The organism is Fusicatenibacter sp. (genome assembly GCF_050872605.1).
Classification (GTDB): domain Bacteria; phylum Bacillota; class Clostridia; order Lachnospirales; family Lachnospiraceae; genus Fusicatenibacter.
On sequence record NZ_JBNMHD010000007.1, the window covers coordinates 1 to 57,671 of the forward strand.

49 protein-coding genes, 1 tRNA gene and 1 other annotated feature (1 of these 51 running past the window's edge) are annotated in these 57,671 nt (G+C 51.3%); of the genes, 9 read left to right on the forward strand and 41 right to left on the reverse strand.

Annotation, left to right across the window (positions count from 1 at the left end):
• Window positions 1-160: 160 nt before the first annotated feature.
• From ACY2VT_RS03615 to ACY2VT_RS03720, 22 genes are all read right to left on the reverse strand, one after another.
• The gene (locus tag ACY2VT_RS03615; protein WP_461878915.1) at window positions 161-1,345 is read right to left on the reverse strand and encodes an iron-containing alcohol dehydrogenase family protein; all 1,185 of its coding nucleotides are present in this window, start codon (window positions 1,343-1,345) and stop codon (window positions 161-163) included.
• A gap of 80 nt (window positions 1,346-1,425) precedes the next feature.
• Entirely contained in the window at window positions 1,426-2,949 is a 1,524-nt protein-coding gene (locus ACY2VT_RS03620; RefSeq protein WP_461873770.1) for an APC family permease, read from the reverse strand.
• A 3-nt stretch (window positions 2,950-2,952) separates the two neighbouring features.
• A complete protein-coding gene (locus tag ACY2VT_RS03625) occupies window positions 2,953-3,573 on the reverse strand; it encodes a cytidylate kinase-like family protein (protein WP_055219997.1) in 621 nt (206 codons plus the stop codon).
• Window positions 3,574-3,736: 163 nt separating this feature from the next.
• A complete protein-coding gene (locus ACY2VT_RS03630; protein ID WP_117509834.1) occupies window positions 3,737-4,954 on the reverse strand; it encodes an aspartate aminotransferase family protein in 1,218 nt (405 codons plus the stop codon).
• A 481-nt stretch (window positions 4,955-5,435) separates the two neighbouring features.
• Window positions 5,436-5,990 (reverse strand): helix-turn-helix domain-containing protein, encoded by a 555-nt coding sequence (locus ACY2VT_RS03635; protein ID WP_461873771.1) that lies wholly within the window; start codon window positions 5,988-5,990, stop codon window positions 5,436-5,438.
• A gap of 193 nt (window positions 5,991-6,183) precedes the next feature.
• Window positions 6,184-6,900, reverse strand: a complete 717-nt coding sequence (locus ACY2VT_RS03640) for a SigB/SigF/SigG family RNA polymerase sigma factor (protein WP_055220004.1) — start codon at window positions 6,898-6,900, stop codon at window positions 6,184-6,186.
• A 16-nt stretch (window positions 6,901-6,916) separates the two neighbouring features.
• Window positions 6,917-7,384, reverse strand: a complete 468-nt coding sequence (gene spoIIAB, locus ACY2VT_RS03645) for an anti-sigma F factor (RefSeq protein ID WP_461877150.1) — start codon at window positions 7,382-7,384, stop codon at window positions 6,917-6,919.
• Window positions 7,385-7,422: 38 nt separating this feature from the next.
• Window positions 7,423-7,746: an anti-sigma factor antagonist gene (locus ACY2VT_RS03650; protein ID WP_461873772.1), complete on the reverse strand. Its 324-nt coding sequence runs from the start codon at window positions 7,744-7,746 to the stop codon at window positions 7,423-7,425.
• A gap of 157 nt (window positions 7,747-7,903) precedes the next feature.
• The gene (locus ACY2VT_RS03655; protein ID WP_461878916.1) at window positions 7,904-9,310 is read right to left on the reverse strand and encodes a tetratricopeptide repeat protein; all 1,407 of its coding nucleotides are present in this window, start codon (window positions 9,308-9,310) and stop codon (window positions 7,904-7,906) included.
• Between the two features lie 18 nt (window positions 9,311-9,328).
• Complete coding sequence (locus ACY2VT_RS03660) at window positions 9,329-9,502, reverse strand: hypothetical protein (RefSeq protein ID WP_022461761.1); 174 nt, start codon at window positions 9,500-9,502, stop codon at window positions 9,329-9,331.
• A 27-nt stretch (window positions 9,503-9,529) separates the two neighbouring features.
• On the reverse strand, window positions 9,530-10,825 hold the full coding sequence (locus ACY2VT_RS03665; protein WP_461878917.1) for a bifunctional folylpolyglutamate synthase/dihydrofolate synthase: 1,296 nt from the start codon (window positions 10,823-10,825) through the stop codon (window positions 9,530-9,532).
• Window positions 10,826-10,998: 173 nt separating this feature from the next.
• Window positions 10,999-13,191, reverse strand: a complete 2,193-nt coding sequence (locus tag ACY2VT_RS03670; protein WP_461878918.1) for an LTA synthase family protein — start codon at window positions 13,189-13,191, stop codon at window positions 10,999-11,001.
• Window positions 13,192-15,843, reverse strand: a complete 2,652-nt coding sequence (locus ACY2VT_RS03675; RefSeq protein WP_461878919.1) for a valine--tRNA ligase — start codon at window positions 15,841-15,843, stop codon at window positions 13,192-13,194.
• A 94-nt stretch (window positions 15,844-15,937) separates the two neighbouring features.
• Window positions 15,938-16,158: a binding site (T-box leader), on the reverse strand.
• A 110-nt stretch (window positions 16,159-16,268) separates the two neighbouring features.
• The gene (locus tag ACY2VT_RS03680; protein WP_461878920.1) at window positions 16,269-17,069 is read right to left on the reverse strand and encodes an MBL fold metallo-hydrolase; all 801 of its coding nucleotides are present in this window, start codon (window positions 17,067-17,069) and stop codon (window positions 16,269-16,271) included.
• Window positions 17,070-17,087: 18 nt separating this feature from the next.
• Window positions 17,088-17,432 carry a putative signal transducing protein gene (locus tag ACY2VT_RS03685; protein ID WP_461878921.1) on the reverse strand — a complete coding sequence of 115 codons (345 nt, stop codon included), beginning with the start codon at window positions 17,430-17,432 and terminating at the stop codon, window positions 17,088-17,090.
• Window positions 17,433-17,453: 21 nt separating this feature from the next.
• On the reverse strand, window positions 17,454-18,638 hold the full coding sequence (locus tag ACY2VT_RS03690; RefSeq protein WP_461878922.1) for an MFS transporter: 1,185 nt from the start codon (window positions 18,636-18,638) through the stop codon (window positions 17,454-17,456).
• Window positions 18,639-18,748: 110 nt separating this feature from the next.
• The gene (locus ACY2VT_RS03695) at window positions 18,749-19,189 is read right to left on the reverse strand and encodes an SseB family protein (protein WP_461878966.1); all 441 of its coding nucleotides are present in this window, start codon (window positions 19,187-19,189) and stop codon (window positions 18,749-18,751) included.
• A 111-nt stretch (window positions 19,190-19,300) separates the two neighbouring features.
• Window positions 19,301-20,260: a hypothetical protein gene (locus ACY2VT_RS03700; RefSeq protein WP_461878923.1), complete on the reverse strand. Its 960-nt coding sequence runs from the start codon at window positions 20,258-20,260 to the stop codon at window positions 19,301-19,303.
• Between the two features lie 18 nt (window positions 20,261-20,278).
• Window positions 20,279-20,851, reverse strand: a complete 573-nt coding sequence (locus ACY2VT_RS03705) for a M48 family metallopeptidase (protein WP_461878924.1) — start codon at window positions 20,849-20,851, stop codon at window positions 20,279-20,281.
• A 156-nt stretch (window positions 20,852-21,007) separates the two neighbouring features.
• Complete coding sequence (locus ACY2VT_RS03710) at window positions 21,008-21,145, reverse strand: hypothetical protein (RefSeq protein WP_461878925.1); 138 nt, start codon at window positions 21,143-21,145, stop codon at window positions 21,008-21,010.
• Window positions 21,146-21,167: 22 nt separating this feature from the next.
• Window positions 21,168-21,923: a transglycosylase domain-containing protein gene (locus tag ACY2VT_RS03715; RefSeq protein WP_461878926.1), complete on the reverse strand. Its 756-nt coding sequence runs from the start codon at window positions 21,921-21,923 to the stop codon at window positions 21,168-21,170.
• A gap of 185 nt (window positions 21,924-22,108) precedes the next feature.
• Window positions 22,109-22,669, reverse strand: coding sequence for a biotin transporter BioY (locus ACY2VT_RS03720; protein WP_461873787.1), 561 nt, complete (start codon window positions 22,667-22,669; stop codon window positions 22,109-22,111).
• A gap of 239 nt (window positions 22,670-22,908) precedes the next feature.
• Between ACY2VT_RS03720 and ACY2VT_RS03725 the strand changes: the two genes are divergently transcribed.
• Window positions 22,909-24,288, forward strand: a complete 1,380-nt coding sequence (locus tag ACY2VT_RS03725) for an MATE family efflux transporter (RefSeq protein WP_461878927.1) — start codon at window positions 22,909-22,911, stop codon at window positions 24,286-24,288.
• A 203-nt stretch (window positions 24,289-24,491) separates the two neighbouring features.
• Here ACY2VT_RS03725 and ACY2VT_RS03730 read toward each other — a convergent pair whose 3' ends face one another.
• Entirely contained in the window at window positions 24,492-26,921 is a 2,430-nt protein-coding gene (locus ACY2VT_RS03730) for a glycoside hydrolase family 3 protein (protein WP_461878928.1), read from the reverse strand.
• Window positions 26,922-27,319: 398 nt separating this feature from the next.
• Here ACY2VT_RS03730 and ACY2VT_RS03735 point away from each other — a divergent pair, with 398 nt between their 5' ends.
• Window positions 27,320-28,507 (forward strand): pyridoxal phosphate-dependent aminotransferase, encoded by a 1,188-nt coding sequence (locus ACY2VT_RS03735; protein ID WP_461878929.1) that lies wholly within the window; start codon window positions 27,320-27,322, stop codon window positions 28,505-28,507.
• 165 nt (window positions 28,508-28,672) lie between these two features.
• On the opposite strand, the gene ACY2VT_RS03740 is transcribed toward ACY2VT_RS03735, so the two are convergent.
• The 10 genes from ACY2VT_RS03740 to ACY2VT_RS03785 form a co-directional block, all read right to left on the reverse strand.
• On the reverse strand, window positions 28,673-30,142 hold the full coding sequence (locus ACY2VT_RS03740) for a DUF2828 family protein (RefSeq protein WP_461878930.1): 1,470 nt from the start codon (window positions 30,140-30,142) through the stop codon (window positions 28,673-28,675).
• A gap of 37 nt (window positions 30,143-30,179) precedes the next feature.
• Window positions 30,180-30,298 (reverse strand) — tRNA-Phe (locus ACY2VT_RS03745).
• 84 nt (window positions 30,299-30,382) lie between these two features.
• Window positions 30,383-30,982, reverse strand: coding sequence for a metallophosphoesterase (locus tag ACY2VT_RS03750; protein ID WP_461878931.1), 600 nt, complete (start codon window positions 30,980-30,982; stop codon window positions 30,383-30,385).
• Window positions 30,983-31,089: 107 nt separating this feature from the next.
• Window positions 31,090-31,302 (reverse strand): hypothetical protein, encoded by a 213-nt coding sequence (locus ACY2VT_RS03755; protein ID WP_461878932.1) that lies wholly within the window; start codon window positions 31,300-31,302, stop codon window positions 31,090-31,092.
• A gap of 135 nt (window positions 31,303-31,437) precedes the next feature.
• Window positions 31,438-31,845 (reverse strand): response regulator, encoded by a 408-nt coding sequence (locus tag ACY2VT_RS03760; RefSeq protein WP_461878933.1) that lies wholly within the window; start codon window positions 31,843-31,845, stop codon window positions 31,438-31,440.
• Between the two features lie 154 nt (window positions 31,846-31,999).
• Window positions 32,000-33,592 carry an AAA family ATPase gene (locus ACY2VT_RS03765; protein WP_461878934.1) on the reverse strand — a complete coding sequence of 531 codons (1,593 nt, stop codon included), beginning with the start codon at window positions 33,590-33,592 and terminating at the stop codon, window positions 32,000-32,002.
• A 421-nt stretch (window positions 33,593-34,013) separates the two neighbouring features.
• Window positions 34,014-35,501 (reverse strand): FGGY family carbohydrate kinase, encoded by a 1,488-nt coding sequence (locus tag ACY2VT_RS03770; RefSeq protein ID WP_461878935.1) that lies wholly within the window; start codon window positions 35,499-35,501, stop codon window positions 34,014-34,016.
• Window positions 35,502-35,591: 90 nt separating this feature from the next.
• Window positions 35,592-36,524, reverse strand: coding sequence for a transketolase family protein (locus ACY2VT_RS03775; RefSeq protein WP_461878936.1), 933 nt, complete (start codon window positions 36,522-36,524; stop codon window positions 35,592-35,594).
• Window positions 36,521-37,354: a transketolase gene (locus tag ACY2VT_RS03780; RefSeq protein ID WP_118719685.1), complete on the reverse strand. Its 834-nt coding sequence runs from the start codon at window positions 37,352-37,354 to the stop codon at window positions 36,521-36,523. Before ACY2VT_RS03780 ends, ACY2VT_RS03775 begins: the two co-directional genes overlap by 4 nt.
• Before the next feature lie 5 nt (window positions 37,355-37,359).
• Window positions 37,360-38,760, reverse strand: a complete 1,401-nt coding sequence (locus ACY2VT_RS03785) for an L-fucose/L-arabinose isomerase family protein (RefSeq protein ID WP_302435167.1) — start codon at window positions 38,758-38,760, stop codon at window positions 37,360-37,362.
• A 350-nt stretch (window positions 38,761-39,110) separates the two neighbouring features.
• Here ACY2VT_RS03785 and ACY2VT_RS03790 point away from each other — a divergent pair, with 350 nt between their 5' ends.
• The 3 genes from ACY2VT_RS03790 to ACY2VT_RS03800 are packed head-to-tail and all read left to right on the forward strand — an operon-like array spanning window position 39,111 to window position 42,419.
• Complete coding sequence (locus ACY2VT_RS03790; protein ID WP_302435168.1) at window positions 39,111-40,124, forward strand: LacI family DNA-binding transcriptional regulator; 1,014 nt, start codon at window positions 39,111-39,113, stop codon at window positions 40,122-40,124.
• Between the two features lie 11 nt (window positions 40,125-40,135).
• A complete protein-coding gene (locus ACY2VT_RS03795) occupies window positions 40,136-40,678 on the forward strand; it encodes an MATE family efflux transporter (RefSeq protein WP_461878937.1) in 543 nt (180 codons plus the stop codon).
• Window positions 40,679-40,718: 40 nt separating this feature from the next.
• On the forward strand, window positions 40,719-42,419 hold the full coding sequence (locus tag ACY2VT_RS03800) for an ABC-ATPase domain-containing protein (protein WP_461878938.1): 1,701 nt from the start codon (window positions 40,719-40,721) through the stop codon (window positions 42,417-42,419).
• A 223-nt stretch (window positions 42,420-42,642) separates the two neighbouring features.
• Here ACY2VT_RS03800 and ACY2VT_RS03805 read toward each other — a convergent pair whose 3' ends face one another.
• From ACY2VT_RS03805 to ACY2VT_RS03835, 7 genes are all read right to left on the reverse strand, one after another.
• Window positions 42,643-44,052 (reverse strand): Sapep family Mn(2+)-dependent dipeptidase, encoded by a 1,410-nt coding sequence (locus ACY2VT_RS03805; RefSeq protein WP_461878939.1) that lies wholly within the window; start codon window positions 44,050-44,052, stop codon window positions 42,643-42,645.
• A gap of 108 nt (window positions 44,053-44,160) precedes the next feature.
• Window positions 44,161-45,723 carry an ABC transporter substrate-binding protein gene (locus ACY2VT_RS03810; protein WP_461878940.1) on the reverse strand — a complete coding sequence of 521 codons (1,563 nt, stop codon included), beginning with the start codon at window positions 45,721-45,723 and terminating at the stop codon, window positions 44,161-44,163.
• Between the two features lie 71 nt (window positions 45,724-45,794).
• Window positions 45,795-46,562, reverse strand: a complete 768-nt coding sequence (locus ACY2VT_RS03815) for an ABC transporter ATP-binding protein (RefSeq protein WP_461878941.1) — start codon at window positions 46,560-46,562, stop codon at window positions 45,795-45,797.
• Window positions 46,555-47,391 (reverse strand): ABC transporter ATP-binding protein, encoded by an 837-nt coding sequence (locus ACY2VT_RS03820; protein WP_461878942.1) that lies wholly within the window; start codon window positions 47,389-47,391, stop codon window positions 46,555-46,557. The genes ACY2VT_RS03815 and ACY2VT_RS03820 overlap by 8 nt, the downstream gene beginning before the upstream one ends.
• Before the next feature lie 36 nt (window positions 47,392-47,427).
• Entirely contained in the window at window positions 47,428-48,234 is an 807-nt protein-coding gene (gene nikC / locus ACY2VT_RS03825) for a nickel transporter permease (RefSeq protein ID WP_461878943.1), read from the reverse strand.
• Window positions 48,231-49,172 carry an ABC transporter permease gene (locus tag ACY2VT_RS03830; RefSeq protein ID WP_461878944.1) on the reverse strand — a complete coding sequence of 314 codons (942 nt, stop codon included), beginning with the start codon at window positions 49,170-49,172 and terminating at the stop codon, window positions 48,231-48,233. The genes nikC and ACY2VT_RS03830 overlap by 4 nt, the downstream gene beginning before the upstream one ends.
• A 10-nt stretch (window positions 49,173-49,182) precedes the next feature.
• On the reverse strand, window positions 49,183-51,651 hold the full coding sequence (locus tag ACY2VT_RS03835) for a methyltransferase domain-containing protein (protein WP_461878945.1): 2,469 nt from the start codon (window positions 51,649-51,651) through the stop codon (window positions 49,183-49,185).
• 296 nt (window positions 51,652-51,947) lie between these two features.
• On the opposite strand from ACY2VT_RS03835, the gene ACY2VT_RS03840 reads away from it, so the two are divergent.
• The 4 genes from ACY2VT_RS03840 to ACY2VT_RS03855 are packed head-to-tail and all read left to right on the forward strand — an operon-like array spanning window position 51,948 to window position 56,629.
• Complete coding sequence (locus ACY2VT_RS03840; RefSeq protein WP_461878946.1) at window positions 51,948-52,736, forward strand: electron transfer flavoprotein subunit beta/FixA family protein; 789 nt, start codon at window positions 51,948-51,950, stop codon at window positions 52,734-52,736.
• Window positions 52,737-52,787: 51 nt separating this feature from the next.
• Complete coding sequence (locus ACY2VT_RS03845) at window positions 52,788-53,981, forward strand: FAD-binding protein (RefSeq protein WP_461878947.1); 1,194 nt, start codon at window positions 52,788-52,790, stop codon at window positions 53,979-53,981.
• A gap of 1 nt (window position 53,982) precedes the next feature.
• Window positions 53,983-55,401 carry an FAD-binding oxidoreductase gene (locus tag ACY2VT_RS03850; RefSeq protein WP_461878948.1) on the forward strand — a complete coding sequence of 473 codons (1,419 nt, stop codon included), beginning with the start codon at window positions 53,983-53,985 and terminating at the stop codon, window positions 55,399-55,401.
• 58 nt (window positions 55,402-55,459) lie between these two features.
• Complete coding sequence (locus ACY2VT_RS03855) at window positions 55,460-56,629, forward strand: YkvI family membrane protein (protein WP_461878949.1); 1,170 nt, start codon at window positions 55,460-55,462, stop codon at window positions 56,627-56,629.
• A 41-nt stretch (window positions 56,630-56,670) separates the two neighbouring features.
• On the opposite strand, the gene ACY2VT_RS03860 is transcribed toward ACY2VT_RS03855, so the two are convergent.
• On the reverse strand, window positions 56,671-57,671 hold the 3' portion of the coding sequence (locus ACY2VT_RS03860; RefSeq protein WP_461878950.1) for a transglutaminase domain-containing protein. It continues 274 nt past the right edge of the window; the window shows 1,001 of its 1,275 coding nt (coding positions 275-1,275); the start codon falls outside the window, past its right edge; the stop codon is at window positions 56,671-56,673.

Sequence of the window (57,671 nt, forward strand, 5' to 3'; positions counted from 1 at the left end):
ACCCGAAAATAATGCAAAAAAGGCAGTGCTGCAGAGCGCGAATTGCAAGGAACAGATTTGAAGGCGTACCGGGGTACGACGAAAATCTGTGACGCAGTAATTCACACTCTGCGGTGCTGAATTTTTTGCATTATTTTCGGGTCTTGCTATAGCTTGTCTCTTACAGTGCTTTCCGGTACAGCGCCTCGATGTCCTGCTGACGAGACGCTCTCGGGTTGACGGCGATGTTTCCGCTCTTCATCGCATCTACCGCCATCGGCACGATTTTGCTCTCGATCTCCTCTGCCGTCACTTCTTTTCCCTTTGCCGCCTGGCGGATCGCATCGGTCAGGCTGGCCGGGATTCCGATGGCTGCGGTCAGTTCACGGATCGCGCCGACCAGCATCATCGGCTCAAATTCATCGGCGTATGCCGGGATTTCGCTGATGTAGTTGTAGATCTTCAAATATCTTCCATGGTCTGCCAGCGCATTGTACTCTGCGATGACCGGAAGCAGAACAGCATTTGCCACGCCGTGCGGTACATCAAAGAAAGCGCTCACCGGATGGCTCATCGCATGGACATTTCCAAGCCGCGCATAGGAGAACGCGATGCCTGCAAACAGCGAACCGGTCAGCATGGCTTCTGCCGCTTCCAGATCGGTTCTGCGTGCCACGAAACGGCGGATATTTTTACCGATCAATTCCATTGCTTTTTCTGCCATGGCATCGGAGAACGGGGAAGCGGCTGTGGAAATGTAGGCCTCCTCCGCATGGATAAAGGCATCAATACCGCAGGCTGCCGCAACGGATGCCGGAGCCGAAGTTAAAAGTTCCGGATCGAGAATCGCATACTCCGGCAGAAGTTCATAGCTGAATACGGTCAGCTTGTAATCTCTGCTGTGGTCAGTGATCACAGAAAATGCAGTCACCTCGGAGCCGGTTCCCGCGGTCGTCGGAATGGCAATCAGCGGGACAATTTTTCCCGGCACTTTGTGTGCGCCTTCGTATTCCGTGATGCTGCCGCCGTATTTTGCCGTCACACCGACGGCCTTCGCAACGTCCATCGGGGAGCCGCCGCCAAGTGCTACGATAAAGTCTGCGCCAGAAGAAAGATAACTTTCGGTTGCCTTTTCTACGGTAGTCACAGACGGATTCGCCTCAATGTCCGTGAAAATATCGGCTGCAATTCCGGCCGCTTTCAGGCTGTCCGCTGCTTTATCCACAACGCCCATTTTTTTCAGGGTCGGACCGGAAAGAATCATCGCATGGGTTCCTCCCATTTTCTTCGCGCACTCCGGCAGTTTACTAAGTGTTCCTGCTCCGACAATAATATTCTGTGGAATCGAAAATTCGAATGGATTCATCTTATTTTTCCCCTTTTCTTTCAGAAAGCGTGCCGAAAATTTTCTCTTTCCGACACGCTTTGTTTTATCCTATCTCAGCTTCAGCCAGCCATTTTTGCAAGGACACGGTCGATCGCTGCATCGATGACAACGTCGAGTTCCGCATCGTCTGCCTCCGGCATCAGGGACGCTGCGTCCTCGTCGGAGATCAGCTCGATCAGGCTGCCGAATTTCTCTTTATATTTGAACTTGCAGACTGCAAAGAATACAACACCGAGGAGGCTCCAGCCGCCTACCATCAGCCACTCCTGCCATACCAGCGTTCCGCCGGAACCAGGAATGCAGTAAACAAGCACCATGCATCCGGACATCAGAACCGCCATGGTTCCAACAAATTTATATGCCGGAACACGATACGGACGCGGCATATCCGGCTCTTTCTTCCGCAGAATCAGGAAGGAAAGAGATACCATACAGTAGGCAAGACAGCATCCAAAGTTACCTGCATCACAGATCCACACCATCATGCCTCGTCCTGCAAACGGAGCCAGCATAGTCAGCGCGCCGATCAGGAACAGGGCGTTGATCGGAGTTTTGTGCTGCGGGTGAAGCTTTGCAAACATCGGCGGAATCATGTAAGATTCAGCCATGGAATACAGGGCACGGGAACCGCCGATCATAAAGGAGTTCCAGGATGTGATGATACCGCACATACCGCCGACAATGATGACTTTTGCCATAACCGCTGTACCGAACGCTTTTGCCATGGCATCTGCTGTGACAAGTCCGGTTCCTGCTTCCGAACTCAGGATTTCGGACGGATTCAGCACATAGCCGACAGCCAGGATAACACAGGAATAGAAAACAACAGCGAGGACAACGGAGAGAATCATCATTTTACCGATTTTCTTTAACGGAACGTTGATTTCCTCTGCTGCCTGCGGGATAACGTCAAAACCGATGAAGAAGAACGGGGTAACAACAGCAACTTTGATGATGTTCTGGAACATCGTTCCGGCGCTCTCGCCGACAAACATCTGTCCCTGCAGATTGCCGGAATCACCGTTGATGACGGATGCCACAATCAGAAGAATACCGGCACCGCCGATGATACAGGTGAGAACCGTCTGCAGAACGGCTGCTGTTTTTGCGCCTAACACATTGATCAGTGTGATGAGGAATGCTACGATAACGGCTACGGCTACCCAGGAGGCATAGATATCAAATCCGGCCACACTGTACATATAGCCTTTCAGGAATCCCGGCCACAGATAGGTGATGATGGTTGGGAAGGCGCAGGCCTCGAAACAGGTAACACTGACATATCCTAAAATAATCGCCCATGTACAGATAAAGGAGCCGTTCGGACCCATCGCTTTATAACTGAAAACATGCTCGCCGCCGCACTGCGGCATCGCTGCGGTCAGCTCTGCGTAGGTCAGGCCGATGAAGAAGATCATGACACCGCCGATGGCAAACGCGATTGCTGCTCCGACAACGCCGCCTTTCTGGATCCAGCTTCCCGAGGATACAACCCAGCCCCAGCCGATCATGGCTCCGAAAGCGATGACGAGAATGTCCCATGCACCCAATACTTTGTCAAATTCTGATTTTTTCTGTTCCATGGCTTATTCCTCCCCGCTTCCGTATTTCTTCTGAATCAGTTCCTCGAGATACTCCGCTGTGCCCTCCACACCAAGGAATGCACTGTTGATCAGGATATCGCGGTTGTGCCGGTCTCCACGGTTGCTGCCGGTCAGCGCCAGGTGACGCTTGTGATACCGCTTGTCCTTCTCGAGCAGCAGGATTTTTGCATCACTCTCGGAAAGGCTGTGACTCTTCATGATGTTCTGAATGCGGATCTCGTCCGGTGCATAGATAAAAGCCCGGAGGAGCTTGATATCTTTGCTGTCCTTTAAGATGTAATCCGCGGATCGTCCGATGATGACGCAGGCTTCTTTTTCTGCCAGTTTCCGGATGATCTGCTTCTGTACATGAATCGCACGCTCGGTCAGGTCCGCATATTTGGAGAAGGATCCACGGACATCGCCCTCGGCTCCTTTTCCGGCAATCGTACCGCCCTCTTCTACACGGTTCATGATGTCTTTCGGAATTCCGACTTCTTCAATAATCTGATCCACCAGCTCGCGGTCATAGAACTTAATTCCGAGATCCTCCGCAATTTTCCTGCCGATGGCATTTCCTTTGGCTCCGTACTCGCAGCCGATTGTGATAACCAGATGTCCCATACCGTTTTCCTCTCACATTTAATTTCTCTGTTTTACCTGTTGTTTCCGCTTCACAGAATGAAAAGAAAAACAGGACAGGGGCGAAGCATGGTTCTTTGCTTTTTGACGTCCTTGTCCTGTTCTTTTCACGCTATGAGATTTTCTTTGTTTCTATAAGAATTCTTTATTTTTCCAGAGCTTTTACGGTTTCTTCGATGATAGCAACTGCCTTGTCGCAGTCCTCCTCGGTTACGATAAGCGGAGGGATCAGACGAATGATGTGCGCTCCGATGGCTGTGATCAGCAGATGGCGGTCAAGACAGCCATGTTTGACTTCTACGCCACTGATGGTATCATCAAACTCTACGCCTACCAGCAGTCCCTGATGTCTGACTTCTTTGACATGCGGCAGTTTTGCTAATTTTTCTGCGAAGTAATCACCGACTTTCTTGGCATTTCCGGCAAGGTCGCGGTCGATCAGTTCGTTGACTTCTGCCAGTGCTGCTGCACAGCTGACCGGATGGCCGCCGAAGGTAGTTCCGTGAGATCCCGGGGTAAAGGCTTTTGCTACTTCAGCTGTTGCGCAGATTGCGCCGATCGGCATTCCGCCGCCAAGACCTTTTGCCATGGATACGATATCCGGTTTGATGCCGTAGTTCATGTAAGACATTACCGCACCGGTTCTGCACCAGCCGGTCTGTACTTCATCGATCAGGAGCAGCATGTCGTTCTCATCACAGAACTTCCGGAGTCCCTGCATGAACTCTTTCGTTGCCGGATGAACACCGCCCTCGCCCTGTACCGGCTCAACCATGATAGCGATGGTGTTTTCGGTACATGCATCTTTGAAGGCCTGCAGATCATTGTACGGTGCGTAGGAGAAACCGTAGGTCATCGGTCCGAATCCAACCTGGCATCCGTTGCCCGGCTGACCGGTTGCAGACATAGCACCGAAGGTTCTTCCATGGAAGCCCATCTTTGCGGTTACGATGTGGTAACGGTTCGGGCCATATTTCTCGATGCCGTACTTTCTTGCCATTTTGATCATGGCCTCGTTCGCCTCGGTACCGGAGTTCTGATAGAAGATCTTGTCCATGCCGATGGTCTCGCAGACTTTCTCAGCAAGCAGTGCCTGCGGGATGGTGTATGGATAGTTGAAGGTATGCATGATATCGTCGAGCTGCTCTTTTGCTGCTGCAACAACTTTCGGGTTTCTGTTTCCGGCGTTGTTTACGGCGATTCCTGCGTAAAAGTCAAGATACGGCGTTCCGTTTTCGTCGTACATGTACATGCCCTCTGCGGTTTCTGCGAGGAAATCGAAACGCTCGTAGGTCTCGATCATGTACTTGTTTACTTTGTCCTTGATGTCCTGAACCGTTAATCCTGTGTCTTTTAATCTCATAGTGTTATCCTCCCATAGCGTTGAAAAGATTTTGTAACAACTCAGAGCCATGCGAAATTGCAGGGAAAAGTGCGAATCATGCTTGCATGAATGAGTACTTTTTCATGCAATTTCATATGGCGACCAGCAACATCGAGATGCAGCGCAGCGGAATCGAGATGTGGCTCTGAGTTGTTACTAAATAAAAAACAAAAAAGCAAAGACTACTCGTTGGTAAGCGTCTTTGCTTTGTTTTTCGTTTATTATTTTGTACAACCATACAATAGCACCACTCCCTATATTTGTCAATTACTTTTTTTAAAAAGTTTTTTATTTTTGTTTTTTCTTTAACACCCGCTTTTTCTATTCTTTTTTGATGTTTTTTCGTCTTCCGCCGTATTTTTTTCATATCCGTTGTTTTTTATTCTGATGTTCCAGCGGATTTCCGTCCATTATATTGAACAGTTCATTCAAAAAAAGAAAGCCTGTTATTCTGCGGCTTTTAGTGATAGTCGAGAAAGAAACACATGCAGCTCGTCTTCTCCGTCCCTCTGTTGCGGTAGATGTGGATCTGGTCTGTCTCGAAACGGAATGCCTGCTTCCGGTGGATCTCATGCTCTTTTCCATTGCACTCCACGGTCATCACGCCGTCTGTCACCACCAGGTACTCTCTTGTTTTCTCTCCGTGGCCGCCGCTCACATACGTTCCGCCCGGTTCGATGTCGATGCGGTAGATTTCCACAAGCCGCGTGTCCTCATACGGAAAGCACGTCCACACAGTGTACTGCCCCTCCAGCTCTTTCGTCGGAACCAGATCCTCCGGTGTCACAAGATAACTATCCACCAGCGGCGTTGCAATCAGCTCCTGAAATTCAATCCGCAGGCCGCTCGTAATCTTCCCAAGCACGCCGAGCGACGGGTTCGCCGTTCCCTTTTCGATCTGCGAGAGCATACTCTTGCTGACCCCGGTCTGCTCTGAGGCCTGGTCGAGACTCATCCCTTTCGACTGCCGGATCCGTTTCAGATTGACCGCCACATTTTCTGTCAGATAATCCATGTTCTTCCACCTGCCTTTCTTCGTATTTTGCTCATTGTAGCACACCTTCCCCCGATATTCCAGTGAATATTTTCAAACTTTCTGCCGCCTTTCCCCGCTCCGCCTTTCTTTTCTTCCTTTATCCGCCCGGGTTTCAGGCGCTTTTCTCTGCCTTTTCCAGAAAAAGCGCCCTTCTGCCGGATTTGTATTTTTGTCAGACCTTTTCCATCCGCATCTGCCGCAGAATCTTCTTTTCCATCCGCGACACCTGCACCTGCGAAATCCCCAGTTTTCCGGCAATCTGCGCCTGTGTCATGTCCTGAAAGTATCGCATGTAGATGAGCTGGCGCTCCTTTGCGGGCAGTCTGCCGAGCAGTTCTTCCAGAAAAATCCGGTTCAGCAGCTTTTCCTGCCCGTTCTCTTTTTCCGGAATGCGGTCCATCAGAGAAATATCGTGGTTTTCCCCCTGATAGATGGTCTTCTGCAGCGATTCCACCTCCGCACCGGACTCCATCGCCTCCACGATTTCCTCCACGGTAACATCAAGCTCCCCCGCTATCTCCGCCAGCGTCGGATCCCGCCCGTTCTCCCGCTCCAGCCGCTCCCGCACCGCATACGCTTTCCACGCCAGTTCCCGGATCGGGCGGCTCACCTTCACCATCCCCTCCGACCGCAGAAACCGCCGGATCTCCCCCGCAATCATCGGAACCGCATACGTCGAAAAACAGACTTCAAACGAAGGATCAAATTTATCAATCGCCTTCAACAGCCCAATGCTCCCGATCTGGCACAGATCCTCCATCTCCACCCCGCGGTTTGCAAACCTTCTTACCATGCTCCAGACCAGTCCCATATTTTCCTCTGCCAGTGTATCCCTTGCCGCTTTATCCCCTTCGTGTGCCTTTTCGATCAGGGCAAGCGTATGTTCCATGCATTCTGACTCCTCTTTACTTCCGATCTACACCGATTTTCCGTTTCATCACCACTTCCGTCCCCCATCCCGGATGCGACCGCACCTCCAGCTCATCCATAAACGCCTCCATAAACGAAAACCCCATCCCCGACCGCTCCAGCTCCGGGCAGGTCGTAAACATCGGCTCCATCGCTTTCTCCACATTTTCAATCCCGACACCGGTATCCTTTACCGTCACCTGAAACACTTTCTCCTCCAGATCCAGCACACATTTCATCTGAATTTTCCCTTTTTCCTGCCGGTACCCATGAATCATGGCATTCGTAACCGCCTCCGAAATCGCAGTCTTCACATCCGCCACTTCCTCCACCGTCGGATTCAGCTGCGCCAGAAACGCCGCCGCAGACACCCGCGCAAAACTCTCATTGCAGGGACGGCTCTCAAACTCCAGCATCATCGTATTCCACCGCATCTTCTCTTCCGTTTTCATCCTTTCCTGCATCATCCCATTCCCCTTTCTGCCCACTCCCCGTCCAAAACCTACTTCCACGTCTTCTCCTCTTCCACCTCAATCACCCTCGTCACCCCCGACATCACCAGAATTCTCCGCATCCGCTCCCCCACATGCACCGCTCTCACCTTCCCGCCAATCAGCTCCATCTCCCGAAACCTCCCCATCACCAGCCCAATCCCCGAACTGTCCATAAACACCGTCTTCCGAAAATCAAACACCACCTCCCTCACATTCCTCTCCACCAAAATCTCCCCCGCCTCCTCCCGAAGCCGGTCAGCCACAAAATGATCCACCTCCTCCGGAAGCCGAATCGTCATCACCGCATCCTTCACCCAAACCCGATTACCCATTTCCCATCCTCCTTCTTTCCCGTCATAAAATAAAAAACACAAAAGATCTTTTTCGCCCTAAAACGAATCTCATCTTTTGTGTTTTATCTTCTCACTTTTATACTTTTTTGCCCTTCGTCCCACGCACCCTCCGCGTAGTCAGTGGTATCAGCCCCCACTATTCCTCCGTCTTCACAGTCCCCCCCAGCGCCTCAATCTGCTGCTCCGCCTTTGCAGCCTTCTGGGTCCCCGGAAACTTATCAACAATCTCCTGGAACACCGAAACCGCATTATCCGTATCCCCACTCAGCCGATACGCATGCGCCAGATAATTCAGCACCGTATAATCACTGTCATTAATATTCTTAGCCTTCGAAAGCTTATCAATCGCCTCCGTATAATTCGCATCATCAAACGCATTCACTCCCGACTCCGAGAGCTCCTGAAACATCGTAGACTGCATACTCTTATAAATCGTATCATAAACCGCCTTCGCATCCACCGAAAGCACCTCCGGGTTGACCTCCGTCAATGCGTTTGTAGCGTTGCTCGTATTGCCCTGCTGCTGTGCCTCCACAGCCTTTAACAGGTTTTCATAAGAAGCCGCCGTATCCTGTGCCGTCTGAATCTGCTGCTGTGCAGAAGCCGTCGTCTCATTCAGCGAATCCACCTGGCTCTGAAGCTGGTTCAGCTGTGCCTCCTGGCTCGCCATCTTGCCGCTGTATTCCACAACCTTCTCATCCGCCTGCCGGTTAATCCTCTGCGTATTCGCAGGCCCCACAAGGAACCACACAACCAGCGCACCAAGCACCAGTCCAATACCGATATTCAGCATCGTTGCCGCTGTAGACGTCTCGCGGAACGTCGGCGGAATAATCACCGTATCCCCGCTTACCACACGCTCACGCTCGTCCTCACGCTGCTCCTCCGTGCGCTCCCTGCGCCCGAACCGCCGCGGCTCCAGCGACGTCTGCGTACCCGTCTGGAAATCAACCTCCTTCAGGAAACGAAGCGTCGTCGAGTTCGTCTTGTCAATTTTCGCCGCCTTTTTCAGAATCTTCCGCGCTTTCTCATACTCACCCTTGTGAATATAAATCAGCGCCAGCAGATGATATCCCTTGATCAGCTTCGGATTCTGGTTCAGAATCTTGCGCAGCTGGATCGCAGCCACATCCTCATTGTTCTCGCGGCAGCATTTCAGCGCACTGTTGTATTTCTTGATCGTCTGATTGATCATATCCAGCTTCGCCTGCTCCGCCTGCAGCGTCGCAATATACTCCGTCGCCACATTATTCTCCGGCATAATATTCTTGCTGATGATCCACTCACTTAACGCCGCAACCGCTTCACCCGTCTCAAAATAGACAAGGCCCAAAAGGTTCCGCGCATGGATATTGTATTTGTTAAACTTCAGGCTCCGCCGCAGCATATCGATCGCTCCGGAAAGATCCCGGATCTCTGCCTTGTCGAGGCCCAGATTGTAGTACATATTCGAAAGAGAAAAACATTTTCTCTGTACTCTCAGGTTAAAACCACAGTTGGGACAGATCTCCATTCCGACGTCCACAACCGATTTACAATTCATACAGTTCATTCCGGCACCTTACTCTTCCTTTTCCGCTTCTGTCTCGTTTTCCTGTTCCGGCTTGTCGTTTTTCATCATTTCTTTCAAAATGTCGATTACATCCGTCAGATCACGGCTGTAGATGGCATCCTCCACCTCGTCCACATCGAGACACGGTTTAAACTTTTTCAGTTCTTCTTCGTAATTTAACATAAACTCAAAAATTCCTTCCTGTATTCGCTAACCATTCCGCTTCGCAAGATACGCCTTCAGTTCACCTGCCAGATACAGGGAACCCACGCAGAACAGCATGCCGCTGCCCTTTTTGCCCAGTGCCTTCTCATACGCTGCCCCGATTTCCGGTTCTGCGCAGACGTCCGTGCAGCCGGCTTTTCTGAAGTCTTCTGCAAGCACTTCCGCCGGTACAACGCGGCTTCCGTCGATCTGCGTTGCAACGACATGGGATGGGTGGATGCCCTCGCAGATTTCACCGATCATCTCGTGATAGTGCTTGTCTGCAACTGCCGTAAACAGAATTGTGATCTCGTTTTCTTTCGCAAAATAGCCTGCCGTGCTGACAAACTGTGCGATGCCGTCCTCGTTGTGCGCGCCGTCGATGATGACACCCGGCGCTGCCATTTCCATACGGCACGGCCATTTGATCTTCGAAAGGCCTTCCGCAAGCACGTTCTTGGGAATCTCGTGCACATCCTGCAGAATATGCATCGTGTAGAACGCAAGACTTGCATTCATCATCTGGTATTTTGCCACGTACGGAATCGCAAGCTCGGCTTTCTCGCCGCCCGGGTATGCAAAGATAAAGGTAATACCTTCGCGGCTCTGTGTTTTCATCTCATAGAACGACGGCTCCATCGGCCATGCCGGGCTTGCCATTTCTTTCGCCTTTGCGGCAATAACAGCTGCCGGACCTGGCTGGCTGGCGTCATAGATCACCGGAACACCGGCTTTGATGATGCCGGCTTTCTCTCCCGCAATCGCCTCGAGGGTGTCGCCGAGATACTCGGTGTGGTCGCGGCTGATGGACGTGATGATGCATGCCAGCGGCTTTTCGACCACATTTGTCGCATCCAGCCGCCCGCCAAGGCCCGTCTCCATGACCAGATATTCCACGCCGGCTTCTTTAAAAATCAGCATTCCCATCAGGAACAGTGTCTCAAAATAGCTCGGATGGCCCTCGCCCTCTGTCTCGTATTCTTTGGCTGCTTTTTCCACTTTGAGAAATGCGTCGAGAAACTGCTCATCCGACACATCCTCCCCGTTGATCTGGAACCGCTCGTTGATGCGCACAAGGTGCGGAGAGGTAAAAAGTCCTGTCTTTTTGCCGCCCGCAAGCAGCATCGCATTTAAGTACGCGCAGACGCTTCCCTTTCCGTTCGTGCCCGCCACATGGATAATTTTGATCCCTTCCTGCGGATTCCCAAGGCGCGAAAGAAGCTCCCTCGTATGTTCCGGCGGATGCTTCACCGTAAATTTCGGTATTGTTTCGATATAATCAACTGCTTCTGTATAATTCACTTTATTTCACCATTCTTCAGTATTTTAGGGCTGCTTTCAAACCCTAGTACCATTATAATCGAGTGACCGGATATGTCCATAGCAATTTTCAAAATTTTGTCCCGACTTTTCGACTTTCCCTGTAAAAAGATACAGTGGGACGTCAAAATCCGCCCCACTGTATGATCTTTTTCTTATTCAACCGGTTTTTCCGTCGGTGCAGCCGTTGGCGTTTCAATCTTGTCGCCTTCTGGTTCTTCCGTCGGCGTTACCGTCAGTTCATCCTGCGGCGCAGTGCTCGTATTGGCATTTTCCTGCGTCACATCTGTTTTTGTGCTGTCCGGGTTTGGTGTCGGCGTCGGTGTTGTTTCCACTTTCGGTGCCTCGTACGTCGTCGGCTCCGTTCTTGTCAGCACCTTTTTCGTCGAGCTGTTGCTCTGCTGCGCGATTGTAATCTGATCACCGTCTTCCAGGGTCAGACTATGCACCATCAGAATCGACGGGCTGACATAAACAGTATCCTGTATCTCCTCGTTGACTTCCACACGGCTCGATGCCGTAAAGTTTTCTCCGTAAAAATACCATGTATCTTCTCCGGATTTTTCGATTCTTTCCAGCGTTACCGGCAGAACACCCATCTGCAGCTTCACACGCTCATACGGGGTCTCTCCGTCTTCTCCGTAAACGTACCGTTTTCCATACAGCATATCATACTGCAGCACCTCGAGATCCACCTGATAATTCTTCGTATTCCGTCTCGTCTGATGATACCGGAAAATGGTTCCGTCGTGAATCCCCACACGGTTCATGACCTCTGCTGCAATCTGGTAGGAAGCAATGTTTTCCTGTTTCCTTTTCAGGCCCATGTTATCCCAGATCACATATTCGGTCTGATACAGATAGCGGTTCTCCAGATCTTCCATCTTCAGCCCCATCGTCGGCAGATGGTCACCGTACATCACAAGTACCACCGGCTCCGGATAATCCGCAAGCTTTGTCGTCAGCTCTTTGACAAATTTGTCCATCTCATGGATCTGATTTACATAATATTCCCAGGAGTAATTATTTTTTTCCCGTTCCTCCGCGCCTGTCACCGTAATCTCCGGATCGTCAAGCACCGGCTCTGTCGGATAATCTCCGTGGCCCTGTACCGAAATCGTATAGATATAGTCCGGTTCATCTGTCGCATCAAGCGTTTTTATGATCTCTTTTGTCAGAATATGGTCTTTTACCCATCCGGTCGCCGTCACATCCGAGATGTCCGGCATATATTCCTCCGAGGTAAAGGTATCAAAACCAAGACGTGAGAACACACTTCTTCTGGAATAAAAGTTTGCTTCATTGTTGTGGAGCGCATGGGTCGCATAGCCAAGATTCTTTAAAACATACGGCGCACTCTCACACGTCTCCTCTGAAAGCACCGATTTGTACGGATACTCACCTGCTCCGAAATACCGGAGACTCATGCCGGAAATAGTTTCAAACTCTGTGTTTGCTGTTCCGGCTCCCACCACCGGCACGCGGAGATAACCGGAAGAATAATCCTTCATCAGCTGCCGGAAATACGGGATCGGATCCTCGGAAATATTGAGGAAATTAACCAGCTCCGGATCGAAAAAGGACTCCAGCTGTAAAAAGATAATATTCGGTTTTACCGTATCATCCTCTTTTTGTTCGCCTTCACTCGTCTCAATCTGTTTCACGAGCTGTTCGGAATAGCCGTTCGGCTCTGAAATTCCCGTATCAAACAGGGTGACTGCCAGACAGTACGGATAGCCGTAATCCTGGTAGGCAAATGCGATGTTGACGAAATAGCTGGAAAGCACACGCTTTGCGAGCGCCAGGTTCGTTGCTCCCGTAAAGAGTACAATGACCAGAGCAATCAGCGGCACATTCAGATACCAGCGGATTTTCCCCTGAAATTTCGGTCCTTTGATCCAGACCCATACAAAAAATGCCAATAATGCCACAAGGGCTGCTACGACGAGGATCATGGTACCTTTCGACAGATACTTCGTCACGACCTTTGCGCCGTCGCTTAAATTCCGCAAGTCCGGCCCGGTAAACGGCGTGACGCGGTTCGCCAGAATCACACCGTTAACGATACCGAGCAGCAGCCAGAAGCAGCTCATGATGAGCCGCACCAGCACACGTCTGCGGAACAGATAAACTACCATAAAGGTAGTGAAGATCAAAAATGCATTGTACAAAAAGACCCATGGGTTTTCCACCATGTAGCTCCATGCAGATGCCAGCGAATGACGGGAAAATGCTTCAATCACCAGATACAGAATACAGCATCCCAGGGCCTGCAACGGCAAAGAGAGCCAGTTGCAGACTTTCACTACGGTTTCCTTGTTTCCATGCAGTTTTTTTCCTTTTTTCATTTATTTTTTCAGCTGCTCCAATCTTGTCTGAACCTGCTCCATCATCTGCTGATAGTTCGCCAGTTTTTCTTTCTCTGCCTGAACTTTTGCCTCCGGAGCTTTGTTAATAAAGTTCGGGTTTCCAAGCATGCCGTTGGAACGTGCGATTTCTTTTGTCAGACGCTCCTCCTCTTTTTCGAGACGGGCGATCTCTTTTTCGAGGTCAACCAGTTCGGCAAACGGAATATAAATCGTTGCCTGTGGGATCACTGCAGATACCGCATCGTCTGCAATACCGGCTTTATCTGCCTGTACGTGCACTTCGCTTGCGCCTGCCAGGGTTGCAAAGAAGACAGCGCCGTTTCTGAAAATTTCCTGTACGGAGGTATCTTCGGTCACAACGAATACGCTTGCTTTCTTTGACGGCGGTACATTCATGCTGGTACGTACACCACGGATGCTTCTTACGGCCTCTTTCATCATCTCAACAGCTGCCTCATCCTCTGCGTATGCAAAGTCTTCGGTCTCTTTCGGCCATGCGGCGATCATGATGGAATCCTCGTCCGGATTCAGTGTGCAGTAGATTTCCTCTGTGATGAACGGCATAAACGGATGCAGCAGCTTTAATGCATTGCCAAGAACGGTTTTTAAGGTCCACAGTGCAGCACCCTTCGTCTCGTCGGTCTCGCTGTACAGACGCGGTTTTACCATCTCAATGTACCAGTCGCAGAATTCCTCCCAGATAAAGTCGTAAACCTTCTGTACGGCGATGCCGAGCTCGTAGCGGTCCATGTTGTCCGTTACTTCGGTTGCCAGAGTATTGACTTTGGAGAGAATCCATTTATCTGCCAGGGTCAGTTTGTCTTTCGGCATTTCAGACGGAACCTCTGCTTTTTCCAAGTTCATCATGATGAAACGGGAAGCATTCCATACTTTGTTTGCAAAGTTACGGCTGGCTTCTACACGCTCCCAGTAGAAACGCATGTCGTTTCCAGGTGCATTACCGGTCATCAGAGTCAGACGGAGCGCATCTGCGCCGTATTTATCGATGACTTCCAGCGGATCGATACCGTTTCCAAGAGATTTACTCATCTTGCGTCCCTGGGAATCACGAACGAGTCCGTGAATCAGTACGTGATGGAACGGAACCTGTTTTGTCTGCTCCAGCGCAGAGAATACCATACGGATTACCCAGAAGAAGATAATGTCGTATCCGGTTACGAGAACGTCGGTCGGATAGAAGTAATCAAATTCCGGTGTTTTCTCCGGCCATCCTAACGTGGAGAACGGCCACAGAGCTGAGCTGAACCAGGTGTCCAGGGTATCCGGGTCCTGGGTGAGATGGGTGCTGCCGCATTTCGGGCATTTTTCCGGCATGCCGCCTCTTACAACGGTGATCTCGCCACAGTCATCACAGGTATAGGCCGGGATACGATGACCCCACCAGAGCTGACGGGAAATGCACCAGTCGTGGATATTGTTCAGCCAGTTCTGATAAATCTTGCTGAAACGGTCCGGGATGAAGTTTACTTCGCCGTTCTTCTCTGCTTCGCTGGCTGCAGCAGCCATATCTGCCATTTTTACAAACCACTGCGGTTTGATCATTGGCTCTACGGTTGTCTTACATCTGTCGTGGGTTCCTACGTTGTGAACGTGATCCACTACTTTTACAAGAAGACCAAGCTTCTCGAGATCCTCTACCATGGCTTTTCTTGCCTCGTAGCGGTCCATGCCGGCGTATTTGCCGCATTTGTTGTTCATGGTTCCGTCATCGTTTAAGATGTTGATCTCTTCGAGGTTGTGGCGTTTTCCTACCTCAAAGTCGTTCGGGTCGTGTGCCGGTGTAATTTTAACGCATCCGGTTCCGAACTCTTTGTCTACGTAAGCATCTGCGATAACCGGGATTTCACGGTCGGTCAGCGGAAGTTTCAGCATTTTTCCGACGATGTCGGTGTATCTTTCATCCTCCGGGTTGACAGCTACGGCAGTATCGCCGAGCAGAGTCTCCGGACGGGTCGTTGCGATTTCTACGAAGCGGCCTTCTTCTCCAACTACCGGGTAGTTGATGTGCCAGAAGTGGCCTGCCTGCTCCTGATATTCAACCTCTGCATCGGAGATGGAAGTCTGGCATACCGGGCACCAGTTGATGATGCGGCTTCCTTTGTAGATCCATCCTTTTTCATACAGACGGCAGAATACTTCTTCTACAGCTTTGGAGCATCCCTCGTCCATGGTGAAGCGTTCTCTCTCCCAGTCTGCGGAGGAGCCGATCTTTCTTAACTGGCTGTTGATGCGTCCGCCGTACTCTTTCTTCCACTCCCAGCAATGCTCCAGGAATTTTTCGCGTCCGATTTCATCTTTGTCGATACCCTGCTCTTTGAGCATATTGGTAACCTTTACCTCGGTTGCAATCGCCGCATGGTCGGTACCCGGCTGCCAGAGGACTTCATATCCCTCCATCCGTTTGAAACGGCAGAGAATATCCTGCATGGTGTTATCGAGTGCATGGCCCATGTGAAGCTGTCCGGTTACGTTCGGAGGCGGCATCATAATGGTAAACGGTTTTTTGTTCGGGTTTACAGTGGCATGGAAATATCCTTTGTCCAGCCATTTCTGATACAGTCTGTCCTCGAGTCCTTTCGGATCGTAGGTCTTTGCGAGTTCTTTGCTCATGAGATCCTCCTTTTATGTTGGTGTATTGTGGTATTTATTCCCGCAGAGGCTTGTCTTAAATCAAAAACGCCCTTCACATACACATAACATGCATGCAAAGGGCGAAAATTCCGCGGTACCACCTTAATTTGTATCTCGTTTCGGAGTCTGTAACGTGACTCATGCGTGAGAACCTAGTCATCACATCTTCTGTGCTTTTCAGCTCTCCGGTTCAGAAGCTACCTTCCATGACCACCTTCCCGGACAGCCTTTCAGCCGGTGAACCGTCCTCTCTTTTGGGGCCTGCCATGTACTCCTCTTCTTCATAACCTTTTCTTTTTCTGTTGGAATAGAAACTGCATTTATCATAATCGCGTTTTTTTATTTTGTCAAGCCGCCGCGGGCAAAAACCTTTCTTCTTATGGAAGTTTTAAGATTTCACGCGCTTATTTTCGGTGAATCCGCGATGCACAGTACTGCATTTCTGCGCGGCCGTACGACGCGTAGCGGACCTGTTCTTTCGAAAACGGCTTCGCATTGCTTGGCCGTCCCAGGTTTTCGCCGTGGATCACCTGATCCACAAGGTCGATGAGATCCGCGAGCACACCGAGGCTGAGCGGATTGTACACCGGATGCGCGGTCGATTCAAACACCTGCATGTGATGACCGCCAAAAAATTTCATGCGGCCGCCTTTTTTTACCAGCCATGCCATCAGTCCGACCAGACCGTCGTAATACTCTTCCAGGCTTGTTCCGCCCGGCACCTGCATCCAGACGCCGCAGCCGCTTCCGATCGCATCGCCGGTGAACAGATAATTCTGTTTCGTCTCCAGCACAACGACGCTGCCCGGCGTATGGCCCGGTGTCTGACAGACGGCCAGCTCTGTGCCGCCGAGCGGAATCACGGAATCGGTACGGATGTCATGAATCTCTTCCCACGGTTTCAGTTTTCCAGCCGTCAGTACGTTAAGCGTCTCCGGATCCATCTTCTTTTCGTCGTGGCACATGTAGACTTCATCGAATTCATCAATATGGTACATGTGATCTGGATGCGCATGCGTGATGACTAAAAGCAGCGGCTTGTCCGTCAGCTCCCGGATCACCGGCAGAATCTTCGCGCCGACTGTGATGCCGGTATCAATCACAGCCGCTTTTTCTTCTCCCTCCACCACGTAGAACGACGAATTTCCCGCATCCAGAATACAGTAAATCTTTTCCCCAATTTCTGTTACCTGAAAACCTTCCATGATGTAAAACCTCCCTTGTTATTGAAACAGATTCCACAGTGTGGTGAACACAAGTCCCCCAACCAGAATCACCACCCATAGAATTGCGGTAATTCTGGCTTTTAAGGAATGAGACTGCGTGCGGAGCGCCTCCGGGAACTCTCCTTTTTTCTCCCACTCGCCAATCCGTTTTTTGGCTTCTTCTGTGTATTCCTCCGGCACATAAATGGCTCTTCCCTGGTACGACATTCCCATCGAAATCTGCAGAAATTCACCGGCTCCCTCGCTTTTTCCATAAGCCGGAATCCGGCTCCGCTGCAGAAGTTTTACGACCTTGTTCATCGTTGCTTCATCATCCGTGCGGTAAACCTTCCGATATCCCATATACAGCCTCCTTTTCCATTTTTACGCTTCCTGTTTTTTCCCTTTCAGCAGCATCACCCCGACAATCAGCAGTACCGGAAAGATGACGCCGGCTAAAATTCCTTTTTTCAGGTTATCCGATGCGGCACTTGATACATAGCCGACGAGGGTCGGGCCGCCGGAACAGCCGAGGTCGCCGCCGAGTGCGAGCAGGGCGAACATTGCGGTTCCGCCGTTTCGGAGTGCTGCGGATGCCTTGCTGAAGCTGCCCGGCCACATGATGCCGACGGACAAGCCGCAGAGTCCGCATCCCACCAGCGAAAGCACCGGCGACGGGGACAGGGAGATCAGCAGATACGATGCGATGCAGAGCACGGCACTTCCTGTCATGAATTTGTCGAGATCGATTTTATCACCTAACTTGCCGTAAAAGGCACGGGAGCTTCCCATCAGGATCGCGAAGGACATCGGACCGGCGAGGTCTCCGATGGTTTTTGACACGCCAAGTCCCTGCTCCGCAAACGTGGATGCCCACTGGCTGACCGCCTGCTCACTGGCTCCCGCACACGTCATCATCAGCATCAGAATCCAGAAAACATGGCTCTTACAGAGATCAAGAATACTCATACCTTCTTCCGACTCTTCTACAAGCGGTGCGATCGGTACGCGGGTGAAAATCACGCCGTTGACGATCGGCACAACTGCCCAGACACACGCCAGGATTTTCCAGTTTCCGATACCGAACAGTTTGAAAAACAGGGTCGAAATCAATACAACCCCCACATGGCCCCAGCAGTAGAACGAGTGCAGAAGGCTCATTGCCTTTTCTTTATTCTTTGTCGGACAGCTCTCCATGATCGGGCTGATCAGCACTTCGATGAGACCGCCGCCGATGGCATAGATGATGACTGCCGCCAGAAAACCGATATACGCATTTCCAACGATTTCCGGCAGGAAAACAAGTCCCAGAAGTCCGGCCGCCGCGCAGACATGCGCTGCCACGATACAGATCCGGTAGCCGATCTTATCCACGAATTTCGCGGACAGCAGATCGACAAGAAGCTGAATTCCGAAGTTAATGGTAATCAGCATCGTAATCTGGCCGAGCGGGATATGGTATGTTTTCTCAAACGTCAGAAACAGCAGCGGTACAAAGTTGTTGACGATCGCCTGAACGATGTAGCCGACAAAGCAGGCGTAGATCGTTTTTTCATAATTACGGTTCATGTTGCAATTCCTCTTTCTTTTATTTTCTCCACTATACCATACAATTTCCGCCATGTTTAGCGTTAAATTAACTTTATTTTTCAGTCATTTTCGTCTTTTTTGTATCGACTTCAATGTCCCGCATTTTCTTCCCCGATGATAATCGAAAGCAGTGTATGATCCAGCATGATCGTGCGGTTCCACGGATTCAGAATCACGCCGCTGATCTCCTTTGTCGCGGATGCCATGCGGATGAGCTGCTCCAGATCGACGAGAAACGTGGATTTCACGCTGCCGGCGCCCTTTAATTCCTCATCAAAGCTCGTAAACGCGGCCCACCAGACTTTTCCGTCTGCGCTCTTTACCGTTCCGATCCGGATCTGATCGTCGCCGGATGGCGGTTCCACGGAAAGAATCGCCTGGCCGCCCTCTTTCATTCTGCGGCGGATCACCGTCAGCACGTGTGCCAGCAGTTCCGGCGTCGGCTCCTTTTGCAGTCCCAGAATTGCTTCCTCTATCGTTTCATTCCCCTGCAGCCCTTCGTCCTTTGGAGTTTCCATTTCTTTTGCCATTGCTCTTATCCTTTCTTTTTCGCTTCCTTTTTCGCTTTTTTTCTCACACAAAATCTGTTTTCTCATCATCCCCTGCAGCTTCGGCATTTTCTTCGGCACTTCCGATGGCATTTACTCTGCGCCTACCCAGATGCCGTCTTTCCCGCAGAATCTGTGCTCTTTTGATACATCCAAAACCGTTTCCATCTGCTTGAAGATCTGATCGTACTTTCCTTCCCGCATCAATGCAATCGTCACCGGATCCGTTCCGATCTGCAGGTGGCGGAAGCCGCGTTTCCCTTCCTCCGTCCACGGTGGGGTCAGCTCCATTTCAAAGCTGCCGCTGTTTCCATACACCCCACCCGGCTGCTCATCTGCAAACAGCTCAAAAAGCGGCTGATAATATGCCTTGAAGTAGTTCTCCTCCGGGAACCAAAGTGTCCCGTCCCCGGTTCGCTCCGGCTCTTTTACAACGGCATTCAGATAGCCTCTCTCATAATACGTCATGCATGCCGCACTCTTCGCCAACGGGTTTTCATTGATCTTTTCGATCTCAGACGCTGCCCGGCATCCGTTTCCGAAAGCCGCCTGGCTGTTCTCACTTCTGCCGACCGGTTCCCAGATGCTCCAGGCATTCTGCTTTCCGTATCCGATCAGATCCTGGCGGTAGGCGCCGTTGTATTTTACAAATTTCTTCTCCCCCGGCTGCTCGATCAGGTTCAGCGGTACCATACAGTCAATTCCGTACAGCTTCTGCGCAATCAGCCGCGTGTAGATGATGCCGAGATAATGACAGATTGCACTGCGCTCCGCCGTGTCGAGATACATAATCTGCTCCGCTTTTGCCAGCTGGTCGCCGCGCGTCTCGAGCACGCTCTCCACCATCGCAATCCGGGACCGCAGCTCCGCCTTCCGTTTTCCGCGGTAGCGCGCCGACAATCTGCCATACGGCATCGTGCTTGCAAGAACCGCGTGCAGCAGTTCCAGATTCGTGTATTCAATCATAATATCTTTCTTATTTAAACCGAGCTCTGCTTCGGTATCGACTTCCGTCACATTGATGATATATGTTTTTTCTTCGGTCAGTATCATTTGTTTTGCCTCTCTTTTTCAGTACTCTCTTCCATGCTCCTTCAGCCAGCTCTGCCACACTTTGTAATCGGGCATCTGCTGTGCCACCACCGCGTAAAACCGCGCGGAATGATTCATCTCTTTCCGGTGCGCCAGCTCGTGGATGACGACGTAATCCATCACGCGCTCCGGCATCAGCACCAGTTTCCAGTTGTAGTTCAGGTTTCCGGCGCTGCTGCAGCTGCCCCAGCGGGTTTTCTGCTCGCGGATCGTAATTCTGCCGTACGTCACGCCCATCTCTTTTGCAAAGCGCGCCGTCTTTTCCGCCAGCATTTCCGCCGCGCGCTGGAGCGCCGCTTTTCGTTCTGCTTCCGTCAGACCATTTGCTTTTTTCTGTTCTGATGCCGCAAGTGCCCGCTCACGGTGGGATAAAATCCAGTCCTGCTTTTCCTTTAAAAATGCTTCAATTTTGTATTTTGCCATCCGTTTCGGTGCGCGCACCACCACGCTTCCATCCGCTTTGACCTGGACGGCGAGCGTTTTGCGGGCGGAATACACGATCTCATAGGGAATCTGTTTTAAAATCTGTTCTGCGCTGTCTTTCTGTTCCATTTATTTTTCCTCAAAAGCTGTCTGTTTTACCATTTTTTTGCCTGTTTTTCATTATACCTTTTTCCCGGCGGAAACGCAATCGGATTGCTCACAGAAAAAAACGCGAGCAGAATCACCGTTTTTCTTCCGGCAATTCTGCTCGCATTTTTCTTTCTCTTATTTCAGCTCAATTTTTTTCTGCTTTCTTCGGATGCACAGCCTCACAAATAAAATCGCCGCCTGCACGCAGAGAATCATCACCAAAATTCCAATCATCGACAGCGCTGCAGCCGCCAGTCTGATCAGTTTTCCCATTCTTTTTTCCTCTCTTTTCTTTCTATCGTGCCAGAGCCGGATCGGCTGCCGCATCCCACAGCAGGCCGTCCGTCTCACTTTGTTCCAGGTATCCATATTTTACCATTGCCGCCAGCACCTGCTTTTCCCGCTGCAGCGCCAGGTCCGCGTGGCGCGACGGCGCGTAGGCGGACGGTGCATTCGGGATTCCGGCGAGGAGAACGGCTTCGCTGTCGGTCAGCTCCTGCGGTGCTTTCCCGAAGTAGCCAAGCGATGCTTCTTTCAGTCCATAGTAGCCATCCCCGAAATAGATGGTATTGATGTACAGTTCCAGAATTTCTTCTTTCGAGAGCTGCCGTTCCACATAGAGTGCCGTCCACGCCTCTGCCGCTTTCCGGGCGAGCGTTTTATTCTGATCGTAATACATGTTTTTTACGAGCTGCTGCGTGATCGTACTGCCGCCCTGCTCCGGTTTCATCACACGGATATCATGCACAACCGCCCGCGCGGTGCTGATCCAGTCGATGCCGTGATGCTCGTAATACCGGTGATCCTCGACCGCAAGCACCGCTTTCTGATACAGCTCCGGCACCTGATCGAGGGAAACCCACTGCGCTTCGCTCCTGACTTCCTCCACGGCCTGTGCAAGCGGCTTTTCTTTTACTGCTTTCTGATACGAAAAATATCCCTGAAGTGTCCAGAACATTCCCGCTGCCAGCAGGATCAGCACCAGAAACGCCAGCAGGCCTCCGATCATTTTTCCGAATATGCCATGGTGTTTTCGCCTTTTCTTTCTCATGATTCTTAAACCCCTTTTTTCTTTTCCTGTTTTCTATCCTATCACACACCCCTTAACGCCTCCTTGCCTCTTTCTTAGGAATTCTTTAAAATTCTCTGCACAAAAAAGAAACAGGCACCTGGCGTTTTGACCAGAATGCCTGTCTCTCGATATATTGGGGGTTGCTATGGGAATGAAAAACTTATTTATGCTGCGGTTCCGTAGTTCATCACATGGGCAGCGGACAGTGCTTTTCGAACGGCAACGCCGAGAACCTCTGCTGCAACAACGGAAATCACATCTTTTACGATATAAGGAACGGATACCAGCACGAACGATGCCGGAATGGTGTTTCCTGTTACAACCGCAAACTGTACCACACCGAATGCATGGCATACCGCAAGACCTGCGATTCCAAGAACGAATGGTTTGCCCGGGAAGCCTTTTTTAATTCCGGCACCGCAGAGCATTGCCATCGGGATAAAACCAAAGATAAAACCGCCGGCTGCTCCAAGAAGAGAGCCGAAACCGCCGCTCATGCCGGCATAAACCGGAACACCGATTGCGCCGAGTACGACGTAAAGCGCAGCGGATGCACCGCCTAATTTCCAGCCAAGTACGTAACCGCAGAATGCCATGGCAAAAGTCTGCAGTGTCACAGGAACACCGGTTGGAAGCGGAATCGTCACAATAGACAGTACCGCAAGCACGGCCGTCATCATACCGGTCAGTACAACCTGTTTTGTGGTAAGTTTTGATTTTTTCATGAAAGTAAGTCCTCCTCGCAGGTCTCTTGTATGCAATTCTTTTTGAATTGTTAACCTTGTTTCAATATAGGTTAATATTTGTGTTTTGTCAATCCTTTTTTTTCAAAAAATCTTTCTTTCAGGCAATCCATGCTTGTTCTGGGTTTTCGTTTTGTGGTATACTGATTGTCTGAGTGTCTTTTCACTCAATACAGATGATACTTACTTGATTCCATACTTTTTGAGAAAGGAGCCTTTTTATGAACCCATCCGAAAATCCCCTCGGCGCGGAACCGGTCAGCGTGCTTCTGCGGCGCTTTGCCGTTCCGAGCGTCATCGCGATGCTCGTCAGCGCCCTCTATAACATGGTAGACCAGCTCTTTATCGGCCACAGCATAGGCGTGCTCGGAAATGCGGCGACCAACGTGGCATTCCCGCTCAGCATGGTCTGCACCTCGATCGGCCTGCTCTGCGGCATCGGCGGCGCGGCAAACTTTAATCTCTGCATGGGCCGGAAAGAAACGGAACACGCAAAATCCTCCGTTGGAAACGCTGTCTCCATGCTGGCAATCCTCGGCGTCATTCTCTGCATTGCCGTTCAGCTCTTCCTGCACCCCATGATGATTCTTTTCGGTGCAACCACGGACGTTCTCACCTACGCCTGCACCTATACAAGAATCACTTCCATCGGCTTTCCGTTCCTGATTGTCACCATCGGCGGTTCCAATCTGATCCGCGCGGACGGCAGCCCGAATTATTCCATGGCATGCAACCTGGTCGGTGCCGTGGTCAATTCCATTCTTGACCCGCTGTTCATCTTCGTTTTCCACATGGGAATGGCAGGCGCGGCACTCGCGACCATCACCGGACAGGTTTTATCTTTCCTGCTCGTTGTGCGCTATCTGCGCGGCTTCAAAACGCTGCCGCTCTCCCTTTCCGATCTGAAGCCGAAAACGGCCTGCTGGATCCAGATCGCTTCGCTTGGCGCGACACCGGCGTTCAACCAGGTCGCAATGATGGTCGTTCAGATCGTCATGAACAACACACTGACCCACTACGGCTCCAATTCCATCTACGGAAGCGACATCCCGCTCGCATGTGCCGGCATCATTTCCAAGGTCAATATGCTGTTCTTCTCCTTCGTCATCGGCATTTCACAGGGGCTTCAGCCGATCGTCAGCTTCAACTTCGGAGCGGCGAAATATGACCGTGTCAAAGAAGCCTACAAAAAAGCAGTGTTCGCAGCGACCGCCATTTCCTTCGTCGCTTTTCTCTGCTTCCAGCTCTTCCCGCGCCAGATCATCAGCATCTTCGGTTCCGGCTCGGAGGAATACCTGCATTTTGCAGAGCGGTACTTCCGTATTTTCCTGTTTTTCACATTCCTGAACGGCATCCAGCCGGTCAGCTCGAACTTCTTTACCTCGATCGGAGCGCCGAAAAAGGGAATCTTCCTCTCTCTGACGAGACAGATTATTTTCCTTCTGCCGCTGCTGCTGATTTTCCCGTATCTCTTCGGCATCGACGGAGTAATGTACACCGCGCCGATTGCAGACCTCGCGGCGGCATCCGTCAGCATCTTTATGGTCGTGCGGGAATTTAAAATTATGACAGAACTGGAAAACCGTAAGGCTGCTGCCTGAGTCTGAAGTTTTCCCGGGAAACTATGAGAAACACGCTCTGCGAGTTTCTCAAGTTATCGCGGCAGTCGCCAAGGTCTCGTGCAAGCACGGACTTTGGCTCGTTGCCCGCGTAAAAAAAACGTATGCTGTTGCTTTTTCCACAACAGCATACGTTTTTTTATGCGTTATCCACGCTTTTCTTTATGTATTCACATTCATCCACATTAATCCATGCGAAGGATCATGGTCAGGATTCGTTTTGCGCAGAGAGCGATTTCGTCGCGGGTGATATAGCCTTTCTCGAATGCTTCCTGTACGCGCTCCTCGTATCCGTTTGCCATCTTGATATCGTTTCCGGCTTTTGTCTCACGGTAATGCTCGCCGTGGGTCCACCAGTCGGTCGTTACCATTCCCTTGAATCCCCACTCGCCGCGCAGAATGCCGGTCAGCAGGTCTTTGTTCTCGGATGCCTGCACACCGTTGATCAGGTTGTAGGAGGACATGATCGTGTACGGATCTGCCTCTTTTACGATGATCTCAAATGCTTTCAGGTAAATCTCACGCAGTGCACGCTCGGAAACGCGGGAATCGCTGTCTTTTCGGTTGGTCTCTTTGTTGTTGCAGCAGAAGTGTTTCACACTTGCCCCGATATGCTCGGACTGCATGCCGCGTACCATTGCCGCACCGGATTTTCCGGCCACAAGCGGATCCTCGGAATAATACTCGAAGTTTCTTCCGCAGAGCGGGCTTCTGTGAATGTTGACAGCCGGGGTCAGCCAGATGCCGATGTTGTTTTCTTTGACTTCCTCTCCTCCGGCTTTACCGATCTCCTCGATCAGCTCCGGATCCCAGGTGCAGGCAAGCAGTGTTGCGCACGGCCATGCGGTCGTGTTGACACCGCACTGCGGCTGGATCCGAAGGCCTGCAGGTCCGTCTGCAGTCATGATATTCGGAATGCCGTACTCCGGCAGATTTCCCATGCCAAAGGTGTTGGCAACGCCGGTGTTCGGCTGGCCGCCGAGCAGATGGATGAGTGCCTCGGTCGGAAGCTTGTCTACAAACTCATCGAGCGTTTCTTTTCCTTCGACCACATTCATCAGGTTCGGATTTGTCTTTGCCGCCTCCATAAGCTCGCCAAAACTCTTTCGCGCCTGTGCTTTGACTGCCGGAAGGAAGCCTTCCAGAGTCAGCTTGTCCTGACGCTCCAGTCCTTTTTCCTCGACAGGGCCGTCATCGGTCGGAAGCGCTTCATAGGTTCCATCCGCAAGGAGACGTTTTTCCAGCTTATGCGGAGCTGCAAGGCTGGTGTACTGTGCAGTCACTTTTGTTTCTGCCAGATCGTAGGTGAAATCCAGTTTCTTCGCATCTCTTACATTGTTTCCAACGTAGAAGACGTAGCTTCCTGCTTCGAGAACATAAGCAGATTTTGCAATTTTTCCGAGATCATCGAAGGATGCCATATCATTAACTGCAAAGGAAAGTACCATCGTCTGGCTCTCACCTGCCTGCAGCAGTCTTGTTTTCTGATATGCGCCGAGCTCTTTGGCCGGTTTGCCAAGTTTGCCCTGCGATGCGCCGTAGTAGAGCTGTACAACTTCTTTTCCGGCACGATTTCCGGTATTGGTAACAACAGCTTTTACAATGATCTTGCCGTCTTTCTCTTCTGCTCCCAGAACCTCTGTCTCGAAAGTGGTGTAGGAAAGACCGAAACCGAACGGATAATTGACTTTCTCTGCTGCGCCCGGAATCGTCTCGAAGTAACGGTATCCAACGTAGATATCCTCGTTGTAATCCACGTAATAAACGGATTTGTGGAAGTTCTCGGTGGACGGATAATCCTCGAGGGTTGCTGCGTATGTATCAACAAGCTTACCGGATGGATTGACATCGCCGGTTACCACGTCTGCTGCTGCGAGGCCGCCTTCCATGCCGCCCTGCCATGCCATCAGCACTGCCGGGATCTCCCTGCAGTCTTTGAACCAGCTGGTATCAACCATACCGCCGACGTTCATGACAACGATAACATTTTTGAAGTTTGCTTTTACTTTTTCTACCATGGCTGCTTCGCCGTTTGTCAGGCAGAAGTCGCCGTTCTCGAAGATGCTTGCGCTCAGCTCGATCTGTTTTTTCTCATCCTCAAACAGTTCGTAGCCCTCATCGTTGATCTGGCATTTGCGGTCCCAGCCTTCGCCGGAGAAACGGCAGATGGTGATGATCGCGGTATCGGTAAATGCTTTCGCTTTTGTTACCAGCTCGTCCGGTACTTCCGGCTCTCTTGTCATGCCTGGTACAGCGCCTGCAGCATACTGTTCTTTTACATTTTTCTCATAGAATTCCGGCAGCTCATGGAACAGAGAAACCTCCCCCTCGGCTTCTTTGATCTTCATGCCTTCGTAGAAGTTGCGGATGTACTCGACCGTAACGTCACCGCTTCCGCCGCCGCCTTTTACGTAATCAATCGTTCCTTTTCCGAATAAAGCTACTTTTGTGCCTTTTGCGAGCGGCAGTGTCTCGTTCTCGTTTTTCACCAGAACCATACCTTCGCCTGCTGCTTTTCTGGAAAGTGCGATATGTTCAGCGCTTCCTGTTACTCTTTTTCCGTCTTTTCCCAGCGGCAGAACCGGCTGGTAAAGACTTCTCTGCCATTTACCCATTTTAAGTTTACCTCCTGTGTTTTTCAGAGCGCAGATCGCTTTCCGAACGCGCCCCATTTTGTCTTTATGATACGAAGTTTTGGATGGGATGTCAATTGATTTTCAGCATTTTATCCTGTTTTTCATTTCTTTTTCTTTCGATTTTATTCTATTTTACCAATTTTTCAGGCACCAATGGTTTTGTTTCCCGCTTTCTTCCATCCGTGCGGCTCGGCAGTCTGCCGGTATCACTTGTGGTGTGCTTTCGCCATCTTTTCAGCCTGCGGCAGCACGAGACCGAAAATGCTGCATTTACAATTCAGCCTTTGTCTGCTAAAATAAGGGAAAAACAGAAAAAAGAATAATATTTACAGTTCATTAAAACAGCGGCAAACAATTTACATCAGGAGGATTGACACATGATTTCAGAAAAAATGGTGACTCTCGGCACAAAAAAATCGGTAATCCGCGAGATTTTCGAATACAGTAAAAAACGCGCTGCCGAGATCGGCGCAGAAAACGTCTTTGATTTCAGTATCGGAAACCCAAACGTCCCGGCTCCGGCCTCCGTTCATGAGACCATCAAGGAGCTGCTTGATTCCAAAGACGATTACTATCTCTTCGGCTATACATCCGCGCAGGGCGATGCCGATACCCGCGCCGCCGTTGCAGCCGACCTGAACAAACGCTTTGGTACCGCGTTCCACGCTGACAACTTCTATATGACCTGCGGTGCAGCCGCTTCGCTCCGCATCGTCCTTGGCGCTTTAACCGTTCCGGGCGACGAGTATATTGTATTTACCCCGTACTTTCCGGAATACCGTGTTTTCATCGAATCTGCAGGCGCAGCCATGATCGAAACGCCGGCTGATTCTTCCACGTTCCAGATCGACTTTGACCGCCTCTCGGCCGCTGTCACAGCGCACACCAAAGGTGTTTTCGTCAATTCCCCGAACAATCCGTCCGGCGTTGTCTACACCGAAGAAAGCATTCAGAAGCTCGCTGCTTTTCTGGAGGTAAAATCTGCCGAATACGGCCATCCGATCTATCTGATCGTTGACGAACCGTACCGCGAGCTTGTCTACGGAGACGTTGAAGTTCCGTATCTGACAAAATATTACAAAAACACGCTGGTCTGCTACTCCTACAGCAAATCCCTCTCCCTGCCAGGCGAGCGTATCGGATATGTTCTCGTTCCGGATGAGGTCGATGATGCAAGAACCATCTACGCAGCCATCTGCGGCGCAGGACGTGCCCTCGGCTTCGTCTGCGCACCAAGCCTCATTCAGCACGTCATTGCCAAATGCGCAGGACAGGTTTCGGATCTTTCGGTCTACAAGAAAAACCGCGATCTGCTGTATGATTCCTTAACCTCCTACGGCTTCATCTGCGTTCACCCGGACGGTGCTTTCTATCTCTTCATGAAAACTCCGGAACCGGACGCGTATGCATTTTGCGAGAAAGCGAAAAAACACGAACTTCTTCTTGTACCCGGCGATGACTTCGGTGCACCGGGCTTCGTACGGATCGCGTACTGCGTTACTACTGCGCAGATCGAGCGGGCACTGCCGGCGTTTAAGGAACTGGCGGGAGAGTATTTTGGATAATTTTTCAACTGTCAACTTTTCTTAAATAGATGTTGGGGTCAAAAGGCTTTTTGACCTTTTGACCCCGGTATCTTACATATAGTAAAAAACGGACACTGCTTCATCTTTGAAACGCAGCGTCCGTTTTTCTTTTATTCTCCTACATCCTGTTTTCCAATCACAACTTTACATCTTTTCTTCCACATCCCCGGTTCTGACACACGCGTACCGCTCGCTTTCGATGATCTGTTCCATCGCTTCCGCCGGTGTGGTGTCGATGTTACTCAGGAGATTCCGGAATGTCGTAACCGACTCTCCGCTGTACAGCTGAACCCCTTTTCTTTTGCTGTCGACATGGAAAAGGTCGTGGCGGCTGTTCACATTCCAGAAAACAACGTTCGGCAGCCGATAGCCGCTGTATTCGTACTTTTCTTTCATATGATCATAAAACATCCAGTTCTCGTCCACGCAGGCATCAATCTCCATATCCGAGACAATGATCAGTGCTTTCGGCATTTCTTCCGGTGGAACATCGTGATTCAGTGCTGTTTCCAAAACGTGTTCAAATGCAGCCTGCAGATTCGTATTCATTCCCCAGTCAACACGCTTAACACATTGGACTTTCTGCTCCAGCGTTTCCCCCTTCAGGGAAACAAATTCTGACTTCTCACTGAATGTCATAAAAAGATTGTGGTAAACACCCCGGTTCCGCTCTGCAAAGTAAATGGCAAGGCCAATCGCTGTAGCCATGGGTCTTATCCACATAGAACCGGAAACATCTGCAACGACAATCGCATTCGTTTCCTTTGCCACATAGTCCGGCAGCTGGCGCCACTGTGCTTCCATTACCTCGTCCCACGGATTGAAGTACAGTATTTTTTCTACAAGATCGTACGGATACAGCGTCTCCGCATGAATCTTTTCTTTTCCCTCCAGTGCATTCATCAGATACCGGTCAAAACGCTCCATGTCATGTCTCAGGAATGCGTTCCGGTAAATCATCATGGCTCTTCCGGAGACCTCCGGGTATACGATCTCCTCCCACTTTCCTTCTGACATTTTTACTTCCAGCACGCCGATGTATTTCCGCAGGGAACGGACGATTCTTTTGAAGTTGTAAACCGGATAGCCAAGCTTCTGCGCCGTCAGAATGCCGAGCTTTCTCGTCTCTTCCCTTTTCGAATCTGCCGTCTTGATCCATTTGGCAAGCAGGGAAACGCTTTTTCCCTCCTGGAAATTTTTCAGATCTGCTTCCAGCTGCTGCTTCATGGCTTTCCACATCTCATCTTCGACTCTGGTTCCGACCAGGCAGTACCAGTCATCGAACCGTCCATAAACACCGATCAGATCGAGATTCGCAATAACATCCTGCGGATGATATTTGGCAAGGTACTGCAGCAGAATTCGAAAGACCCGTCTCTCACCGAGACCTTCCCGGATATCACGCGCATAAAACAGGATTTTTAACGCGAACAGCGGGTCTGCCTGGTACGCTTCCGCAAACAGAAGCTCGATTCTTTCCGGATCCGCACTGCGCAGGGATCCAATCGATGCAAACAGATCCAGTCGCGCATCGCCGCTTGTGTTCCGTGCTGCTGCCCCGTTTTCCGTATAGGTTTTTGTTGTCTGCTCCCGCATCTGTTCTGCAAAACTCATCGCTGCCGCTCCTTTCCTTTGAGCTATCTCACTCGCGTAAGGCGGGCAGGACTTGAACCTGCATTCTGTGCCATATCCTCTACAAAAAATTTGCTGTACGTTCCACAAACATGAAACATTTTTCTGCACAGGTTTTACCCGTTAAACTACCGCCTTATTTTCATCCACATTTTTTTGTGGATACCGATGTATATCAAATGTTGTTCCACCCTGACTTGCTTTATATCATCGGTGGAGATGCTATTTTTCTGCCTCAGCCTTCTCTCTAAAGCTCAGGATTTCCTTCAGGGACCTTGGTTCATAATTCATCCATGGCTTCATACATCCCACATTGTATGCCTGCGGTCTGCACTCATAAATGTGTCTGCTGCATTCCTCCTCCGCCATTTTTCTCAGGCACTCCTGATAATACGTATCCTCCATGCTGTCGTGCGTATGGCCATACAGAAGAATAGTTCCGTGTCCCATATTTTTCCAGCTGAAAATCGGATAATGAAAGAGAACCAGATGATACTGTTTTCCGTCGATTCCATCCTGAATTTCCTTGTAATCGCAGATCTCCTCATACAGCTGCTGATACCGGTAATCGTCGATGTGATCATGGTTTCCTCTTACCAGAACCTTTTTCCCCTTCATTCTTGCAACCAGTGCAATGGCATCCTCTTTCTTTCCATATAAGGTAGCGTCCCCGAGGATGTAAACAGTGTCACTGTTCGTTACTTTCCGATTCCAGTTTGCAAGAATCGCCTCATGCATCTCCTCCAGATCCGCGAAGGGACGCTCGTCGAAGCCGATACAGTTTTTATGCAGTAAGTGCAGATCGCTGATATAGTAATTCATTTCTCCGGTTCCCCTTTCTGCACGTCTCTGTTCTTTTTGTGAATGTCCGTGCTTTGTTCTGTATATACTATATTACATATTTTCGATTTTTGCATTTAACTTCTGGTTTAATTTTTCATGTATTTCCCGTATCTGTCGCGGAAAAATTCGAGATCGTATGTGTATCTGGTATTTTCGCAGATTTTCTTCTTTAAATGGCTATTTCCCGCCACCGCCCCATCCGGCAGAATCACCCCAAGGAACAGGCGGTTGATATCTCGAAATGAGACTTCCTTTCTCATTTCCTGTACAATCGCCAAATGAATCATGCTTGATGCCATAGTGTCCTCTTTTCTAAACAAAATATCCGCATGTCTCCTCTTCCATTACCCAGCACCGTTTCTGCATAAAATCAAAGACACTCACAACGAAAGCCGGAAGTCTTTGCAACTTCGGTGTACCGGGGTTCGTACGGATCACGCACCGCGTAAATCATTTACTTTTTCCATCTCTCTTACAAGATCACAAAGTTCTTCTTCCCAGTCGCTGATTTCCGAATACCAGATACATCCATATACACCTGGAAGTTTCATATTTCTTGAGGAACATACGATAATGTTGGTTTGATTTCCCTGCTCCTGCAGAATCTGAACTAATTTTTCTCCCGCTTCTGTATCGCTGATGGCTCCTGACCTCATCGGAAAATGCATATCTGTGATGATCAGATTGAACGGCTCTCCTGCGTTTTCTGCATCTTTCAACATTTTCAGACCATCTTCCACATTAGACACCTGCTCAACCGATGCCACACCACAGCGGTTATCTAATATTTTTCGAATTGCATTCGCCTTATAAACACTATCCTCAAAGTTCAGAACTTTCATATTCTACAGCCGTCCCTCTCATTTTTGTTGTTTGTGCTTTTCATACGCTCGTATCTTCTGTTCGCTTTTGTGTTCTTTCCAATCACAGTTTAGAATCCATTTTCTCCCAAGTACCTGTCGGAATTGGTCTGACAGAACTTCGTACTCAAAATGTTTATTTTTCAAATTTCTCAATCACGCATGTATGCGTCTTCGTTTTCTTATCATAATTAATCCCCACCAGCAGTAAATTCCCCTTATATTCTTTCAACGTCTCCACATATTCCCGGTCTTTCACCTGCTCCAACGCTCCTCTGGCACTCTTATCCCATTTCAGCTCCACGATAATCGCCGGCTTGTCCGCATACATTTTTCTTGGTATAAAGCAGAGATCTGCAAAGCCCTTCCCCGTCGGAAATTCCCGAATCACCGTGTAATATTCTCTCGCAAAATAAAAAGCCAGGCTGATGGTACAGCTTAGGGAATTTTCATCATTATATTCTAACGCCGAAATCTCCTGATGCGCTCTTTCCACTCCCAGCGCAACTGCAGTTTCATCCATATTCCAGAGTGATTCCAGCAGTTTTCGCGAATCCTCCACTGACCGTATCACTTCTTTCCAGTCCATCGTACTGATGGCATTGATATATTCCTGCGAAACTTCCTTATTCGGAATAGACACCGTCTTATCCGTCCAGTGATAACTCAGATATCCAAGATGCACCAGCAGCGTCAGCACATCATCCTTTCCCTGAAATGTCGTCATATCATTGGAAAATGTGCCTATATTAATCCGAATCCGCTCTCCCGCCAGCATTCTCACAATATCGTCCTTCAGCCCTTCAAAGTTCATACGAATATAAACTTTCAACGCTTCATACGTTTCCGTCTGATTCCAGTAATTATCAAAAATCCCGCTCAGCATGGCATCCACGACGGATTTCGGGCTGTACATCGCATACGTTTTCAGTTCATTTCCGCACACCGCCGCCAGCTCATATCCATCATACCAAGCCTGCGTTTCCTCAAAGCTTCTTCCGTATTTCTCGCAAAGCGCCTGCACTTCCTCCTCTGTGAATCCGAAAAACTCCGCCATTTCCCGCGGATTCGTCATGGAATATTCTGAAAACATATTGAGTGCCGAATGTGAACCATATTTTTTAATCGGCAGAATTCCCGTCATATAGGCAAGTGCCACATACTCCTTATCCTTCAGCCACGCCCGAAGAAAATCCAGATACTTTTTCTGTGCTTCCTTATCACTTTGATATTCCCGGAACAGACAATCCCACTCATCAATCAAAATCACAAACGAGCGCCCCGTCGCCGCATAAATATCCTTCATTACCTGAACCAGATTCTTCTCATCCCGCAGCCGCACCTCTCCAAATGCTTCCCGCAGATCAAAAAGCAGATAACTGCGCATCATCTGTAGCATATCTTCCACACTCTCGGTCTCGCTTAAAAATTCCTGCATATTAATTTTGATCACATCATACTGATTTCGATGTGCAGAATAAGAAGCACAATCCGCAATTTTCAGCTCCCGAAACAGCGGATCCGAATCCATCCCTCGCTGATAATACGCTGCCAGCATATCCGCCGCCATCGACTTGCCAAACCTTCTCGGACGGCTCACGCAGACAAACCTCTGCATCGTCCCGACACATCGATTTGTCACTTCAAGCAATCTGCTCTTATCCACAAAAATCTGAGAATTCAACGCAATCTTAAACAATCCATTCCCCGGATTCAAATACGTCCCCATGAGCCCTTCCTCCTGTCTTCTTAACTTTGACCCTTTTCTTCTTTCTATTATACCCACGCCCACAATTCAGCGCAAGCGCTATTCCTCTCTCAGTGCAGGGAACCGCCCACGTGTTCCGGTACCGAGTATACAGTAATGCCCGCGTCCCCCCTTCGTCATCCCACCGTCAGGCGCAAAAAACCTCCCGCTGCACAGAGCACAAGTCCCCGGGCAGACACATTTGCAGGAGGGCTAAGGATCTTAGAAAATTGGATTTTGCGTTGTCACAGAAAAAGGCACTGTTTGAGCGACAGCGAGTTTGCCTTTTTCTGCGACGCTTTTAGCAAAATTCAAGTTTCTTAGAGCCTCTTGCCCTCCGAAACAGTGTCTGCCCGGGGACTTGCGCTCTGTAGGGCGGGAAGCCTTTTGCGCCGTCCGTCCCCTATTTACTTAATACCCCGTCGACAGCCTTTTTCCATCCGGCATACTTCTTCTCCCGGATTTCGTCGTCCATCTTCGGCTCATACACACTTCGTTTCATATTTCCCGCGAGTTTTTCCAGATCGTAGACCCCGGCTGAAATACCGGCCATATAAGCCGCCCCGATACCGGAAAGCTCCTCCGCATCCGGAATGTTCACGCGTTTATTTGCAATATCACTCTGGAACTGCATCAGATATCCGTTTCGTGTCGGGCCGCCGTCCACGCGGAGTTCCTCGATCCGCATGCCGGTATCCTGCTCCATCGCACGGACGAGGTCGGTGATCTGATACGCGATGCAATCAAGTGCCGCTTTTACCACCTCCGCTTTTCCTGTGGTACGTGTAATTCCGCTGATCGATGCCGTTGCTTTCTCGTCCCAGTACGGCGCCCCAAGCCCGGTAAACGCCGGAACCAGATAGGTGCGATCCGCCGGATTTGCCTCTCTCGCCAGACTTTCCGTCTCTTTTGCCGAAGAAATCAGTTTCAGGTCATCCTTCAGCCAGGTAATTACAGCTCCGGTGTAATTCAGATTGCCTTCCAGCACATAGTCCACCTTGCCGCCTCTTCCCCACGCAAGGGAGGTCACTACACCATGGCTGCTCTGAATCGGCCTGTCTCCAATGTTCATCATCAGCGAAGAACCCGTTCCATATGTTGCCTTGATCATGCCCTGTTTTAAGCAGCCCTGTCCGAACAAAGCCGCATGAGAGTCGCCTAATACACCACAGATCGGAACCGGCTCGGAAAACAATCCTTCCAGCATCGTTGTTCCATACACCGCATCGGAATCACACACCCTGGCCAGCGCGCAGGCCGGAATCCCGAACATCTCACAGATCTTCTCATCCCACGCCAGCGTTTTCAGATTAAATAACTGCGTTCTCGATGCATTTGAGAAATCTGTCTTAAACGCATGATCCCACGTCAGCTTGTAAACCAGCCAGCTGTCAATCGTTCCCAGACACAGCTCGCCGTTTTCCGCACGCTTCTGTCTTTCCTCTCCGCCGTTTCGAAGCAGCCACGCCATCTTTGCAGCAGGAAAATAAGCCGAAAGCTGCAGACCCGTCGCTTCACGGATCTGTTCTGCATATCCCTGCTCCGCAATCTCCTGCGCAATCCCGCTTGCGCGTCCGCACTGCCATACAATCGCATCCTCCAGCGGTTCGCCTGTCACCCTGTCCCAGACTGCCGTTGTCTCACGCTGATTGCTGATGCCGATTCCGGCGATTTCTTCCGGTGCAACACCGGACTCTGCCACCAGCGTTTTTACCGTCTGTACGGTATTCTGGTAAATCTCATTCAGATCATGGGACACCCAGCCCTTTTCGTTGATGATCTGCCGGTGCGGCAGGTCGGTACGGCGCAGTAAATGTCCTTCACCATCAAAGAGCAGCGCTTTCGTTCCCTGCGTGCTCTGGTCAATTCCGATAATATACCTTTTCTCCATGTTTTCACTCCATTACTATCATAAAATAGAAACGTCCCTGCACCCCCGGGCCTTCCACAGTCCGGGCACGCAGGAACGTCATAAACATCTTTATTTCAGTAATTCTTTCGCTTTCGCTGCAATACCTTCCGCATTCAGTCCATAGTAATCAAACACTTCTTTAGAAGTTCCCGTGATCACCGGCGCATCCGGCAGAGACATATTAACGACTTTGCGCGGACACTCCGCACCGACCACCTGGCTCACCATCGATCCAAGACCGCCGAATGGAGCATGTTCTTCGATCGAAATAACAACTTTTGCCGCCTTGGCAGCCTTTACCAGACCCTCTTTGTCCAACGGTTTCACACAGTACATATCAAGCAGTCCTGCGCTGATTCCCTCTTCTTTCAGCATGGCAACTGCATCCAGCGCCGGACGGACCATCTCACCGCAGGCTACCAGTAAAACATCGGTGCCTTCCGACAGAACCGTTGCCTTATCCATCTCAAACGGTGTATTATCTTCGCTGTAAATATCCGCAACGGCATTTCTTCCCACACGGATATAAGCCGGTTTTTCATCGTTAAGAAGCGCCTCAACCAGTTTTGCTGTCTGGAAGCGGTCGCTCGGCAGATAAACGCGCATGTTCGGAATGGCTGCCATTGCTGCGATATCCTGTGCAGAATGATGGCTCATGCCGAGTGCACCGTAGCTCACACCGCCGCTGATACCGATCAGCTTTACGTTGGTGTTGGAGTATGCACAGTCAATCTTCGCCTGCTCATAGCTTCTTGTAGAAAGGAAGCACGCCGGAGATGCCGCAAATGCTTTCTTGCCGCATTTTGCAAGACCGGCAGAAACGCTGACCAGATCCTGCTCTGCGATACCCATTTCCACAAACTGCTCCGGATACGCATTTGCAAACGGTGTCAGGGAAGCACTTCCTCTGGAATCGCTGCAGAGTACCACGATATCTTTATCCGTTTCGGCATGTTTCATTAAAACCTCACAAATGGCCTGTCTGTTTGGAATCTTGTTCATGACAGTGCCTCCTTTCTCTCATCCAGATCCTTCATGATCTGCTCTACTTCCTCCGGTGTCGGCACTTTATGATGCCACTCCGCCTTATTTTCCATGACAGAAGAACCACAGCCCTTCGTTGTATTTGCAATAATAACCGTCGGTTTTCCCTTGCAGTGTTTTGCCAATTCAAACGCATGAACGAGCGCGTCCATATCGTTGCCCGGTACGGAAAGAACATTCCATCCGAACGCTGCCCATCTTTCCTCCTGGCTGTCCTGTTTCATGACATCCTCGGTATTTCCGGAGATCTGCAGACGGTTACGGTCTACGATCGCACAGAGGTTGTCCAGCTTGTAGTTTCCTGCGGACATTGCGCCCTCCCAGACAGAGCCTTCTGCCAGCTCGCCGTCACCCATAACGGTGTAAACACGGTAATCTTTTTTATCCATTTTTCCTGCCAGTGCCATTCCCACGCAGACCGGAAGTCCGTGGCCGAGAGAACCGGAGTTCATCTCGATGCCCGGCAGTTTATTGTTCGGATGGCCGATGTACGGGCTGCCGAATTTGGAGAATTTTTCGATGACTTCTTCCATCGGGAAAAATCCCTTTGCTGCAAGTACCGCATAATATGCCTCAACGGAATGACCTTTACTCATCACAAAACGGTCGCGGTCCGGGTCGTCCATGTTCTCAGGGCTGATGTTCATCTCTTTAAAATACAGCGCTACAAGCACATCGATGACACTCATGTCGCCGCCGATGTGGCCGCCCTTGCCGGAAACTACCATTTCCACTACTTTCTTCCGCAGATCATACGCCAGACAACTCAATTCCTTGTATTCACTCATGATTTTCATTCTCCTCTTAAATATGCTTTGACATCTTCCTCGATCGGATCATATAAATCCGGGGCAATGCCGATGTATTTGCATGCTTCATACAGAACCGGCACAACGTTCTCGTGGATACCGACACAGTGGTGGATGTACGGTCCCTCAACGATTTTTGCCTCGAGGCGTTTCAGGTTCTGTACCTCAACCCATACGTAGGTTCCCTTCGTGTAAGGCCCCTTTACACCTTTTGCATTTCCAAGCAGCAGGGAGTACTCTCCGTTGTCTCCGTCGAAACGCGCCAGTGTCATTTCACCTAATTTTGCCTGTGCCTCTACAGCGCCCGGATGGCTGAATGCCAGAGGATAACCGATCGTCGGTTTTTCCTGTGCAACAGAAATCGGCCACGGTCCGCAGTGCTGCAGCAGCTCGCCGTTCTCGTTGTCCGGGTGACGTACCGTCCAGTCAGCAAAGAAGCTTCTCTTGTCGTTTCTGCCGGCAGCCTCTACCATCAGAGCGGTGATGGCACCGTGGATATCGGTCTCACAGACAACCGGAATTCCCTCTTCGTTCAGCAGGGAGTTTGCCGCACACGGCATGATGCCGATCTCGCCCTGCAGCGCGTTCCAGCACTGGATCGCAATGGCATTGCAGGAATATTTGACAGCCAGGTTCTTCATCGCAACCTTCAGAGCTGCTACATTTTCCAGTTCTTCCGGTTTGATCTTTACACACATATTGGTATTACAGTAAGCAACGACTTTCTCTACCTCGGTGCCCTCTGCTTTTACTTTCTTCATCTCTTCGGTCAGCTCCGGAAGCGGAATCGGGGAAAGCTGAATGTTGAATTTTTCCAGCAGCTCGCCCTCGTTACACATCGTGGACCAGAAGTCGAACGGACGCGGTCCGATCTGAAGGATTCTGGTGTGACGGAAGGTATCTACCACATTACATACGGCGAGGAAATCCTTGATGCCGCGCTCAAATTCCGGATCGGTCAGGCGGCAGTTTGTCATGTAGGTGAACGGAACGCCAAAACGGCGCAGCACTTTTCCGGTTGCGAACAGGCCGCACTGGCTGTCGCGGAGACGCACACCGTTCTCATCCGGTCTCTCATCGCGCGGTCCCCAGAGGAGTACCGGAAGACCCATTTCCTTTGCCAGTCTTGCACAGACATATTCCGTGCCGAAGTTTCCGTGCGGGAAGAAAATTCCCTTTACGTTCTCACGGCGGAATTTCTCCTGGATTTTCTCACGATCCGCCTCATCGTAAAACAGCCCCTCCTCGTTGATGTCTGTGATATCAACAAATTCAACGCCGAGCTCTTTTAAACGCTCTCTCGTCAGGTTGGCGTATTTTACAGCATCCGGAGCGCTGAAAATACTTCTTCTTGTAGGTGCAAATCCGATCTTAACTGATTTCATATTCTTTTCCTCCACTTAATTGTTTTTAAGTTTATTAAATTTTGTCCTGAATTTTCCTGTTCTCTATGGCTCTTATATTACTAAATTCTTTTGAATTTGTCAACATGCATTCAACTTTATTAAATCTTTTTTAGTAATTTGCACAAAAAAGATTGGCTGTTTTTATGCATTTCTTCGTATTTTAATTTTTTACAGATTCAGAAGTTGACTTCTTTTTTAATTCATATTAAAATCAATGCATAAGTTTAATATTTTTCAGATAAACACTGAAATAAATTTCAACATCCCGCATGTAAAAACACACGAAAGCAGCGTGCGGGCTGATTTTATCGAACAGGAGCTGAAATTTTATGAATATTTCTGCGAAAGAACTGGCAAAGCTGATCAACGTATCGCCTGCCACGGTTTCTATGGTTTTCAATAACAAACCCGGCATCAGCGATGCCACAAGAGAGCTGGTTTTAAAAACTGCAGCCGAGTATGGCTATGCGCCGAAAAAAAATGAATCCTCCGGCGCTTCCTCCCGCATTATTCAGCTGGTCAATTATAAAAAGCACGGAAAGGTTGCTGCCGACACACCTTTTTTCTCCCAGCTGACCGAAGGAATCTCCACCGAATGCACCCGCCAAGGCTGTGCGCTTCATATCTCCTATTTTTATGAGACTATGGATATTGACAGCCAGCTCGATGCACTCCGCGCAGTGGACTGTGAGGGCATTCTGCTTCTTGCAACAGAAATGGCTCCATCCGATTTCCGCAAGTTCCGCGATTTTTCTGTTCCGATCGTTGTCGTGGACTGCTATTACGATGAGCTTGATTACGACTGCGTTCTGATCAACAACATTCAGGGTGCGTTCAACGCCACGAATTATCTGATCCAGTGCGGACACAAAAACGTGGGCTACTTTCATTCGAACCTCGACATCAGCAACTTCTCCGAACGGGCCGACGGCTATTACAAAGCGCTCCGTGCAAACGGTATCAGCACCTCGCATCCATATGTCCACCCGGTTTCCCCTACCTCGGACGAGGGCTACCGCGACATGTTGCGCCTTCTCGAGTCGAAAGCTCCGATCGCAGATGCTTACTTTGCCGATAATGACATCATCGCTGCGGCCGCCATGCGTGCGCTGCGTGAAAACGGCTACCGCATCCCGGAGGATGTCTCCATCATCGGCTTTGACGACGTTCCAATGTGCGATATGATGGTTCCGCCGCTTTCCACCATGAAAGTCAGAAAACGGGAGCTCGGTGCCACCGCTGTTCAGCGTCTGCTCGACCGCGTAGCTGATCCGAAACGTGAGTGTCTGAAGATGTGCATGGCAACGAAACTGGTGAAACGCCAGAGTGTTTCCAAACGTTGATTCTGCTTTTTATGCTCCCCGTATTCGGCGCCAATCTGCTCCAGGCACTGTATGGAACCGTCGATCTGATGGTCGTCGGCCAGTTTGCCTCCACGGCAGATGTTTCCGCTGTTTCCACCTTCTCCGCACAGAACGTCGGTGCCGAAGAATACAAGCGTGCCCGCTCATCCATGTATCTCGGCATGATCTGGACATTCGCGGTGGGACTTGCCGTTTTTCTGTTCAGCTTCTCCCACGGTGCGCTTCTTGCCCGTCTCTTCTCGGATGATAAGGACGTCATCGCGGCCGCAGCCGATTATCTCCGCTTCTACGCAGTGGACTGTGTGGTCGTCGGCATCAACTTCTCCATGATGGGATACCTGAATGGAAATGGAAAAACATTTTTTGTGGCACTGCAGGGTATTTTGAGCACACGCGGCGCGCAAAACAGGCAGCGTAACGTCTGGCAGCCGCTATGCAAAAAGAGCGAAACGTCTCCTTTTCTGTGGGGAAGGCTTTTCGCTCTTTTTCTTTGCATTTTTCCGCGCTGCTGTGCTATAGTTATCACAAAATGATTTCTATGTATAAACATTCGTTTTGAAAGGAGTTTTTCTCATGCAGTCCGCAAATGATCTGAAACAGCTTTTATTTGGCATCAACCACAAAAGCTATCCCGCCTATAAATCCACCCGCGGTGCTTACCAGTTTCCGCGCTACACCCTCTCCATCGACCATGTCCAGGGCGATCCATTCGCTGCTCCGTCGCGTGTCAGCGTCCATATCAATGGAAAAACCGCCGCATTTCCAACATCGCTCTACGACACATATGAGAAGCGCGTCGCCCTTCAGGATTACCTGCTGCGCCAGTTTGCGCGCGCGATCGCACCGTACTCGTTCCGCGCGAAGGGCTCCGGCAAAAGCGGTCTGCTTGGCGTCAGCCGCTGCGGCCAGGAAATTCTCGAGCGCACTGCCTGCGTTTTAAATCCGTCCGACGGCAGTCTTATCGTCAACATGGAAATCGGCTTTCCCGCCAATGGCCGCACCATCGCCTCGCAGGAACTGATCCGCATTCTCTTCGACTTCCTGCCGGGCTGCGTGGAAAAATCGCTTCTGTACCGCAGTCTGGATCCGAAAGCATGCGCCGGTGTCGCCCGTCTCTGTGAAGATCAGCAGGCGATCCGCGCCGCATTAAAAGAAAAAGGACTCACCGCCTTCATCGCCGACGGCTCCATTCTCCCACGTGAGACCGGTGTCTCTGACCTGCCGATGAAACACGCCGTTCCGTTTGTCTCGCCGGAATCCTTACGCGTCACCCTCGATCTCCCGAACCGCGGATCTATTTCCGGCATGGGCATTCCGCTGGGTGTTACCCTGATTGTCGGCGGAGGTTTCCACGGAAAGTCCACCCTGCTGCAGGCGCTGGAGCGCGGCGTGTACAACCATATCGCCGGGGATGGACGCGAATATGTCATCACCGATGCGAGTGCCGTAAAACTCCGCTCAGAGGACTCCCGCAGCATCAGCAATGTCGATATCTCCCTCTTCATCCATGATCTGCCTGGAAAGAGCGACACCACTTCCTTCTCGACCGCAGACGCCAGCGGCAGCACCTCGCAGGCTGCCAATGTCATTGAAGGCATTGAGGCCGGTACAAGCCTGTTTCTGATCGACGAGGATACCTCCGCCACAAACTTTATGGTGCGGGATGAGCTGATGCAGCGCGTCGTTGCGGACAGTGAAGAGCCGATCACGCCGTTTATCAGCCGTGTGCGGGATCTGTATGAGAAGCTTGGGATCTCGTCTATCCTCGTCGCCGGAAGCTCTGGATCTTACTTCCATGTGGCGGATACGGTGATTCAGATGAAGGAATACGTTCCTTACGATATTACGGAGCGTGCCAAAACCACAGCAGCGGAGTTCCCGCCTTTTTCCGCATCGGTGCGTCCTTTCGCCGTTCCATCCTTCCAGCGCCGCCCGCAGCCGTCGAAAGCGCTGACTGGCAGCGACCGCACGAAAGTCAAAGTCATGGGACGTGAATCTATTCTCATTAATAAATCACTGACCGATCTGCGTGCTGTGGAACAGCTGACCGACAGCGAACAGCTGAATGGACTGGCGGCACTTCTGCTGGATGCGGCGGAACGCAGGATGGACGGACGCAAAACACTGGTGCAGGTTGTCGATCTGCTGGAACGGCAGATGGATGAAAAAGGACTTGCTTCTCTTCTCGCTCCTGGAAGACCTGGGGATCTGGCGCGGCCGAGACGGCAGGAGATCTTTGAATGTCTGGATCGGTGCAGGGAGTTGAAGTTCTGAAATAAATATTTTTATACTCGTATTAAAAATGTGCATTGGAAAAACAGATTTTTCTGCCATCCAATGCACATTTTCTTTTCACTTACTTCCCGCTAAGCCTTCTAATCAGATGCCGTTTTTTGTTTTCCTGCTTTCAATATCACACATAATTCTTCGTTGCTTAAAAGATTCATATGTGCCAACTCATTCCGGGCTTTTCTGTATTTATCTTTTTAAGACTGCTTTATTCCCCGCAGATCCGCACAATCGCCTCCGCGAAGATCACAACGCATTCTTTCAAGCATTCGATTTCCACGAACTCGTCTGCTCCGTGCATGCGGTTATCAACTTCAAGATCCGCGCATCCAAACGCAACACCATTTTTCAGATGATGCACATACGTTCCGCCGCCGATCGCAAATGGTTTGCCTGGTTTTCCGGTAACGTCGGTGTAGCACTGCAGCAGGGTCTGGACGAACGGGCTGTCGGCCGGGACGTGGTGTGGCGGGAACATTCCGCTGCCCTCCATGGAGAAGCCGCCTTTTTTCATGTTCTGTCCGGCGGTATCGTACAGGTTTTCTTTTGTTACGCAGATCGGGGCACGGCAGTCGTAGGAACCGGTCAGGGTTTTGCCGTCGTAGTTCATGAGGTCGAGGCTTAAGGTGAGCTCGCCGGACTCTTCGTCTGACATGGCGACACCGAGGCCTGCGCCTTTGCCGTCACCGTGCGGGTAGACCTGACTGAGGAAAGTGATGTCGTCTTTCAGTTCGCTCTCTTCCATCGGAACGGATGCGAGAAGCTGCAGCAGTGCGGTCAGTGCGTTGTTGCCCATTTCCGGGGTGGATGCGTGGGCGAAGGCACCGCAGGCTGTGATTTTTACATTGCCGTTTTCGGTATCTTCCAGAAGGAAGGAAACGCCGGTCTTCTGCTCGGTCTCGTCCGCGCAGGCTTTCAGCGCTTCTTTTGTCATGCCGGCAAGCTCTGCGTATGCTTTTCCCGGTACGACGTTCAGTTTTGTGCCGGCCTGTAAGGATACGAGGCGGACGCCAGTCGTTCCGGCATCGGAGGTTTTCTCGAAATGGCCGCGCATGCCGCCTTTCTCAATGTTGATGACCGGGAATTCGGCATCCGGGGAGAAGGTGCATGGTGCTTCCACTTCTTTCTTATAATAATATTCAAGGTCAGAGCTTCCGCACTCCTCATCGGAACCGAGGACAAGGCGGACGTTTTTCTTTAATGGGTAACCGAGTTCTTTGACGGCGCGCATTGCGTAGATGGCTGCAATGGCCGGGCCTTTGTCGTCTGCGGTTCCGCGGCCGAACATTTTTCCGTCTTTGATGAGCGGGGTGAATGGATCGGTCTCCTGCCAGCCTTCGCCTGCCGGTACGACATCGAGGTGGGCGAGAATATCAAGGCCTTTTTCTTCCTGATTAAAGTCGGCTGCAATCGCGTAGTTGTCGTAGTTGGTTACGGCAAAGCCGTATTTTTCCAGAATTTCGATTCCCTGCGCCAGTGCTTCTGCCGCCGGTGCGCCGAATGGTTTGCCTGGCTCTGCCGCCTGTTTTTCGCTTGGAATCCGGATCAGGCTTTTCAGGTCTTCGATCATTTCGGATTCGTGGTTTTCAATATATGTTCTTAATTCTTCTTTCCGCATCGTAACTTCTCCTTTTCTCTTCTCTGGCACCATCGCAGTGCCGTTCTTTTCCTATCATAACGCAGAAAGAGCAGAAAATCCACATTTTCTGCTCTTTCTGCCAAATAATCATTTGTTTTTGTCCAAACTGACTGTAATTTCATAATAATCACACGGATGCGCCGTAAGCCCCGTCACGCCCTCGCCGGATACCATCGACATTTTGAGGTGCGATGCAAAGAAAAACATGTGGTCATCCAGCAGCGTCTGCGTCATCTCGATGGCCAGTTCGGTTCGTTTTTCGGTGTCAAATTCGCCGCTTAGCTGTTGTTCCAGTTTCTCCAGTGTTTCGCTGTAATAGCCGCCGCGGTTCTTGGAGGAATCCTGCAGGCAGTGCGTTGTGAAGAAATACTCGGGATCGCCCGTCGGTGCGCTGACAAATGCACTGACATAAACATCCCAGTTCCCTTTTTTCAGCAGTTCCAGATGATTTGCCGTACACTGGATCTGTACTTCAATTCCGATTTTTTTCAGTGATGCCTGTGCACTCTCCGCGAGAAGCGGCAGTTCCTGGCGGCTCGGATACGTGAGCCAGCAGATGGTCAGCCGTTTTCCGTCTTTTTCCACGTAGCCGTCGCCGTCCTCATCGGTCCATCCTGCTTCGGCGAGCAGTTCTCTGGAGTGATCGAGATCGTAGGACTCCTCCTGTACTTGGCTGTCGCCGAATGTAAAGTACGAGGGGAACGGACCCTCTGCCACGCTGCCGTTTCCTTCCATCAGCGTGTTCACAAAGCCCTCCCGGTCGATCGCTCCGATGACTGCCTCGCGCACGCGGTCGTCCTGCAGCGCCTCGGATGATCCGTTGAACTGTCCGAAGAAGGTACGCGAAGTGTCCGCCGAGGAAATGGTGTATGGCTCATCGCGGAACAGGATCAGATTGGAATACGGCAGTCCGTATGCCGCATCGAGTTCGCCTGACTGTAACGCCATCGTCATCGTATCGCCGTCGCGGATCGTTTTTACTTCGATCCGGTCGAGCTTTGGCGTTCCGTTCCAGTAATTGTCATTTTTCACGAGCGTCAGTCCCTGATCCGTCTCCACCTGTACTGCGCGGTACGGGCCGGTTCCGGCGACATTGCCGTCATCCGTCACACCTGCCTGCATATCAATGATGCATCCATATGGGTCAGACAGATAATTCAGAAGCGCCGGGACAGGCTGTTCGGTGTGAATCGTTACGATCAGGCCGTCTGCCTCGATGCTCTCAATTTTCAGATCCCCGCGTGCACGGTCATGTACTGCGATCAGATCCTCGAGACATTCTTTGACCGCCTCCGCGTCGAGAGTGCGCCCGCTCGTAAAGGAGATGCCTTCATGCAGTGTAATCCGCCATGTTGTGTCGTCCACAATCTCATAGCTTTCTGCCAGCCATGGCTCGATCTCCATAAAATCTGAATAATGAAACAGCGTCTCACCGATCCCATAGCGGATACACGCCCAGCCGGAATAGCCGTTGTGCGGGTTGACATCGGACTCGTCGTTTTCGGCGTTGAATGTCGTGTCGCCGTATACGAAAACTTTTTCATCTGTACCATCTGCTGCTGTGCTCTGACAACCGGAAAACAGTACCACCGCCAGAATGCCGCACAAAACATATGCAATTTTTTTCCTTCTGCCGTTCTTTCTCTGCATTCTGTACTTCTCCTGTTTTCGCAAATGGCACCACCATTTCCGCTGTCTGATTTTCTGTTTCAACAGTTTTCTCACAGACTGTACTCCATCAACAGTTTCGTATATTCCTCTTTCGGGTACTCCAATACCTCCCGCGTCTCCCCCTGCTCCACGATTTTTCCCTGCCGCATGACAATCACACGGCTGCAGAGTTCCCGCACCAGCGCAAGGTCGTGGCCGATCCACAGCATCGCGAGTCCTTCTTCCCGCTGCAGTTTTTTCAGCAGCTGAACGATCTGCGCCTGTACCGCCGCATCGAGCGCACTCGTTGCCTCGTCGCAGATCAGAAGAGACGGCTGCACAGCAAGAGCCCGCGCAATTGCGGCTCTCTGGCACTCTCCGCCGCTCGTCCCGCGGGGATAGCGTTTCGCCGTTTCCGGGGCAAGCTCCACTTTTTCCAGCAGTTCCGGCAGACGAAGACAGGCTTCTTTCCGGCTCATTCCCTGATTCCGAAAAGCTTCCAGAATCCCGGTTTCGAGCGTCTGCATTGGATCGAAGGAATCCTGCGGGGTCTGGAAGACCATCTGTATTTTCCGGTAAACTTCGCGCTGCCGCCTGCCTTTTCTTCTGAGGATTTCCTCGCCTTCCAACAGAACGCTGCCTGCATCCGCCTGGACCAATCCAGTGATCAGACGGGCCGTCGTGCTTTTTCCGCATCCGCTCTCCCCGATCAGGCCAAGACATTCCCCCGCATCCAGTGTGAAGCTGATGCCGTCCACGGCGGCAAATTCCGTTTCCCGGCCGGTTCTGGCAAAGTTTTTGCTTAAGTTGTTTACTTCCAGCATGTTATGATTATGCATCGTTCTTCCCTCTTCCCGGCACAGCCGCAAGGAGATTTTTTGTATATTCGTCCTTTGGGTGATCGAAAACCGTCCTTGTCTCCCCCTGCTCCACGATGTTTCCATCCTTCAAAACAACAACCCGGTCTGCCATCTGCTCGAGAACCGCAAGATTGTGCGTCACCAGCACCATCCCCGTCTGCTCTTTCTGCTGCAACGCCTGAAGCTCCCGCAGCACCTGCGCCTGGGAAACCACATCAAGTGCGCTCGTCGGCTCGTCCGCCAGCAGCATCGACGGGTGCAGCAGCATCGCGAGCGCAATCCCGACGCGCTGGTTCATGCCGCCGGAGAGCGACGATGGATAGCTGTCCCAGATTGTCCCGCCATCCGAAAGCCCCATATCCGCAAATCGCTGGAGCGTCATATCTTTGATTTCTCTGCGGCTTTTTCTGCCAGATGGCCTCTCAGGAATCGGGCTGGTGAATCCGCGGCGTTTCTCATGGGCGCGCACACTCTCGCAGATCTGTGCGCCGATCTTCCGCGTCGGGCAAAGCGAAGCTCCTGTGTTCTGGAAAATCATGCCAATCTCTGAACCGCACAGACTGCGCAGCCTCTTTTCGGACATGCCCGTCAGATCCTCTCCGCGAAATACGATCTGCCCACCGGTGATGGAACCATTCTTTCCCATCAGCCGCAGGATCGCACGCAGCAAGGTACTTTTTCCACTGCCCGACTCCCCGGCGATGCCGACGGTTTCTCCTTTTTCGACGGAAAAACAGATGTCATTTAAAATTTGCTCCCCCTCATAACAGACAGAAAGGCCGCTGATTTCCAGCAGTTTTTCACTCATATTTTCGCTCCCTTTGTTTCCATTTTCGTTTGCTCTCTATCCCTGCTCCACCGTTTTCCGTACCGCCTCACCAAGCAGATTGCAGACAAGAACGGTCAGAAAAATCGCCAGTCCCGGCGCCAGAATGACCCAGGGCGCGGTCTGCAGCATACTTCTTCCGTTGCTCATCATCGCTCCCCACTCCGCCGACGGCGCTTCCGCACCAAGGCCGAGGAAGGACAGACCCGCGATTTCCAGCATCATCGTTCCGATATCAAGCACCGCTGTGACAATCGTCTGCCCCACAAGATTCGGCAGAATATGGCGTCCGATCATCTTCCATGTTCCATTTCCTGCCAGCCGCGCCGCCGCGATGAACGGCATATGTTTTAATGCCAGCACACGGTTCCGCGCAAGCCGCGCATATTTCGGCCAGGAAACGAGGATCAGCGATACAACGGCTCCCGTCATGCCGCTCTGCAAAACACCGGAAAATGCGATTGCAAATACCATCCCCGGGAATGCCAGAAAAACATCGGAGATCTGCATCAGAACCGTATCTGTTTTTCCTTCCAGCCAGCCGCTGAAAATTCCGGCGAATGTTCCGATCAGAGCGCTTGCCGCCACGACAAGAAGTGCTGAAACAATGCTGACCCGCGCGCCGGAGAGAATCCTTGAAAAGAGATCCCTCCCATAGCGGTCCGTCCCCATCCAGTGCGCCGCGGACGGCGGAAGAAGGGACAGTTCCAGATTCTGCTCATACGGATCGTACGGTGCCAGATGGGCCGCACATGCGGCAAACAGCAGCAGTGCACCGGCGAGAATGCCATAAAAAAGGAGCTTTCTTTTCTGTTCTTTTTTCATCGCATTCCCTCCAGCTTCGCCCGCGGGTCCAGTGCACCCATCATCAGATCAGCAATGAGATGCAGCAGCAGATAGATCGCCGCCATCCACACCAGATATGCCTGAATCACGGGAATATCGTGCATGGAAACGGCATCCACGGCCATTTTTCCGACGCCGTTCCACATGAAAATCGTCTCAACGATGGCGGTTCCGCCAAGCAGCGACCCGGCGGATAAGAATAACAGCGTGACCATGCGGAGCAGCACGGATTTTAATACGCTTCCGAACAGAATCCGGTTTTCACTTAACCCACGTGCCCGTGCGCCCGCCACGTACTCCTGATCCAGCTCTGCAAGCACGGCAGAACGCACCTGACGGGTGTATTTTGCCGTCATCGAAACCGCAAGCGTCGCCGCCGGAAGCACACAGCTTTTCCATCCCTTTCCCATACTGAGAACCGGAAAAAGATTCCATTTCAGCGAAAAGAAATATAAGAGAAGAAGTGCAGTGAAAAACCCCGGAAACGAATTGCCCGCAAAGCAGAACAGACTGATACTGCGGTCCGCCCACATATTCTGATATTTTGCACTTAAGATACCGAGCGAAAACGAAAGACAGACCGTCATGGCAAGTGCCAGCGCCGCAAGTGCAATCGTTGCGGGCAGTTTTTCGCGGAAGCTTACAAGCACCGGCTTTCCGGAGACATACGACTCCCCGAAATCACCGCGCAATGCGTTCTTCAGCCATTGCAGGTACTGGACAGCTTTCGGCTCATTCAGTCCCAGCTCCTCCCGCATCGCTTCTTTTTCCGCCTCCGACATCACGCCGCCGCTGCTGCTCTCTTTTAAATCCACCGCATCGACCGAGGAAAGTCCCGTCAGCAGAAAAGCGAGAATCGTCACGCCGAGGAATACCGGAATCAGGCGAAGCAGTCGTTTTAACAGATATTTTTTCACAGATACTCCTTTACTGCTTCACAGCACAGATCGAAAACATCGGTGCCGGGTTATAGAACTCGTCTTTTTCCAGATAAATGCGTTTTCCAAGGCTCGTATCGATGCGGATTTCTCCCGCTGTGTTTTCGCACAGCACTGCCACATCGTACGCCGGCCGGTTTTTGCGGCTGATCGGAAGCTGCGCTTTGATCCGCTCGCACTCTTCGAGCATTTCATTTCCGACCTTGAAATGGGCATGCTCCTCCGGCAGTCCCTTCGTATCGGCAACATCTTCTTTTCCGTAATTGGCATCGAAGTTCAGCAGAACGCCGCCCGTTTTCAGCACGCGCATCCACTCGCTGTAGGCATGCTCCGCATTCGGCAGTGTCCAGATCAGATTTCGGGAAATCACAACGTCAAATGTTTCATCCGCAAACATCGGATTTTCCGCGTCCATGACCTGGAAGCGGCAGTCGGCGTTCTCTTCTTCGGCGAGCTGGATCGCATTCTCAATCATCTCCGGTGTCAGGTCAATGCCGAAGACCTCGTGGCCTTCTTTTGCCAGCAGGATCGAGAAAAATCCGGCTCCGCAGCCCACATCAAGGATCTTTAACCGTCTTCCCGCCGGGATCTGTTTTTCAATCTCTTTCCTCCAGCGCTTCGCAATCGGATTTGCAAGTTCGGAGCGTCTCTGCTCTAAAAAGCTCTCGCTCCGTTTCTCCCAGTAATGGACAATCTGCTCTTTGCGGTCGTCGTACTCCGGCTCGCGCACAATTCTTCCGTAAGCAACGACAGGGCCCCCTTCTGTTACCTGCAGACTGCCCGTCTGGTACAGCACCACACCGGTGTACTCGGCACGGCATGTCTCACGGAGCTTTCCATTGTAATCACGGATCGTTCCGAGCAGTGCGCCCTCGGCAACCATGTCGCCCGGCTTTGCCGCCGGATACCAGAGGCCGTCCTCAGAAGCCGCCTGGTAGCGGACATCGGTCACTTCCATCGGCACGTAGTTCCGCACATCGCGGCGGATCTGATACATGCCGAGGCTGCTTAAGATATTGCGCACATCACGCTTGTCGGAATTGACCTCCTCGGAAGTCCAGGCTCCCATGCCGCCGCGCTCTAAGAGGATGCTCGCGATGCCCTTGGACGCCGCATAGTTGTACGCTCCGCCTGATGACACCATGGAACGCACCATGTACGGAACATCCACCTGCTCCGCCATTTTCCGCGAAACTTCTGTCACCTCCTGCGCCGCTTTTCCGGCGTAATAGACATACGGCGTCAATGCTTCGAAATCATCGCCGCTGTGGAGATCAATATAATAATCCACCTTCGGATAAACTTCTTTTGTAATGGCCCACGCCAGACGCTCCATCTCGGTTCCGTTCGGATTTCCCGGGAAGACGCGGTTCAGGTTTTTGCCATCGGAAAGTCCAAGACTGCCCGCACGGTTTTCAAAGGCTGGACGGTTTAAGACTTTTAAAATCACGATTGTTCCAACCGTTTTCTCCGGCAGAAGCTCCGCTCCCAGTTCCACACACGCCTGGATGCCGACGTATTCGCCGGAATGAACGCCGCCGGTGATCAGCATTGTTTTTCCGGGAAGTTTTCCACAGATGATCGTTCCCGGGAGCACGATATCCCCATTCGCAAAGGAGATATCCCCCTGATATTTCTCTCCGCGGCGGACGGTCATATTGCCAAGCTGGAAGAACTGCTCTTCGCTTTTTTCCGCGCGCACCAGAAACATCGGTGTCGATGCATAGTTCAGTCTCTCTTCCTCGCTCCAGACGCGCTTCCAGATTTCGGAATCGGTCCGGATCGAACAGACACCGAGAGATTCGAGCACCTTCGTATCCCACGCCGGCCGTTCCATCGCAGAGAGCGGGACCTGACGCGCAATATTTTCCATACGGTCGATGTCCGTGCACAGATAATGGTCATCGAGCTGCTGCTCCTCCACTTTCTTGCGGTCTGTCTCGTATGCCTCTTTTTTCTCCTCATCATAGAGATAGCCGTACCAGTTCGCATCAAAATTGAGCAGTACGCCGCCCGGTTTCAGGACACGCATCCACTCTCGGTATGCCTGCTCCGGCTTTTCCAGATTCCAGGTCAGATTTCTGGAAATGACAACATCAAAGGTCTCATCCGCAAACTCCAGATTCTGTGCATCCATCCGCTGCAGCGTCACGCGCTCCAGACCGTATTTCGTATATTTCCCCAGATTCTCTTTCGCCTTTTCCAGCATCTCCTCCGTGTAGTCAACAGCCGTCACCGTATAACCTGCCTCCGACAAAATCATCGGGAAGAATCCCGGGCCGGTTCCGATATCGAGAATCTTCATCTCTTCTTTCTTTTTCTCTGGAAACTGCTCCTCTAATACATGCAGCCACGCTTCTCTCTGGCTTCCCGCCAGCTCTTTTTCATTGACCTCAGAATACCCCTCCGCACGGGTTCCCCAGTAGGAGGCAATTTCCTGTAATAATTCCTGTTCCATATCTTCCGCTTCTTTCCTCTTTTTCTTAACTTTCCCGGCGCGGCCGTTTTCCAACCGCCCAAATATTCCTTTACTCTACCAAAAATCGGCCTTTTTCACAAGCCCCCACGGGGGATATCCTTAACGCCGGCGCAGGTTCCTGTCCCTTTTCCTTTGGCATTTTGTCTAATCCCGGGTTTCTTTCTTCCCTCTCTATCGGCAAATTTGATATTTTTTCTCGACATTCCTAGGCTTTCGTGCTATAATAACACAGTGTTTTAACGCGTCAAAGTCAAAAAGTACAAGAGGAAAAGCAAATGAAGATAATTGTATGTATGAAACAGGTGCCTGCCGGCACAAAAGTGGATATTGATCCGGAAACCGGCGCCATGAAGCGGATGTCCGGCGATACACGGACGAATCCATATGATCTTTTTGCACTCGAAACCGCAATTTCTCTCCGTGAAAAACTTGGCGGAACCGTGACCGTGCTGACCATGGGGCCTCCGCAGGCGGAAACCATGATGCGCGATGCCTACGCATGCGGTGCCGATGATGCCGTCATTCTCTCCGACCGGAAATTCGCAGGCGCCGATGTGCTCGCCACCTCCTACGCACTCGCGCAGGGTATTCAGGTGATCGGCGGCGCGGACCTGATTATCTGCGGCCGTCAGACAACCGACGGCGATACCGCGCAGGTCGGCCCTTCGATTGCCGAGCATCTGACGATCCCGCACGCCGCCTGGGTGGCAGAGGTTACGGATGTCACGGAAACTTCCATCACCGTCCGTCAGGATCTCGTGAGCGTTTCCCAGGTTTCCGAACTTCCCTATCCGTGCCTCATCACAATTGATAAGGATACCTGCGTGCCGCGTCTCCCTTCCTACCGCCTCAAAAAAGCAACGGCTGACCGCCCGGTGCGCATCCTGAGTTTTGCAGATATGCCGGATCAGGATTTAAGCCGCTACGGCCTTGTAGGTTCTCCGACTTCGGTTGAGCAGATGTTTGCACCGAAAGAAGCGGAAAAGCAGGTTTACATTGAGGGAACTTCCGCTGAGAAAGCCTCCCGCCTGTTCGCGGTCCTGAATGAAAATAAAATCATCTAAACGAAATCGAGTGCAGGCTTTCAAGCTTTGTACTCCGGAAAGGGAATTACTATGGATTTTCTGAAATTTGATGCCCAGAAATGCGTGCTCTGCGGACTCTGTGTAGAAGGATGTCCTTTCGGCGCACTCACGATTGAGGGCAGTGGAATTGAAGTCAATGAAAAATGCCGCATGTGCGGTTTATGCGTCCGCCGATGTCCGGAAAAGGCGATCCGCTTTGAGCAGAAGGCGCGCGCGTTTGATAAGGATGTATGGCGCAATTTTCTGATTTTTATCGAACAGGAACGCGGCGACATCCACCCGGTTGCCTACGAGCTGATCGGCGAAGCCAGAAAGATGGCGGCAAAGGTCAATTACGAAGTGCACTGCATCATCGTCGGCGGAAACGGAACGTATGAAAATGCGAAAAAACTGCTCGCCTACGGCGTTGACAAGGTTTTCGTGTACGAGCATCCGGAATTTGAAGGCTTCCGCGCCGACTGCTACGCGGATGCCGTTGCCGACTGCATCGCAGCCAACAAGCCAAGCTCCGTACTGATTGGTGCGACGGCTCTCGGACGCTCGCTTGCCCCGCGTCTCTCCACCCGTTTTCACACGGGTCTGACCGCAGACTGCACGACACTCGATATCCGTCCGAACTCCGATATGATCCAGATCCGTCCGGCTTTCGGCGGAAACATCATGGCGCAGATCGGCATCACGAAATCGCGCCCGCAGTTCGCCACCGTTCGCTACCGTGTGATGGATAAAGCCGAAAAAGTATCCAATCCGCACGGTGAAATCGTGGTATGTCCAGTGAGTGAGGATATGGCGCGCTCCCGCATTAAAATTCTTTCTTCTACCGTGATTGATAAGGTCAAAACACTGGAAGAAGAGGACATCATCGTTGTGGCAGGCCGCGGCGCACGAAATGAAAAGGGTGTGGAACTCTGCCGCGCCTTAGCGGAGGTTCTCGGCGGACAGCTCGCCTTTACCCGTCCGATGATCGAAAACGGCTTTGGCGATACCGCCCACCAGATCGGTCTCTCCGGCCGCACCGTCCGTCCGAAACTCATCATCACCTGCGGTGTCTCCGGTGCGATCCAGTTTACCTCCTGCATGACCGGTTCGGAATGCATCGTGGCAATCAACGAAGATCCGAATGCACAGATCTTCGGCGTTGCCAACTACTGCCTCGTAGACGACCTGTTCCAGGTTGTACCAAAGCTGACCGAATTACTGCAGAGCCGGAAGGAGGACGAATAACATGGCTTACCCATACAAGAAAATGACCGAAGAAGATTTCGACTACATCCGTTCTGTCACTTCCCCGGACCGCGTTGCCGTCGGCGAAGAGATCGCGACGGAGTATTACCGGGACGAGATGCCGGAGTATGGCGTTTTTCCACCGGAGCTCTACGTCGAAGCAGAAAATAAAGAAGAAGTTTCTGCCATCATGGCATATGCTTATCAAGAAAATATTCCGGTTGTCTGCCGTGGTGCCGGAACGGGCCTTGCCGGAGGAGCTACGTGTAAGTACGGCGGCATCATGCTCTCCATCATGCGCATGAACCGCATTTTCCCGGTCGACCACAAAAACCAGACCATCACCGCAGAGCCAGGCGCACTGCTCATTGATATTCAGGCGGCAGCTTCCGCAGAAGGTCTTTTCTATCCGCCGGATCCAGGTGAAAAGACGGCGTCGATCGGAGGAAACGTTATCACGAATGCCGGCGGTATGAAAGCCGTCCGCTACGGCCTCACCAGAGATTTTGTCCGCTGCATCGAGGCGGTTCTGCCGGATGGATCGATCATGAATTTCTCGTCAAATGTTGTGAAAAACACGACCGGCTACGACGTAAAAGACCTTGTGATCGGCTCCGAGGGCACGCTCTGTATTCTGACGCAGGTTACCTTAAAGCTGCTCCCGGCTCCGACGTGTACTTCCACTCTCGTTCTGCCGTTCTCCAGTCTGGAAGAATGTGCCGATATGGTTCCGAAGGTGCTCGACCTCCCGTTTGTACCGACTGCCATCGAGTTTCTCGAGCGCGAGCTGATCGACATCGTGGAGCGCCGTCTGAATAAAATGTTCCCGGTGAAGCAGGGAAATGCCGTGCTGATCGTCATGTATGATGCATCCAGCCGTCAGGAGCTTGACAACGCCATTGAGGCTGCCGCCGAGGCCGCTCTTGCTAACGGAGCGCTCGACTGCTATATCGCAGGAACGCCGGAGCGTGCCGGTTCTGTCTGGGCCGTCCGCGGCGCGATTCTCGAGGGCATGAAGGCCGATTCCGTCTCTCAGGAGGAATGCGATGTCGTCGTTCCGCGTGCGAAGATTGCGGAGTACGTCAAGGCAGCCAAACGCATCGCCCTTTCCCACGGCATCCGCGTGGAGCCGTGCGGCCACTGCGGCGACGGAAATATCCACACCGAGATGCTGCGCGGACCGGAAATGACGGATGATGAGTGGAAGTCCGCTACACACGCCAGCCTGACCGAGCTTTACGCGCTCTCGAAAGAACTCGGCGGACAGCTTTCCGGCGAGCACGGAATCGGAAACGGCCGTCTGGAATTTCTGGAGGAGTTTGTCGGACCGCGGATGATCAACCTGTACAAGTCCATCAAGCTCGCCTTTGACGACAAGCTGATCCTGAACCCTGGAAAGGTAATCGAATTTAATAAGTAAAAACCAGAGTCTGCGGGGCGCTGCCCCGTAAGTTCCTCTGGTGGATGGGAGAATAATTATGAGTGATTCCAAAACAGCCCGCAAAAACGGCATGCCGCTTGCCATGGGCCTCGCTTTCGTTGCATTTACCACACAGTTCGGCGGCGGTTTTGCCTCCGGCGCACAGATTTACCAGTATTTCATCAACTACGGCATCTGGTGTCTGATTCTTCCGGCACTGACGCAGGGACTCTACGCGCTGTTCTTCTGGTACGGCATGCGTTTTTCCTACAAACACAAAACGTACGATTACCGTAGCTTTTCGAACGCTCTGTACGGAAAAACCCGCCCGGTGATGTCGAACCTCTATGAAATCTGCTACCTGATTATGATCGGCACGGCTTCCGCAGCCGCTTTCGCAACCGGCGGTTCCACGATTCAGACCCTGTCCGGTATGCCGTACTGGCTGTGCACCGTGATCATCGCCGCTTTCATTTTCCTCGTTGCCCTCTTCGGCACGAGTATTGTGCGGAAATGTGCTTCGACATTAAGCGTTCTGATCATCATCGGCCTTGTTATCGTTCTTGTTCCGAATATCATCGCACAGTGGGGCGATATCACCGCTGCCATTGGACGCATGAGTTCCGGCGAAATGTCCGTGCTCTCCCATGAAACCGGCGCTTTCGGACCGGCGCTTTACTCGGCCGTGCTGTACTTCTTCTTCCAGCTGGCTTCCGTTTCGGTTATGTGCCAGCATATGGAGGATGTTACCGATGTAAAACAGATCAACCGCGCCGCCATCGGCATGTTCCTGTGCAACTTCCTTGCAATGGAGCTTGCGATTGTCGGACTGCTCGGCATCGCCTATGTGGCTGATCTGGCCAGCGCTTCCGTTCCGATGCTCGTCCTCGTACAGAACGGCGTCGGCGCAAAGATTCTGACACCGATCATCTCGATCCTGATCATCCTCGGAGCAATTTCCACCGCCGTCAACATGATCTCCGGTATCGTAACCCGCTGTGTCAACTCGATCGAGCGGAATAAGAGCGAGGCAGAGCGTACCAACGGCCACCTGCTCCGCAATGCCATTTTCACCGCCATCTTTACCTTCCTCGCTTTTGCGATCGCACAGTTCGGTCTGATGGCTGTGGTAAAGAAAGGATACGCTTACCTTGGCTATGCGGCATTTATCACACTGTTTGTTCCTTTTGTGGTTCATGCCATTGCTACGAAGGGCAAAGAAATTTAATTTCAGAAAATCTGTTTCCGGATATTTTTAAAGGAGAACCGTCATTCACTCGGTTCTCCTTTATATTGCCAGAATACCATCAGCTTTCTTGTCGCTGTATCCTCGCTGTATGTATATTTTACGGATCCGAGTCCGTAATAGCTGCAAAGATAACCGGATGCCTTATCGAGAAGCTCCGGGCGGGCTTCCATGGCCTGTGCCATCAGATCATCGGTGGCAAATTTAAACTCTGAATACTCTTTCGTCTCTTCAATATCCGTCTCCATTTCCCACAGAATCTGCGTCGCATCAAATGTATCCATGTACCGGCCGATCTGGCGGTAATACTCGAGGTCATCTGCATTGCACGCCGGGAGCGGCAGATTCGTATCCGCCTGATGCGTGTCCGAAAATTCCGCATCAGAAACGCAGAGAAAATCGTAGTAGATCAGGTCGTCCGGCAGATTATACTCGCCGCTCTCGCCCTCTGCGAATACCGGGTCGCCCCAGGTTACATCGACGTTATAATAATTGTCTCCGCACTTTACGATATTCCAGCCGTGCGCCTCGCCGGTGTCGGTCGTTCCCGTCACATACATGACCGGGATGTCCAGACGGTTCATCAGATACTGGAACGTTCTGGCATAGCCTGCGCAGACCGTCTGTCCGTTCACAAGTCCGCTGTAGAGTGTCTGATTCTCCGGCGCATCTTTCACATAATCAATCTGCCGGATACATTTTTCAAAGACAGCCTTGATCTTCCCATAGTCATCCATCGAACGGTCGATATCACTTAAGAAATCAATTCCCGCCCCTTTGATCTGGGTCTGGCGGCCTGTGATCTCCTCCGCAGAAATCGTGTATTCCGGAACTACCTCGCAGTAGTTCTTCGGCTCGCCGTATCCCGTGACATGCGATGCTCCGTTGATCCAGCAGTACTCCGGGTAATCCATATAGACCCATCCGTAAACTTCCGCCGTCACATCGGGATCGCCGCCTTTTGTGATGATGGTTTCCTGGTGTTCCGCGATTCCCTGCACCAGTTCGCGGTAAATCATCTGTC

Coding starts and splice junctions, on each gene's coding strand:
- ACY2VT_RS03615 (WP_461878915.1), bottom strand. CDS start 1,345: ATGAATCCATTCGAATTTTCGATTCCACAGAATATTATTGTCGGAGCA.
- ACY2VT_RS03620 (WP_461873770.1), bottom strand. CDS start 2,949: ATGGAACAGAAAAAATCAGAATTTGACAAAGTATTGGGTGCATGGGAC.
- ACY2VT_RS03625 (WP_055219997.1), bottom strand. CDS start 3,573: ATGGGACATCTGGTTATCACAATCGGCTGCGAGTACGGAGCCAAAGGA.
- ACY2VT_RS03630 (WP_117509834.1), bottom strand. CDS start 4,954: ATGAGATTAAAAGACACAGGATTAACGGTTCAGGACATCAAGGACAAA.
- ACY2VT_RS03635 (WP_461873771.1), bottom strand. CDS start 5,990: ATGGATTATCTGACAGAAAATGTGGCGGTCAATCTGAAACGGATCCGG.
- ACY2VT_RS03640 (WP_055220004.1), bottom strand. CDS start 6,900: ATGGAACATACGCTTGCCCTGATCGAAAAGGCACACGAAGGGGATAAA.
- spoIIAB (WP_461877150.1), bottom strand. CDS start 7,384: ATGCAGGAAAGGATGAAAACGGAAGAGAAGATGCGGTGGAATACGATG.
- ACY2VT_RS03650 (WP_461873772.1), bottom strand. CDS start 7,746: ATGGGTAATCGGGTTTGGGTGAAGGATGCGGTGATGACGATTCGGCTT.
- ACY2VT_RS03655 (WP_461878916.1), bottom strand. CDS start 9,310: ATGAATTGTAAATCGGTTGTGGACGTCGGAATGGAGATCTGTCCCAAC.
- ACY2VT_RS03660 (WP_022461761.1), bottom strand. CDS start 9,502: ATGTTAAATTACGAAGAAGAACTGAAAAAGTTTAAACCGTGTCTCGAT.
- ACY2VT_RS03670 (WP_461878918.1), bottom strand. CDS start 13,191: ATGAAAAAAGGAAAAAAACTGCATGGAAACAAGGAAACCGTAGTGAAA.
- ACY2VT_RS03675 (WP_461878919.1), bottom strand. CDS start 15,843: ATGAGCAAAGAACTCGCAAAGACCTACGATCCGAAAGGACTCGAGGAC.
- ACY2VT_RS03680 (WP_461878920.1), bottom strand. CDS start 17,069: ATGGAAGGTTTTCAGGTAACAGAAATTGGGGAAAAGATTTACTGTATT.
- ACY2VT_RS03685 (WP_461878921.1), bottom strand. CDS start 17,432: ATGGGATATCGGAAGGTTTACCGCACGGATGATGAAGCAACGATGAAC.
- ACY2VT_RS03690 (WP_461878922.1), bottom strand. CDS start 18,638: ATGAACCGTAATTATGAAAAAACGATCTACGCCTGCTTTGTCGGCTAC.
- ACY2VT_RS03695 (WP_461878966.1), bottom strand. CDS start 19,189: ATGGCAAAAGAAATGGAAACTCCAAAGGACGAAGGGCTGCAGGGGAAT.
- ACY2VT_RS03700 (WP_461878923.1), bottom strand. CDS start 20,260: ATGATACTGACCGAAGAAAAAACATATATCATCAATGTGACGGAAGTC.
- ACY2VT_RS03705 (WP_461878924.1), bottom strand. CDS start 20,851: ATGGAACAGAAAGACAGCGCAGAACAGATTTTAAAACAGATTCCCTAT.
- ACY2VT_RS03710 (WP_461878925.1), bottom strand. CDS start 21,145: ATGGGAAAACTGATCAGACTGGCGGCTGCAGCGCTGTCGATGATTGGA.
- ACY2VT_RS03715 (WP_461878926.1), bottom strand. CDS start 21,923: ATGAGAAAGAAAAGGCGAAAACACCATGGCATATTCGGAAAAATGATC.
- ACY2VT_RS03720 (WP_461873787.1), bottom strand. CDS start 22,669: ATGAAAAAATCAAAACTTACCACAAAACAGGTTGTACTGACCGGTATG.
- ACY2VT_RS03725 (WP_461878927.1), top strand. CDS start 22,909: ATGAACCCATCCGAAAATCCCCTCGGCGCGGAACCGGTCAGCGTGCTT.
- ACY2VT_RS03730 (WP_461878928.1), bottom strand. CDS start 26,921: ATGGGTAAATGGCAGAGAAGTCTTTACCAGCCGGTTCTGCCGCTGGGA.
- ACY2VT_RS03735 (WP_461878929.1), top strand. CDS start 27,320: ATGATTTCAGAAAAAATGGTGACTCTCGGCACAAAAAAATCGGTAATC.
- ACY2VT_RS03740 (WP_461878930.1), bottom strand. CDS start 30,142: ATGAGTTTTGCAGAACAGATGCGGGAGCAGACAACAAAAACCTATACG.
- ACY2VT_RS03750 (WP_461878931.1), bottom strand. CDS start 30,982: ATGAATTACTATATCAGCGATCTGCACTTACTGCATAAAAACTGTATC.
- ACY2VT_RS03755 (WP_461878932.1), bottom strand. CDS start 31,302: ATGGCATCAAGCATGATTCATTTGGCGATTGTACAGGAAATGAGAAAG.
- ACY2VT_RS03760 (WP_461878933.1), bottom strand. CDS start 31,845: ATGAAAGTTCTGAACTTTGAGGATAGTGTTTATAAGGCGAATGCAATT.
- ACY2VT_RS03765 (WP_461878934.1), bottom strand. CDS start 33,592: ATGGGGACGTATTTGAATCCGGGGAATGGATTGTTTAAGATTGCGTTG.
- ACY2VT_RS03770 (WP_461878935.1), bottom strand. CDS start 35,501: ATGGAGAAAAGGTATATTATCGGAATTGACCAGAGCACGCAGGGAACG.
- ACY2VT_RS03775 (WP_461878936.1), bottom strand. CDS start 36,524: ATGAACAAGATTCCAAACAGACAGGCCATTTGTGAGGTTTTAATGAAA.
- ACY2VT_RS03780 (WP_118719685.1), bottom strand. CDS start 37,354: ATGAGTGAATACAAGGAATTGAGTTGTCTGGCGTATGATCTGCGGAAG.
- ACY2VT_RS03785 (WP_302435167.1), bottom strand. CDS start 38,760: ATGAAATCAGTTAAGATCGGATTTGCACCTACAAGAAGAAGTATTTTC.
- ACY2VT_RS03790 (WP_302435168.1), top strand. CDS start 39,111: ATGAATATTTCTGCGAAAGAACTGGCAAAGCTGATCAACGTATCGCCT.
- ACY2VT_RS03795 (WP_461878937.1), top strand. CDS start 40,136: ATGCTCCCCGTATTCGGCGCCAATCTGCTCCAGGCACTGTATGGAACC.
- ACY2VT_RS03800 (WP_461878938.1), top strand. CDS start 40,719: ATGCAGTCCGCAAATGATCTGAAACAGCTTTTATTTGGCATCAACCAC.
- ACY2VT_RS03805 (WP_461878939.1), bottom strand. CDS start 44,052: ATGCGGAAAGAAGAATTAAGAACATATATTGAAAACCACGAATCCGAA.
- ACY2VT_RS03810 (WP_461878940.1), bottom strand. CDS start 45,723: ATGCAGAGAAAGAACGGCAGAAGGAAAAAAATTGCATATGTTTTGTGC.
- ACY2VT_RS03815 (WP_461878941.1), bottom strand. CDS start 46,562: ATGCATAATCATAACATGCTGGAAGTAAACAACTTAAGCAAAAACTTT.
- ACY2VT_RS03820 (WP_461878942.1), bottom strand. CDS start 47,391: ATGAGTGAAAAACTGCTGGAAATCAGCGGCCTTTCTGTCTGTTATGAG.
- nikC (WP_461878943.1), bottom strand. CDS start 48,234: ATGAAAAAAGAACAGAAAAGAAAGCTCCTTTTTTATGGCATTCTCGCC.
- ACY2VT_RS03835 (WP_461878945.1), bottom strand. CDS start 51,651: ATGGAACAGGAATTATTACAGGAAATTGCCTCCTACTGGGGAACCCGT.
- ACY2VT_RS03840 (WP_461878946.1), top strand. CDS start 51,948: ATGAAGATAATTGTATGTATGAAACAGGTGCCTGCCGGCACAAAAGTG.
- ACY2VT_RS03845 (WP_461878947.1), top strand. CDS start 52,788: ATGGATTTTCTGAAATTTGATGCCCAGAAATGCGTGCTCTGCGGACTC.
- ACY2VT_RS03850 (WP_461878948.1), top strand. CDS start 53,983: ATGGCTTACCCATACAAGAAAATGACCGAAGAAGATTTCGACTACATC.
- ACY2VT_RS03855 (WP_461878949.1), top strand. CDS start 55,460: ATGAGTGATTCCAAAACAGCCCGCAAAAACGGCATGCCGCTTGCCATG.